This is a genomic window from Mycobacterium sp. 050272 (genome assembly GCF_039023525.1).
In the GTDB taxonomy this organism is placed as follows: Bacteria; Actinomycetota; Actinomycetes; order Mycobacteriales; family Mycobacteriaceae; genus Mycobacterium.
Genome location: NZ_JBCHKV010000002.1, coordinates 342,629 through 398,762 on the forward strand (window position 1 = coordinate 342,629; position 56,134 = coordinate 398,762).

The 56,134-nt window shown below is 67.2% G+C and carries 57 protein-coding genes, 1 tRNA gene and 1 pseudogene (1 of these 59 only partly in view); 32 read left to right on the forward strand and 27 right to left on the reverse strand.

The genetic code is table 11. The annotated features are described in order from the left end of the window. Together AAHS21_RS06365 and AAHS21_RS06370 are read left to right on the forward strand one after the other, a co-directional pair. A protein-coding gene (locus AAHS21_RS06365) for an RNA polymerase sigma-70 factor (RefSeq protein WP_342926844.1) crosses the window boundary here: on the forward strand, positions 1–321 show its final stretch. Its footprint begins 573 nt before the window's first position; 321 of the gene's 894 nt are visible here — the last part of the coding sequence; the start codon falls outside the window, past its left edge; its stop codon occupies positions 319–321. A 49-nt stretch (positions 322–370) separates the two neighbouring features. Next, entirely contained in the window at positions 371–1,624 is a 1,254-nt protein-coding gene (locus AAHS21_RS06370) for an aminodeoxychorismate synthase component I (protein ID WP_342926845.1), read from the forward strand. Between the two features lie 6 nt (positions 1,625–1,630). Here the strand turns inward: AAHS21_RS06370 and rsmI are convergent, their stop codons facing one another. Continuing rightward, the gene (gene rsmI, locus AAHS21_RS06375) at positions 1,631–2,467 is read right to left on the reverse strand and encodes a 16S rRNA (cytidine(1402)-2'-O)-methyltransferase (RefSeq protein WP_342926846.1); all 837 of its coding nucleotides are present in this window, start codon (positions 2,465–2,467) and stop codon (positions 1,631–1,633) included. A gap of 24 nt (positions 2,468–2,491) precedes the next feature. On the opposite strand from rsmI, the gene AAHS21_RS06380 reads away from it, so the two are divergent. Together AAHS21_RS06380 and AAHS21_RS06385 are read left to right on the forward strand one after the other, a co-directional pair. Further along, complete coding sequence (locus AAHS21_RS06380) at positions 2,492–4,063, forward strand: dolichyl-phosphate-mannose--protein mannosyltransferase (RefSeq protein WP_342926847.1); 1,572 nt, start codon at positions 2,492–2,494, stop codon at positions 4,061–4,063. A gap of 138 nt (positions 4,064–4,201) precedes the next feature. Beyond that, positions 4,202–5,019: pseudogene (locus AAHS21_RS06385) on the forward strand (DUF559 domain-containing protein). A 52-nt stretch (positions 5,020–5,071) separates the two neighbouring features. Here the strand turns inward: AAHS21_RS06385 and arcA are convergent. Then, positions 5,072–6,283, reverse strand: a complete 1,212-nt coding sequence (gene arcA, locus AAHS21_RS06390) for an arginine deiminase (protein ID WP_342926848.1) — start codon at positions 6,281–6,283, stop codon at positions 5,072–5,074. Positions 6,284–6,390: 107 nt separating this feature from the next. On the opposite strand from arcA, the gene AAHS21_RS06395 reads away from it, so the two are divergent. Continuing rightward, positions 6,391–7,008 carry an alpha-ketoglutarate-dependent dioxygenase AlkB gene (locus AAHS21_RS06395; protein WP_342926849.1) on the forward strand — a complete coding sequence of 206 codons (618 nt, stop codon included), beginning with the start codon at positions 6,391–6,393 and terminating at the stop codon, positions 7,006–7,008. Here the strand turns inward: AAHS21_RS06395 and AAHS21_RS06400 are convergent. Both AAHS21_RS06400 and AAHS21_RS06405 read right to left on the reverse strand, forming a co-directional pair. Beyond that, positions 7,005–7,658 (reverse strand): DUF5642 family protein, encoded by a 654-nt coding sequence (locus AAHS21_RS06400; RefSeq protein ID WP_342926850.1) that lies wholly within the window; start codon positions 7,656–7,658, stop codon positions 7,005–7,007. The genes AAHS21_RS06395 and AAHS21_RS06400 overlap by 4 nt on opposite strands. A gap of 28 nt (positions 7,659–7,686) precedes the next feature. After that, entirely contained in the window at positions 7,687–8,355 is a 669-nt protein-coding gene (locus AAHS21_RS06405; RefSeq protein WP_342926851.1) for a DUF5642 family protein, read from the reverse strand. Positions 8,356–8,392: 37 nt separating this feature from the next. Between AAHS21_RS06405 and AAHS21_RS06410 the strand changes: the two genes are divergently transcribed. Continuing rightward, complete coding sequence (locus AAHS21_RS06410) at positions 8,393–9,364, forward strand: linear amide C-N hydrolase (protein WP_342926852.1); 972 nt, start codon at positions 8,393–8,395, stop codon at positions 9,362–9,364. 1 nt (position 9,365) lies between these two features. On the opposite strand, the gene AAHS21_RS06415 is transcribed toward AAHS21_RS06410, so the two are convergent. The 3 genes from AAHS21_RS06415 to AAHS21_RS06425 form a co-directional block, all read right to left on the reverse strand. Then, positions 9,366–10,316, reverse strand: a complete 951-nt coding sequence (locus tag AAHS21_RS06415) for a GNAT family N-acetyltransferase (protein WP_342927104.1) — start codon at positions 10,314–10,316, stop codon at positions 9,366–9,368. Positions 10,317–10,526: 210 nt separating this feature from the next. Beyond that, positions 10,527–11,228 carry a TIGR03943 family protein gene (locus AAHS21_RS06420; RefSeq protein WP_342926853.1) on the reverse strand — a complete coding sequence of 234 codons (702 nt, stop codon included), beginning with the start codon at positions 11,226–11,228 and terminating at the stop codon, positions 10,527–10,529. Beyond that, the gene (locus tag AAHS21_RS06425) at positions 11,225–12,220 is read right to left on the reverse strand and encodes a permease (protein WP_342926854.1); all 996 of its coding nucleotides are present in this window, start codon (positions 12,218–12,220) and stop codon (positions 11,225–11,227) included. The genes AAHS21_RS06420 and AAHS21_RS06425 overlap by 4 nt, the downstream gene beginning before the upstream one ends. A 119-nt stretch (positions 12,221–12,339) precedes the next feature. Here AAHS21_RS06425 and AAHS21_RS06430 point away from each other — a divergent pair, with 119 nt between their 5' ends. Next, positions 12,340–13,095 carry a methyltransferase domain-containing protein gene (locus tag AAHS21_RS06430; RefSeq protein WP_342926855.1) on the forward strand — a complete coding sequence of 252 codons (756 nt, stop codon included), beginning with the start codon at positions 12,340–12,342 and terminating at the stop codon, positions 13,093–13,095. Here the strand turns inward: AAHS21_RS06430 and AAHS21_RS06435 are convergent. After that, positions 13,092–13,343 (reverse strand): hypothetical protein, encoded by a 252-nt coding sequence (locus tag AAHS21_RS06435; protein WP_342926856.1) that lies wholly within the window; start codon positions 13,341–13,343, stop codon positions 13,092–13,094. The genes AAHS21_RS06430 and AAHS21_RS06435 overlap by 4 nt on opposite strands. 106 nt (positions 13,344–13,449) lie before the next feature. Then, complete coding sequence (locus AAHS21_RS06440; protein ID WP_342926857.1) at positions 13,450–13,803, reverse strand: metalloregulator ArsR/SmtB family transcription factor; 354 nt, start codon at positions 13,801–13,803, stop codon at positions 13,450–13,452. 98 nt (positions 13,804–13,901) lie between these two features. Here AAHS21_RS06440 and AAHS21_RS06445 point away from each other — a divergent pair, with 98 nt between their 5' ends. The 7 genes from AAHS21_RS06445 (at position 13,902) to AAHS21_RS06475 (ending at position 21,624) form a co-directional block, all read left to right on the forward strand. Next, a complete protein-coding gene (locus AAHS21_RS06445) occupies positions 13,902–15,851 on the forward strand; it encodes a heavy metal translocating P-type ATPase (protein WP_342926858.1) in 1,950 nt (649 codons plus the stop codon). A gap of 75 nt (positions 15,852–15,926) precedes the next feature. After that, positions 15,927–16,424 carry a DUF732 domain-containing protein gene (locus AAHS21_RS06450; protein WP_342926859.1) on the forward strand — a complete coding sequence of 166 codons (498 nt, stop codon included), beginning with the start codon at positions 15,927–15,929 and terminating at the stop codon, positions 16,422–16,424. Between the two features lie 86 nt (positions 16,425–16,510). Next, the gene (locus AAHS21_RS06455) at positions 16,511–17,356 is read left to right on the forward strand and encodes a mycofactocin-coupled SDR family oxidoreductase (protein ID WP_342926860.1); all 846 of its coding nucleotides are present in this window, start codon (positions 16,511–16,513) and stop codon (positions 17,354–17,356) included. Between the two features lie 63 nt (positions 17,357–17,419). Then, positions 17,420–17,818, forward strand: a complete 399-nt coding sequence (locus AAHS21_RS06460) for a metalloregulator ArsR/SmtB family transcription factor (protein ID WP_342926861.1) — start codon at positions 17,420–17,422, stop codon at positions 17,816–17,818. Further along, entirely contained in the window at positions 17,815–18,864 is a 1,050-nt protein-coding gene (locus AAHS21_RS06465; RefSeq protein ID WP_342926862.1) for a cation diffusion facilitator family transporter, read from the forward strand. Before AAHS21_RS06460 ends, AAHS21_RS06465 begins: the two co-directional genes overlap by 4 nt. Before the next feature lie 143 nt (positions 18,865–19,007). Further along, a complete protein-coding gene (locus AAHS21_RS06470; RefSeq protein ID WP_342927105.1) occupies positions 19,008–20,036 on the forward strand; it encodes a dihydrodipicolinate reductase in 1,029 nt (342 codons plus the stop codon). Between the two features lie 58 nt (positions 20,037–20,094). After that, positions 20,095–21,624 (forward strand): molybdopterin-dependent oxidoreductase, encoded by a 1,530-nt coding sequence (locus AAHS21_RS06475; RefSeq protein WP_342926863.1) that lies wholly within the window; start codon positions 20,095–20,097, stop codon positions 21,622–21,624. 4 nt (positions 21,625–21,628) lie between these two features. On the opposite strand, the gene AAHS21_RS06480 is transcribed toward AAHS21_RS06475, so the two are convergent. Together AAHS21_RS06480 and AAHS21_RS06485 are read right to left on the reverse strand one after the other, a co-directional pair. Then, complete coding sequence (locus AAHS21_RS06480) at positions 21,629–21,829, reverse strand: hypothetical protein (RefSeq protein WP_342926864.1); 201 nt, start codon at positions 21,827–21,829, stop codon at positions 21,629–21,631. 57 nt (positions 21,830–21,886) lie between these two features. Next, positions 21,887–22,474, reverse strand: coding sequence for a TetR/AcrR family transcriptional regulator (locus AAHS21_RS06485; RefSeq protein WP_342926865.1), 588 nt, complete (start codon positions 22,472–22,474; stop codon positions 21,887–21,889). 97 nt (positions 22,475–22,571) lie between these two features. On the opposite strand from AAHS21_RS06485, the gene AAHS21_RS06490 reads away from it, so the two are divergent. Genes AAHS21_RS06490 through AAHS21_RS06500 form a run of 3 tightly spaced genes read left to right on the forward strand, consistent with a single transcriptional unit; the run spans position 22,572 to position 23,791 of the window. After that, the gene (locus tag AAHS21_RS06490) at positions 22,572–23,048 is read left to right on the forward strand and encodes a DUF1772 domain-containing protein (RefSeq protein WP_342926866.1); all 477 of its coding nucleotides are present in this window, start codon (positions 22,572–22,574) and stop codon (positions 23,046–23,048) included. Positions 23,049–23,077: 29 nt separating this feature from the next. Beyond that, positions 23,078–23,395 carry an NIPSNAP family protein gene (locus AAHS21_RS06495; protein ID WP_342926867.1) on the forward strand — a complete coding sequence of 106 codons (318 nt, stop codon included), beginning with the start codon at positions 23,078–23,080 and terminating at the stop codon, positions 23,393–23,395. Between the two features lie 18 nt (positions 23,396–23,413). After that, positions 23,414–23,791: a DUF4267 domain-containing protein gene (locus AAHS21_RS06500; protein WP_342926868.1), complete on the forward strand. Its 378-nt coding sequence runs from the start codon at positions 23,414–23,416 to the stop codon at positions 23,789–23,791. Positions 23,792–23,839: 48 nt separating this feature from the next. Here the strand turns inward: AAHS21_RS06500 and AAHS21_RS06505 are convergent, their stop codons facing one another. Beyond that, positions 23,840–24,226 carry a hypothetical protein gene (locus AAHS21_RS06505; protein ID WP_342926869.1) on the reverse strand — a complete coding sequence of 129 codons (387 nt, stop codon included), beginning with the start codon at positions 24,224–24,226 and terminating at the stop codon, positions 23,840–23,842. A 133-nt stretch (positions 24,227–24,359) separates the two neighbouring features. After that, a complete protein-coding gene (locus AAHS21_RS06510; RefSeq protein WP_342926870.1) occupies positions 24,360–25,094 on the reverse strand; it encodes an SDR family oxidoreductase in 735 nt (244 codons plus the stop codon). A gap of 41 nt (positions 25,095–25,135) precedes the next feature. Here AAHS21_RS06510 and AAHS21_RS06515 point away from each other — a divergent pair, with 41 nt between their 5' ends. Then, positions 25,136–25,855: a TetR/AcrR family transcriptional regulator gene (locus AAHS21_RS06515; protein WP_342926871.1), complete on the forward strand. Its 720-nt coding sequence runs from the start codon at positions 25,136–25,138 to the stop codon at positions 25,853–25,855. 10 nt (positions 25,856–25,865) lie between these two features. On the opposite strand, the gene AAHS21_RS06520 is transcribed toward AAHS21_RS06515, so the two are convergent. After that, the gene (locus AAHS21_RS06520) at positions 25,866–26,489 is read right to left on the reverse strand and encodes a TetR/AcrR family transcriptional regulator (RefSeq protein WP_342926872.1); all 624 of its coding nucleotides are present in this window, start codon (positions 26,487–26,489) and stop codon (positions 25,866–25,868) included. Then, positions 26,482–27,735: a cytochrome P450 gene (locus AAHS21_RS06525; protein ID WP_342926873.1), complete on the reverse strand. Its 1,254-nt coding sequence runs from the start codon at positions 27,733–27,735 to the stop codon at positions 26,482–26,484. The genes AAHS21_RS06520 and AAHS21_RS06525 overlap by 8 nt, the downstream gene beginning before the upstream one ends. Positions 27,736–27,992: 257 nt before the next feature. Between AAHS21_RS06525 and AAHS21_RS06530 the strand changes: the two genes are divergently transcribed. Continuing rightward, entirely contained in the window at positions 27,993–28,796 is an 804-nt protein-coding gene (locus tag AAHS21_RS06530; protein ID WP_342926874.1) for an alpha/beta fold hydrolase, read from the forward strand. A 20-nt stretch (positions 28,797–28,816) separates the two neighbouring features. Here AAHS21_RS06530 and AAHS21_RS06535 read toward each other — a convergent pair. The 5 genes from AAHS21_RS06535 to AAHS21_RS06555 all read right to left on the reverse strand — a co-directional run bounded on the left by AAHS21_RS06535 (position 28,817) and on the right by AAHS21_RS06555 (position 33,162). Beyond that, positions 28,817–28,892 (reverse strand) — tRNA-Ala (locus AAHS21_RS06535). A gap of 49 nt (positions 28,893–28,941) precedes the next feature. After that, on the reverse strand, positions 28,942–29,967 hold the full coding sequence (gene glpR, locus AAHS21_RS06540) for a gephyrin-like molybdotransferase receptor GlpR (RefSeq protein WP_342926875.1): 1,026 nt from the start codon (positions 29,965–29,967) through the stop codon (positions 28,942–28,944). Positions 29,968–30,184: 217 nt separating this feature from the next. Next, positions 30,185–30,838: a GNAT family protein gene (locus AAHS21_RS06545; RefSeq protein ID WP_342926876.1), complete on the reverse strand. Its 654-nt coding sequence runs from the start codon at positions 30,836–30,838 to the stop codon at positions 30,185–30,187. Between the two features lie 21 nt (positions 30,839–30,859). Next, positions 30,860–32,152: a gephyrin-like molybdotransferase Glp gene (gene glp, locus AAHS21_RS06550; protein WP_342926877.1), complete on the reverse strand. Its 1,293-nt coding sequence runs from the start codon at positions 32,150–32,152 to the stop codon at positions 30,860–30,862. A 95-nt stretch (positions 32,153–32,247) separates the two neighbouring features. Then, complete coding sequence (locus AAHS21_RS06555; RefSeq protein ID WP_342926878.1) at positions 32,248–33,162, reverse strand: UTP--glucose-1-phosphate uridylyltransferase; 915 nt, start codon at positions 33,160–33,162, stop codon at positions 32,248–32,250. Between the two features lie 76 nt (positions 33,163–33,238). Here AAHS21_RS06555 and AAHS21_RS06560 point away from each other — a divergent pair, with 76 nt between their 5' ends. From AAHS21_RS06560 to mscL, 4 genes are all read left to right on the forward strand, one after another. After that, positions 33,239–33,829 carry a 5-formyltetrahydrofolate cyclo-ligase gene (locus tag AAHS21_RS06560; protein ID WP_342926879.1) on the forward strand — a complete coding sequence of 197 codons (591 nt, stop codon included), beginning with the start codon at positions 33,239–33,241 and terminating at the stop codon, positions 33,827–33,829. An 89-nt stretch (positions 33,830–33,918) separates the two neighbouring features. Further along, positions 33,919–34,257 carry an FmdB family zinc ribbon protein gene (locus tag AAHS21_RS06565; protein ID WP_342926880.1) on the forward strand — a complete coding sequence of 113 codons (339 nt, stop codon included), beginning with the start codon at positions 33,919–33,921 and terminating at the stop codon, positions 34,255–34,257. 66 nt (positions 34,258–34,323) lie between these two features. Beyond that, the gene (locus tag AAHS21_RS06570) at positions 34,324–35,001 is read left to right on the forward strand and encodes an SAF domain-containing protein (protein ID WP_342926881.1); all 678 of its coding nucleotides are present in this window, start codon (positions 34,324–34,326) and stop codon (positions 34,999–35,001) included. A gap of 65 nt (positions 35,002–35,066) precedes the next feature. Further along, positions 35,067–35,528, forward strand: a complete 462-nt coding sequence (mscL, locus tag AAHS21_RS06575; RefSeq protein ID WP_096289905.1) for a large-conductance mechanosensitive channel protein MscL — start codon at positions 35,067–35,069, stop codon at positions 35,526–35,528. Between the two features lie 34 nt (positions 35,529–35,562). Here mscL and AAHS21_RS06580 read toward each other — a convergent pair whose 3' ends face one another. From AAHS21_RS06580 to rpmF, 5 genes are all read right to left on the reverse strand, one after another. Then, entirely contained in the window at positions 35,563–36,111 is a 549-nt protein-coding gene (locus AAHS21_RS06580; RefSeq protein WP_342926882.1) for a MogA/MoaB family molybdenum cofactor biosynthesis protein, read from the reverse strand. Then, the gene (locus tag AAHS21_RS06585; protein WP_342926883.1) at positions 36,111–37,697 is read right to left on the reverse strand and encodes a trypsin-like peptidase domain-containing protein; all 1,587 of its coding nucleotides are present in this window, start codon (positions 37,695–37,697) and stop codon (positions 36,111–36,113) included. Before AAHS21_RS06585 ends, AAHS21_RS06580 begins: the two co-directional genes overlap by 1 nt. Positions 37,698–37,771: 74 nt before the next feature. Further along, positions 37,772–39,340: a HAMP domain-containing sensor histidine kinase gene (locus tag AAHS21_RS06590; protein WP_342926884.1), complete on the reverse strand. Its 1,569-nt coding sequence runs from the start codon at positions 39,338–39,340 to the stop codon at positions 37,772–37,774. Further along, the gene (gene mprA, locus AAHS21_RS06595) at positions 39,340–40,023 is read right to left on the reverse strand and encodes a two-component system response regulator MprA (protein ID WP_096291346.1); all 684 of its coding nucleotides are present in this window, start codon (positions 40,021–40,023) and stop codon (positions 39,340–39,342) included. Before mprA ends, AAHS21_RS06590 begins: the two co-directional genes overlap by 1 nt. Before the next feature lie 63 nt (positions 40,024–40,086). Further along, on the reverse strand, positions 40,087–40,260 hold the full coding sequence (rpmF, locus tag AAHS21_RS06600; protein ID WP_066821168.1) for a 50S ribosomal protein L32: 174 nt from the start codon (positions 40,258–40,260) through the stop codon (positions 40,087–40,089). 248 nt (positions 40,261–40,508) lie between these two features. Between rpmF and AAHS21_RS06605 the strand changes: the two genes are divergently transcribed. The 9 genes from AAHS21_RS06605 (at position 40,509) to AAHS21_RS06645 (ending at position 52,753) form a co-directional block, all read left to right on the forward strand. Continuing rightward, positions 40,509–42,221: an acyclic terpene utilization AtuA family protein gene (locus tag AAHS21_RS06605; RefSeq protein WP_342926885.1), complete on the forward strand. Its 1,713-nt coding sequence runs from the start codon at positions 40,509–40,511 to the stop codon at positions 42,219–42,221. After that, positions 42,218–43,366, forward strand: a complete 1,149-nt coding sequence (locus AAHS21_RS06610) for an acyl-CoA dehydrogenase family protein (protein ID WP_342926886.1) — start codon at positions 42,218–42,220, stop codon at positions 43,364–43,366. Before AAHS21_RS06605 ends, AAHS21_RS06610 begins: the two co-directional genes overlap by 4 nt. Positions 43,367–43,368: 2 nt before the next feature. Next, positions 43,369–44,958: an acyl-CoA carboxylase subunit beta gene (locus AAHS21_RS06615; protein ID WP_342927106.1), complete on the forward strand. Its 1,590-nt coding sequence runs from the start codon at positions 43,369–43,371 to the stop codon at positions 44,956–44,958. A 5-nt stretch (positions 44,959–44,963) separates the two neighbouring features. Next, complete coding sequence (locus AAHS21_RS06620; RefSeq protein WP_342926887.1) at positions 44,964–46,964, forward strand: biotin carboxylase N-terminal domain-containing protein; 2,001 nt, start codon at positions 44,964–44,966, stop codon at positions 46,962–46,964. Further along, complete coding sequence (locus AAHS21_RS06625; protein WP_342926888.1) at positions 46,965–48,131, forward strand: acyl-CoA dehydrogenase family protein; 1,167 nt, start codon at positions 46,965–46,967, stop codon at positions 48,129–48,131. A 16-nt stretch (positions 48,132–48,147) separates the two neighbouring features. Further along, a complete protein-coding gene (locus tag AAHS21_RS06630; RefSeq protein ID WP_342926889.1) occupies positions 48,148–48,945 on the forward strand; it encodes an enoyl-CoA hydratase family protein in 798 nt (265 codons plus the stop codon). A 74-nt stretch (positions 48,946–49,019) separates the two neighbouring features. Then, positions 49,020–49,622, forward strand: coding sequence for a DUF1707 domain-containing protein (locus tag AAHS21_RS06635; RefSeq protein WP_342926890.1), 603 nt, complete (start codon positions 49,020–49,022; stop codon positions 49,620–49,622). 293 nt (positions 49,623–49,915) lie between these two features. Beyond that, positions 49,916–51,394, forward strand: coding sequence for a condensation domain-containing protein (locus AAHS21_RS06640; protein WP_342926891.1), 1,479 nt, complete (start codon positions 49,916–49,918; stop codon positions 51,392–51,394). A 3-nt stretch (positions 51,395–51,397) separates the two neighbouring features. Further along, the gene (locus AAHS21_RS06645) at positions 51,398–52,753 is read left to right on the forward strand and encodes a hypothetical protein (RefSeq protein ID WP_342926892.1); all 1,356 of its coding nucleotides are present in this window, start codon (positions 51,398–51,400) and stop codon (positions 52,751–52,753) included. Here the strand turns inward: AAHS21_RS06645 and AAHS21_RS06650 are convergent. Then, positions 52,750–54,732 (reverse strand): VWA domain-containing protein, encoded by a 1,983-nt coding sequence (locus tag AAHS21_RS06650; protein ID WP_342926893.1) that lies wholly within the window; start codon positions 54,730–54,732, stop codon positions 52,750–52,752. The genes AAHS21_RS06645 and AAHS21_RS06650 overlap by 4 nt on opposite strands. Next, complete coding sequence (locus AAHS21_RS06655; protein ID WP_342926894.1) at positions 54,725–56,110, reverse strand: ATP-binding protein; 1,386 nt, start codon at positions 56,108–56,110, stop codon at positions 54,725–54,727. Before AAHS21_RS06655 ends, AAHS21_RS06650 begins: the two co-directional genes overlap by 8 nt. Between the last annotated feature and the right edge of the window lie 24 nt (positions 56,111–56,134).

Genomic DNA, 56,134 nt, shown 5'->3' on the forward strand with positions numbered 1-56,134 from the left:
GGGCTGATGGCGATGCTGGCGCCGGACGCCACCTGGATGGCCGACAGCGGCGGCAAGGTGTCCGCGGCCCGACGGCCCGTCGTCGGGGCCGACCGGGTGGCCCGCGCTGTCGCCGGGCTGATGCGCAAGGCCGCGGCCGTGCTGCGTGCGGAAATGGTGACGTGCAACAGCGCCCCGGCGGTGCTGCTGTACCTCGGCGACCAACTCGAGGGCGTGATCACCCTGGAGATCGCCGACGGCTTGATCACCAACTTCTACGTAATGCGCAACCCCGACAAACTGGCCGCGGTGGCGACCGCCCGCGACATCAGCCGCGGCTGAGCCGCGGCGGTCCGGGGCGGGAAAATTCACCTTCTGTCAAGCTAGGACCGTGCGGATTGACCGGCTCGGCAACCTCGGCGGGGCACCCGGTGTGCTGCGCGCGATCGGGGATGCCGCCCGGCGGCTGGGGCTGCCGCCGCCTGCGGCGCTGACCGGCGAGTGGTTCGGCGCGCTGGCGGTGATCGCGCCGAGCCTGGCGGTGCGGCCGGTGGCTCCGGCGGACGCCTTCGCGGTTGCGCTGAGCTCGCAGGCCGACGAGTCGCCCGCGGTGGGCGGTGGCTGGGTCGGCTACCTGTCCTATCCGGACGCCGGTGCCGATGGGCGCCCGCATCGGATCCCCGAGGCCGCCGGTGGCTGGACCGACTGCGTGTTGCGCCGCGACCGCGACGGGCGGTGGTGGTACGAGAGCCTGTCCGGGGCGGCGATGCCGCACTGGCTGACCGCCGCGCTCGCCGCGACCCCGGGGCCGGCGCGTGACTGCCGGATCGACTGGGACGTGGCCGACCGCGAGACGCACCGCTGCGCGGTGCTGGCGTGCCTGGAAGCGATTCGCGCGGGCGAGGTCTATCAGGCGTGTGTGTGCACACGGTTTGCCGGGACCGTCACCGGGTCCTCACTGGACTTCTTCGTCGACGGCGTCGCGCGCACGTCGCCGGCCCGCGCGGCCTACCTGGCCGGCCCCTGGGGTGCGGTGGCGTCGCTGTCGCCCGAGCTGTTTCTGCGCCGCCACGGCAACGCCGTGTTGTCGAGCCCGATCAAGGGGACGCTGCCGCTGGACGCCTGGCCGTCGGCGCTGCGCGCCTCACCTAAAGAGGTGGCCGAGAACATCATGATCGTGGACCTGGTTCGCAACGACCTGGGCCGGGTGGCGGTCACCGGCACCGTCAAGGTGCCCGAGCTGCTGGTGGTGCGGCGCGCGCCGGGTGTGTGGCACCTGGTGTCGACGGTGTCGGCGCAGGTGCCCGCCGAGCTGCCCACGTCGGCGTTGCTGGACGCCGCCTTCCCGCCCGCCTCGGTTACCGGCACACCCAAACATCGGGCCCGCCAGCTGATTTCGCAGTGGGAGCCGCATAGTCGCGGGATATATTGCGGCACAGTCGGTTTAGCATCGCCTATCGCGGGATGTGAGCTCAACGTCGCGATCCGCACCGTGGAGTTCGACGACGCCGGTACCGCGGTGCTGGGCGTCGGCGGCGGGATCACCGCCGATTCCAAACCCGACGCCGAATGGGAGGAATGCCTGCACAAGGCGGCTCCCGTCGTCGGGGTGCCGTGCACCGCGGCCGCGGCAGGAGTCGGTTAGCCAGGGCTAGTCCGGGCGCGCTCTGAGCACCTCGTCGTACAGCTGTCGCGAGCGCACGCCCGGATGCGCCGCGGCCACCTCGTTGCAGGCGTCCTTGACGCGAACCCCGTCGGCGACGAGCTCGCGCACCCGGGCCACCAGCGACGGCACGTCGGCGGCCGGCGTCGCACCACCCAGCACGACGGTGATCTCACCGAGCACGCCGTCACCCGCCCAGGTCGCCAGCTCCTGCAGCGTCCCTCGCACCACTTCCTCGTGCACCTTGGTCAGCTCCCGGCAGATCGCGGCGGGACGCGCACCGCCGAGCTGCTCGACGGCATCGCTCAGACACGCCGCCAGCCGGCGCGGTGACTCGAAAAACACGCAGGTGCGCCGCTCGTCGGCCAGCGACGCCAGCCAGGTCTTGCGCGCCCCGCTCTTGCGTGGCGCGAAACCCTCGAAGCAGAACTTCTCCGAGGGCAGACCCGACACGGCCAGCGCGGTCGTCACCGCCGACGGCCCGGGCAAGCACGTGACCGGCACACCGGCGTCCACACACGCCGCGACTATCCGGTAGCCGGGGTCGCTGATCAGCGGCATTCCGGCGTCGCTGACCACCAGCACCGTCGCACCGGCCTTGATCTCGTCGATCAGCGCGGGCACCCGGGTGGCCTCGACTTGATCGAACATACTGACCACCTTGCCGGTGATCGCGACGCCGAGCGCTTTGGCCAGTGTTCGCACTCGCCGGGTGTCCTCGGCAGCCACCACATCGGCCTCGCCGAGCGCCTTGATCAGCCGCGGCGAGGCATCCGACGGCTGGCCCAGCGGGGTCGCACCGAGCAACAGGCGACCGTGGGGCATGACGGACAGCCTACGATCGAGCTGATGACCGCCCCGCCCAGCGACGCCGCCGTGCACGTGCAGGACGCCGTCCAGGAGCGCGCCGTGCCCGTCGTCAGCCCGGGGCCGTTGGTCCCGGTCGCGGATTTCGGTCCGGTCGACACCATCCGCGGCTGGGTGGTCACCGGCATCATCACCCTGCTGGCGACGATCAGCCGATTCGTGAACCTGGGCTCGCCGACCGATGCCGGAACCCCGATCTTCGACGAGAAGCACTACGCCCCGCAGGCCTGGCAGGTGCTGCACAACCACGGCGTGGAGGACAACCCCGGGTTCGGCCTCGTGGTCCACCCGCCGGTCGGCAAGCAACTGATCGCGGTCGGCGAGGCGATCTTCGGCTACAACGGCGTGGGATGGCGATTCACCGGCGCGCTGCTCGGCGTCGTGCTGGTGCTGCTGGTGACGCGAATCGTGCGCCGGATCAGCCGCTCGACGCTGGTGGGCGCGATCGCCGGGGTGCTGTGCATCTGCGACGGGGTCACCTTCGTCGCCTCCCGCACCGCGCTGCTCGACGGCATCCTCGTCTTCTTCGTGGTCGCCGCGTTCGGCGCACTGATCGTCGACCGCGATGAGGTGCGACGGCGAATGCACGTCGCGCTGCTGGAAGGCCGCAACACCGCAACCGAGTGGGGCCCGCGCCTGGGGGTGCGCTGGTGGCGGTTCCTGGCGGGCGTCATGCTCGGATTGGCTTGCGGGACAAAGTGGTCCGGCCTCTACTTCGTGGTCTTCTTCGGTTTGATGTCGCTGGCGTTCGACGTGGCCGCACGCCGGCAATATCAGGTGAACCGGCCCTGGCTGGGGACACTGTGGCGCGACCTCGTCCCCACCGGATACGCGCTGGGGCTGATCCCGATCGCGGTGTACTTGGCCAGCTATGGGCCGTGGTTCGCGTCCGAGACCGCGATCGAGCGGCACGAGGTGGGCCAGACGATCGGCCCGCACAGCGCCTTCCCGTTCCCCGACGCCTTGCGTTCGTTGTGGCACTACAGCGCGAAGGCGCTGGAATTCCATGCCGGCCTGACGAATTCGGCGGGCAACTACCACCCGTGGGAATCCAAGCCGTGGAGCTGGCCGATGTCGTTGCGGCCGGTGCTCTACGCGATCGATCAGCAGAACGTCGGCGGCTGCGGCGCGCAGTCGTGCGTGAAGGCGGAGATGCTGGTCGGCACGCCCGCGATGTGGTGGCTGGCGGTGCCGGTACTGCTCTATGCGTGCTGGCGCGCGTTCGTCCGGCGGGACTGGCGTTACGCCGTCGTCCTGGTCGGCTACTGCGCCGGGTGGCTGCCGTGGTTCGCCGACATCGACCGGCAGATGTACTTCTTCTACGCCGCGACCATGGCGCCGTTTCTGGCGATGGGCATCGCGCTGATCTGCGGGGACATTCTCTATCGCCCTCCTAACCAGACCGCGGAGCGCCGGACGCTGGGCCTGATCGTGGTGTCCAGCTATGTCGCCCTGGTGGTGACCAACTTCGCCTGGCTGTTCCCGGTGCTGACCGGCATGCCCATCTCGCAGCAGACCTGGGACATGGAGATCTGGCTGCCCAGCTGGCGCTGATTTGCTGTTTTGTGCGTCAAGATTGCCGCTATGGCTGCAATTTCGCGTCATCCACAACCCTGGCAGCAATCTCGCTGAGATGTCGGTCGATCACCGCATCATCAGGACGTGGTGGGGGTCTTTCTTGGAAGCGAAGCAATGGCGCGCGGCAAGCTGACTCGCGGTCAATTGCGTTGGAACTACCGGCAAATCCATCGTGATGTGTACCTCGCGAAGGATGCCCGGAGGTCTCTGTGGCACAACATCTATGCGGCCTGGTTGTGGTCAGGCCGTTCGGGAATCATCGCCGGTCGCGCAGCCGCCGCAGTCCACGGAGCCAAATGGGTCGACGATTTCGCGCCTGTCGAAATCCTGGGGCCGTTCAACCATCCGCCGCCGGGGATCGTCGTTCGCCGCGAGCGGATCGAGTCCGACGAAATCGTAGAAATGAACGGCCTCCGTGTGACCGGTGTCGCGCGGACGGCTTTCGATCTGGCGCGACATCTGCCACGCGCCGTCGCAGTTGCCAATCTCGACGCGTTGTCCGCTGCGACCGGTGTCATCGCGTCGGACGCAGCGGCGTTGATCACCCGCTACGTGGGTGCAAGGGGTGTGCGCAGGTGCAGAGAGGCTCTATATCTGATGGACGGCGGGGCGCAATCGCCCAAAGAAAGCTGGTTGCGGCTCGTCCTCATCGACGCCGGACTACCAACGCCGGCCATACAGCTCAAAGTCTCCGACGGGCGTCTCATCCATACCTCGACATGGGTTGGGAAAAGCCGATGGTGGCCGTCGAATACGACGGTGACCAACATCGCAGCGATCGACGGCAGTACGTCAAAGACATCCGTCGCGCCGAGATGGTGCAACGCGCCGGTTGGCACGTGATCCGGGTGGTCAACGAAGACCGGCCGACGACCGTCGTTGACCGGGCGCGTGACGCGCTCGCGCGCCGGGCTGCGTCGAGATTGCCGTGACGGCTGTGATTTCGCTCCGACCGCGACCATGGGCGCAATCTCGACGCACAAGCTAGAGGGCGTCGCGGGCGACCGGGCAGGACATGCACCGCGGACCACCGCGTCCGGTGCCCAATTCCGACCCCGCGATCGCCAACACCTCGATGCCCGCGTCTTGCAGCCGGGTGTTGGTCTGCACGTTGCGTTCGTAGGCGACGACGACGCCGGGCGCCAGCGCCAGCGTGTTGTTGCCGTCGTCCCACTGCTCGCGTTCGGCGACGACGGGGTCCAGGCCGGTGTCGATCACGCGCAGCTTGTCGATGCCCATCGCCCTGGCCGCGGCTTCCAGAAATGGCGTCTCGTCGCCGATGTTCACGCCATCCGGCGACGGCTGGATCGTGAATGCCGACAGCTTGTCGATGACGTTGGCGTACATCACCACCGTGTCGGTGTCGACCATCGTGCACACCGTGTCCAGGTGCATCTGTGCGCGCTGCTGCGCGATCGGCACGGCCAGCACGGTGTGGGCCAGTTCGTCATCGAAGAGACTGCGCGCCAATGCTTCCGCCCCGGCCGGGGTGGTCCGCTCCCCCACCCCTACCGCGACCACGCCAGGAGATAGCAACAGCACGTCGCCGCCCTCGACGGGCGCGGACCTCGACTCGTACGCCTTGCGCACCCCGGTAAACCGCGGGTGATGAGCGTAGATCAGGTCGGTCAACGACGTCTCGCGGATCCGGGCCCGCAGCGCCAGCGACGGGATCACCACTCGCGCGCCGATCCAGATCGACGAGTCCCGGGTGAACACCAGGTTCGGCAAGGGATCGATCACGAAATCCGCGCCCTGATGCATGCGCAGCACCAACGACACGTCGGTTCGGGTATCCGGCGGCAGCTCGTTGAACGTCATACCCGCCATCAGGATGTGCGCCAACCTGGCGGGGTCCAGCCCACGCAGGTAGGCCGAAAGCTCTTGCGCCAGCGGCGCTCCCAGTCGGCGCGCATCCACGGCGGCGGCAACGCCTTGCATGCGGGCGGCGCCGCTGTGGTTGAGTGCCTCGGTCAGCAGGTCGGACAGCAGCAACACTTCCACCCCACGCGAGCGCAGCAGCTCGGCGAACTGGTCGTGTTCGTCCTGCGCGCGGTCGACCCAGGGCAACCCGTCGAACAGCAGCTGGTCGTTGTTGCGTGGATTGAGTCGCCGCAGCTCCGCGCCGGGACGATGCAGGATCGCCACCCGCAGCGCGCCTACCTCGGAATTCGTGCCGAGCTCAATAACACCCACAGCTAAACCGTAGCCGCGCCGAACGGCACCGTCGCGCCACACCCGGGGCGCGCTGGTGGCCCGGCGAGTCTCGATCGATCGAACGGATGTGCGATACGCTGTGCGGTGTGGGGACCCAGATATCAGGGGTACAGGGCTCGCTGTTCGAGCACACCCAACGACGACATCTCGGCGACGGTGCCTTCATCGAGATCCGCGCCGGCTGGCTCAGCGACGATCCGTCCGGTTCTCAAGACCTGCTCGACGCGCTGCTGAACACCGTCGCGTGGCGGGCCGAACGCCGCCAGATGTACGACCGGGTGGTCGACGTGCCGCGGCTGGTGAGCTTTCACGACCTGACCGTCGAGGATCCGCCTCACCCGCTGCTCGGGCGGTTGCGCCGCCGGCTCAACGACATCTACGCGGGTGAGCTCGGCGAGCCCTTCACCACGATCGGACTGTGCTACTACCGCGACGGCGCCGACAGCGTCGCCTGGCACGGCGACACGATCGGCCGCAGCAGCAGCGAGGACACCATGGTCGCGATCATCAGTCTCGGCGCCACGCGGACGTTCGCGATGCGTCCGCGCGGGGGCGGGCCGTCGCTACGGCTGCCCCAGGCGCACGGCGATCTGCTGGTGATGGGCGGATCCTGCCAGCGCACCTGGGAGCACGCCGTTCCGAAGACCGCGCTGCGCAAGGGCCCGCGCGTCAGCATCCAATTCCGGCCGCGCGACGTGCGCTAGGACGTGCGGATCGCGGCGACCGCCTTGACGAGCAGGTCACGGGCGCGCTGCGTGTCGACCTTGGCGACGGGCTGGTCGGGCACGACGAGCGGGTTGGCGATCACGATCACCTGGTAGTCGCCGAATTGCGCGGAGTAGTCGTAGAGCTCGCCGGTGCGGGGACCGCCGGCGACCAGCGCCTGCAGGACGCGGTGCACGCCGAACGTGTGCGTCCCGTCGATGTTGGGCGCGTCGATGACCTCGAGGCCGCCGCGCACCCCGGTGCCGGAGAACGCGACCTTGGTGCAGTCCTTGCCCGGGTCGTTGAGGGGCAGCGGTTTGGAGGTTTCCACCGCGATGACGACGTACCGGTTACCGCCACCCTCGGCGGACACCGCGGCCATGTTGCCCTGCACGTCCGGCGGCATGTCGGGTCCGGCCGCCAGCTTCGCGCAGTTGGCGGGGTCGAATTTCAGCCCCTCGGGCAGCTTGCGGGCCGACAGCAGCTTGGGATCGATCGCCCGTTCCGAGATGTCGCTGACCTTGAACTCGGGCCCGAAGCTCGACTTCACGCCCACGACCTTGGCGATGTCGGCGTTGGTCGAGGTCGCATTCGATGAGCAACCGGCAAGCACGAACCCGGCTGCGATCACGCCTACCAGCTTGGACACCGTGGCTAATCTACCCAAAGCCGGAGGTTCAGCTGCGCAACGTGGACACCGTTTTGACGAGCAGATCGGCGGCGGCTTGCGCCGGCAACGCCGGCAGCGCCGAGCCCGGATCGGTGGTCACCGTGGTGAAGGCGTAGTAGCCGCCCAGGTAGGCGATGAACGTGTATGCCCGCGAATCGATTTCGGTTCCCGACTCGACAGTGGATCTGATGTCGACGGTCATGCCGACGGTTTGCGCATCGTCGATGCGCGGCGAGTCGGTGAGCCGGACGCTGGCCGTAGTGTGCTCGGCGGTCATGGTCCACTCGCCGCAGGTGTCGACGACGCCGCGGTCCAGGTCAATGTCTGGCAAAGCCACCACCGCCACGTTGATGATGCCACCCGGACCCGAGGCGGACAGGCCCTGCGCGGATTGGTCGCGTCCCTTGCCGGGCTCGGCGAGTGCGGCGCATGACGCGGGCTGCGACGTCGCGTCGGGGCCAAGACCCCAGATCGCCCGCGGCGAGGCCGCGCCCGGAATGCCGGACGTTGCCTCGTAATTGGGCGGCAGGTCGCGAACGACCCGCTTGATGTTGGCTGGGTTGACGGTGGTGGAGTGCGCCGACGGCGAGGGCGTTGCCGAAGGCCGGTGTGCCGGTGCGTGGCCGCATGCGGACACCAATGCCGTGAGCACCGCACCAAACCAGAACGGCCGCATGCGAAGTTGATATCACGAGACGAGTAGCTTGACGCGGGTGTGCACACGCGTCCTCTGGAACACCAACAAGCTGTCCGTTCTGACCGGCCGCAGCATGGACTGGCCGGAATCCACTGAGCCGATGATCGTGGCATTTCCGCGCGGACGCGATCGTGACGGCGGTGTGGTGGCCGGAAACACCGTTGTCGAACAGAATCCGCTGAAGTGGACCAGCCGTTACGGGAGCCTGGTCACCACCGTCTACGGCGTCGGCAGTTTCGACGGCGTCAACGAACGCGGCCTGGCCGTGCACGGGCTGTATCTGGAATCCACGGATCTGGGGCCGCGCGACCCGTCCAAGCCGGGATTGCACGTCGGACTGTGGAACCAGTATCTGCTCGACCAGGCCGCCACCGTTTCCGAGGCGCTGGCGTTGATGAACAACATTCAGCTGGTGATGATCAACGCGCGCGGGTACGACGCCACCATCCACCTCGCGATCGAGGATGTGTCCGGCGATTCGGCCATCGTCGAGTTCGACCACGGCCGCATGGTCGTGCATCACGGTTGCGAGTACACCCTGATGACCAACGACCCAACTTATGACGAACAGCTGGAACTGCTTGCCAAGCAAGACTTTTCCAAGCCCAGCTGCGAGATGCCGCTGCCCGGTAACGTCAACGCGGTCGATCGGTTCCAGCGTGCGGCGTACTTTTTGGCACTGCTGCCCGAGCCGCGCGACACCCGGCAGGCAGTGGCCGGCGTGATGGCGATCATGCGCAACGTCTCGGTGCCGTTCGGCGCACCCTACGAGGATTTCGGGATCTACAACACCGAATTCCGCACGGTCACCGACCTGACAAACCGGACTTACTTCTTCGAGCTGACGACCAGCCCGAACACGGTCTGGATCGAGCTGGACGGCCTCGACTTCACCGAGGGATCCGATCCGGTCGCGATCAACCCGTATGACGACGACCTGGTCGGTGACATCACGGCGAAGTTGACTGTCCACCAGCCGGTGTTCTGATTCAGCCGAGCGCCTCGATCACCTGCCGGGCGACCCGTTTGATTTCGTCGGCCAGGCCACGCTTGATGCCCAAGTCGCGCCGCCGCGGCACGTCGATGACAGTGGTGATGACCCCGACGTCTTCACGCTGCCAGATCGCGCCGTGCCGGTCCATGATCGCTCGCATCGGCAGATTATCGGAAAGCATTCGCGCGGAGAACCTTTCGACACCGTCAACCTTGGCGGCGATCGACAGTGCACCGATCAGGAAGCTCCCGATCCCCCGGCCCTGGTAGGCGTCGGCGACGGTGAACGCGATCTCGGCGACCGTCGGATCCTTTTCGTCGCGGACGAAGCGCGCATCGGCCACCGGGTCGTCGCCATCGGTCACCACCCACACGAAATGGTCGACGTAGTCGACCTCGGACAGGTAGTGCATCAACGCCGGCGAGGGCACCCGGGCCGTCATGAACCGCCGATACAGCGTTTCGCTGGAGAACTGGATATGGCCGTGCACGGTGCGCACGTCGTCACCGGGCAGCACCGGGCGCAGCAGCAGGTGACTGCCGTCGCGCATCCGGATCGGGATGGGCGTGACGAAGGCGGCCAGCCGCTGGCGCACCATCCGCAGCAGCCGGGGCATGATGCCCGGGATGTGCACCAGCCGGGTGAACGCATCGTTGTCACCGATCCAGCCGGTCAGCGGCTCGAGCGCGGTGACGGTCGCGATGCGGGGGCTGTCGCGCAGCAGCGCGATCTCGCCGATGATCGCGCCGGCGGCCGTCTCGCCGATCGCCACGGCACCGTCCACGCCGACGTGTCGGATCTCGGCGGCACCCGAGGAGATCAGCAGAAACGACACGGCCTGCTCGCCCTGCTGCATTAAAGTCTGTCCACCCGCGGCGCACAGCGGCTGCAGGCTGGCCGCCAATGGCTCCAAGTCTTCGATGGCGCATCCCTCGAAGATGTCCATCGCGGCGAGTTCTTCCGCCCGCGCGCCGATCAGCTCGGCCACGGCGGCCCATCTTGCGGTCCGATTCGCTCAGGCTATGGCGTCGGCGGGCGATGCAGCAACAACCAGGCGAACCGACGTCAGCAGTTCCGTGGAACTTCGGCGCCATTGCGGTGAGAATCACAAGTCATGCAGCCAGCCAGGATCCAGGTGGGCGATCTTTGGGTTTGGCTACGCGTAGGGGTTTGCCGGAGCGGGCACGGGCGTGACCGAGACGGCCCGCAGCGTCGGGATCGGCGGGGTATGGGGCTGGCGCTGCGCGGGGGTGATCACGCCCTCCACCTTCAGCCAGGTGTTGTCGGCGAAGTGCAACGTGCTGCCGCCGTCGTGGTCGCGCAGATGGATGCGGGCCAGTTGGGCGTCGGCAGCGCAACAGATGATGACGATGCGGGCCAGGTCGATGCCACCGGGTTCGTTGAGGGCGAAACCGGTCACCGTGATCAGCCGGTTGTTCAGCGAGCCGGTGCTGTCGTTGGCCGAGCGCACCACCGCCTCGGCCAGCGAGATCTCGGGCGCGCGCCCCTGCGGTAACGGCGGAAATGCCACGCGCAGAACGTCATTGGAGACGTTCGTCACCGTGGCGGCCTGGGGCCGCAGGGCCGGGGGCGTCACAAAGCACAGCACTACGATGGGCACGGCGAGCAGCCACACCACGCCGCCGCGATGGGCATGCCCGTCGTCGTGATCGCGGCCGCCGCTGCGCACGTCGCCGACGATGGACACCAGCGCGAGCGCGATCAACAACGCGGCGGTGAGCACCAGCCACGGCAGCAGCGACGGCTTGACGTAGCGGGTGAACACGCCGGTGGCCACGATCAGCGCGATGCTCAGCCCGACCAGCAGCAGGATCGTGTTCTCGGTTTCGCGCTTCATCGAGAACCGCCGAGCAGCAGCACGCCGACTGCGGTGGCCACTGCGGTGGCGACGACGAAGGTCGCGGGTCCGAACCGGGTGGCGAACGCCCGGCCGAACATGCCGGCCTGCATCGCCAGCAGCTTGACGTCGACGGCCGGCCCGACCACCAGGAACACCAGCCGCGGAATCAGCGGCAGCATCGTCAGGCTGGATGCCACGAACGCGTCGGCCTCCGAGCACACCGCCAGCGTGACGGCCAGCGCCGCCATCACGACGACGCCGAGAACCAAATGCGCGCCGACGTTTTCGAAGATCCACGGCGGCACCAACACGTGCAGGGCCGCCGCGGCGGCGGCTCCCACCACCAGATAGGCCGCCGCCTGCAGAAAGTCGTGCCGGGCCACTTCGCAGAACACCAGCCACTTCGACCGCGCCCCGGGGCGGTGCGAGTGGTGCGGCGCAAGCCGGCGGGTGATCCATTCGGCGCGGCCCCACCGCGACCAGGCCCAGCCCATCACCACCGCGGTCAGCAGCGACGCGGCGACCCGCGCGACGACCATCTTCGGCTGACCCGGGAACGCGACGGCCGTCGCGACCACCACGACGGGGTTGATCGCGGGTGCGGCGAGCATGAACGTCAACGCGGCCGCTCCAGCGGCGCCGCCGTCGCCGAAGAGCCGGCGAGCTACCGGCACCGAGCCGCACTCGCATCCGGGCAGGGCCGCCCCGGCCACACCGGCGGCGATGACCGCGGCCGCGGGCCGGCGCGGCAGCCAGCGCACCAGCCGTTCGGGCGGCACGAACACCGCGATCAATCCGCTGACCACCACGCCCAGGCCCAGAAACGGCAAGGCCTGGACGAAGACGCCGCAGAACACGGTGCCCGCGGTGGACAAGGCGGTGCTGTTGACAACGGCGGTGCGCAACCACGTCCCAGCGATCGCGAACCCCACCAAACCGAAGACCAGGACTTCCATGGACCCGAAACGTGCGCGACGCTCGGCCCTCATCTACCGCACCCGGCCTGAAACCTCATAACCATTGATGAAAATGATTATCACTGCGACCGGCCCTACGCCCGCACCCGGGCCACCGGCGCGGCGGGGCGGTCCACTAGCGTCGGAACACAATGAGCCAGGATCCGGTCGAGACGACCCGCGGCCTCATGAGCCAGACCGCCCAGCTGCGACACGGTTTTCTCGACGTGTTGGGCGAATCGACCAGTGCGCCGGTGCCCACCGTCGCGCAACGCGCCATGAATAGCCCGTTCGTCGCGACCGTCTACGAACGGCTGTGGCGGCCGACCGCCTTCTACGCGGCCAGCGGCCTCACCCACCGGGCCGAACAGCGCCGGGCGGCATCGGCTCTCCATCTGGCGACCGCTCACCGGTTGCTCGATGTCGCTTGTGGCCCAGGCAATTTCACCGCTCCCCTGGCTGCCGAACTGCCCGACGGCGGTCTGGCGGTCGGATTCGATATCTCCGAGTCGATGCTGAGGCGGGCCGTCACCGACAACAGCGGGCCGCACACCTGCTATGTCCGCGGCGATGCCCGCATGCTGCCGTTCGGCGACGAAACCTTCGACGCTGTTTGCTGTTTCGGTGCGCTGTACCTGATGCCCGAACCGTTCCGGGTGGCCGCCGAGATGGTGCGGGTGCTCAAACCCGGTGGCCGGGTAGCGATCTTGACCAGCTATGCGCCGGACTCGGCCGCGGTGCATCAACTGATGAGCGCCGTCGCGCGCAGCATCGGGCTCACGGTGTTCGGCCGGCGCGACTTCGTCGACCTGTTCTCGTCGGCCGGGCTCGTCGACATCGAACAGCAGACGCAGCGCGCGGTGCAGTTCGTCGTCGCGGCTAAGCCGGCAACCGCCCAGGAGGCCTAGGAAGCCGCCTTGCCGACACCGAGAATCCGGACCACCGGCGTGCCCTCTTCGCACTCGAGGACCCAGGGATCGCCACCGTTGACGGGCTCAGAGGTCAGCCTGAACATGACCGGCAAGCCGGCCCGCTGCGACATCTGCGTGCAGTCGACCTGGAACAGCCGGTAATCGCCGTCGTGGCCGACGGCCAGTGAGAAGCCCGGCTGAACGGATTCGACCGGGACCTTCTGCAAGTAGTACTTCGTGCTCATCCCCATCACATTAGAGCCGAGGCCGTCTCTAATCCGAGGCCGAAACGCGCTCTTATCGAATGTTCAGCTAAATTTTTCCGATCGTGCCGATCGCGGCCCCGACGGGCTACGCCGTCGTATCGGTGGCGCCCAAGCGCAGATGCTCGATGTGGTACACGGCCTCGTCGAGCAATTGAGCGACATGGTTGTCGTAGAGGCGGTAGACGATGTTGCGGCCGTTGCGGTCGCCGGCAACCAGCCCCAAGGCGCGCAGCAGCCGCAATTGGTGAGACACCGCCGGCTGTTCCATGCCGACCGCCGTGGACAGTTCGCCGACCGAGCACGGCGATTGCCGTAGCCGGGTCAGGATCATCAGCCGGTTGGGTGAGGCCAGCGCTTGCAGTGTCTCGGCGATCTTGATGGCCGAGACCGAGTCGAGCGTGGCTGGTGGCGTCACCCTGCCGTCGACTCCGTGCCCCATCTGTCAATTGAAGCACGCGTCCACAAACTGATATGACATATGTAGAGCTTTACATGTATACATGCATAGTGGATTGCCCCGGGAAAGAGGCCGCTTCGATGACGTGCACCACCGCGCAGCCGACGCGCACGCCCTTGTCGGACGCCGGGCGCTCACCCGTCTCGGGTCTGTGGTCGGTCGGGTCGATTCGGTGGGCGACGGTAGCCCTGGCCCTGTTCATGGCCGGGCTCGCGACGCAGTTGCTGGGCGCTCCTGCGTGGGCTTGGTGGGTCCTGTACCTGGCCTGCTACCTGACCGGCGGCTGGGAACCGGCCTGGGAGGGCTTGCAGGCGTTGCGTTCTCGCACACTCGACGTCGATCTGCTGATGGTCCTCGCCGCGATCGGCGCCGCGAGCATCGGCCAGGTCTTCGACGGTGCGTTGTTGATCGTCATTTTCGCCACGTCGGGCGCGTTGGAGGACGCGGCGACCAAACGCACCGAGGATTCAGTCAAGGGCTTGCTCGACCTGGCACCCGATCGCGCCATCCGCCTGGCCGCCAACGGGATCGAAGAATCGGTCCACGCCACCGAGCTGCGCGTCGGCGACCTCGTCATCGTGCGCCCAGGTGAGCGCGTCGGCGCCGACGGTGTCGTTGTCGACGGCGCCTCCGATGTCGATCAGTCGTCAGTGACCGGGGAGCCGATGCCGGTCGTAAAGGCCGCCCACGACGAAGTCTTTGCCGGAACCCTCAATGGTGCTGGGGCACTTCGTGTTCGCGTTACCAAAGACCCCTCCGACACGGTCGTCGCCCGCATCGTTGCCCTGGTCGCGGCGGCATCGGCCACCAAGGCCAACACGCAACTGTTCATTGAGAAGGTCGAGCAACGTTATTCCGTGGGCGTCGTCGTGACGACGCTCGCCCTGTTCGCGGCGCCCCTGATCCTCGGCGCCGACTTACGGTCCACGCTGCTTCGCGCGATGACGTTCATGATCGTGGCATCGCCGTGTGCGGTCGTGTTGGCGACCATGCCGCCGCTGCTCTCGGCGATCGCCAACGCCGGGCGCCGCGGTGTGCTGGTCAAGTCGGCGGTTGCGATGGAGCACCTGGCCGACACCACCCAGGTGACGATCGACAAGACCGGCACGCTCACGACGGGCACACCGCGACTCAGCGGCATCGCCGTGATTGACGACGGCTACCGCGATGACGATGTGTTGCGAATAGCTGCCAGCGCAGAGCAATTCAGCGAACATCCGCTCGGGCGCGCGATCGTCGCCGCCGCCCGCGCGCGCAAGCTGGCCGTTGCCGAGGCCACCGATTTTGAAGCCCTGCCCGGTCGGGGCGTGCGTGCGCGTGTCACCGGCCGCAGCATCGAAGTGCTGAGCCCGCGCGCATTTCACGGCAACCCGGCCGCGGCGAGCGACCTCGAACGCCAAGGCACCACGGCCGTTCTCGTCGTCGTCGATGGTGCGCCGGTGGGCGTTCTCGGACTCGACGACACCGTGCGCGAGGGAAGCGAGCGCGTGGTCCGTGCTATCGCCGCGATCACTGCGGGACCGCCGGTCCTGCTGACCGGTGATACTCGCCCTGCCGCCGAGCAGCTGGCCGCACGGGTCGGGATCACCGATGTCCGAGCCGACCTGCTGCCCGACGACAAGGTCGCCGCCGTGCGCCAACTGCAGGCCGACGGCCACCGGGTGTTGCTGGTCGGCGACGGCATCAATGACGCGCCCGCCATGGCCGCCGCGCACGCCTCGATTGCCATGGGCCGCAACGGCGCCGACCTCACCTTGGAAACCGCCGACGCCGTCACCGTCCGGGACGAACTCGCGACGATCCCGGCCGTGGTTGCGCTGGCCCGTCGGGCTCGCCGGGTTGTGATCGCCAATTTGGCCATCGCGGCGGCCTTCATCACCGGACTCGTCGTCTGGGACCTGTTCGGCCACCTGCCGCTCCCCCTCGGCGTGGCGGGCCACGAGGGTTCGACCATCATCGTCGCGCTCAACGGATTGCGACTCCTGAGCGGGCGGGCCTGGCCGACGGCTGCCGATGCACCCGGATCGTGATGTAACGGATTGACGATCGTTACCGAAGAAAGGGGCAGTGCATGGCTGTGCACTTCCCCGACTCCTAGGAGCGATATGACCGCACTGATGATGTTCCGCCCATGGACTACCCAGACGGTTCGTCGCTGCGGTGCGGACCGCGAACCGACTGCTTGGGCAGGTTTCATCAATGCGGCTTCCGGGGCGGTTCGCCCGTTGGCGGTTGTGGCCGGCGTCCTCGCAGCCGCAGCGACGCTGCCCGCGCTCGCCCAGGCTGACACGTCCGACGACACCATCACCACCGCACTCAACGGCGCGGGTATCGGCAACAATGGCTCGCTGAGCAACACCATTGCCGGACTCGGCCAGTCAATTTGCCCATCCTTGGTAAAGCCGGGTGCGACGGTCGCGTCCATCGCATCGCAACTGTCCGGGAAGACTGGGCTTTCGGCGACCATGGCCGGGCTGGTCACCGGCATGGCGATCCAGATGGAATGCCCGGGCGTGCTGACCTCGGTTGCCAACGGCAAGATGCCGTTCCCGCTGATGGGCGCCAACCCCGCGCCCACCCCGTTTCAGTTTCCCGGCCGCTGACCCCGCAGTGACCTAGCTGGCCACGAAGGCTCCCCGAGCAGGGCTATCGTCTCGGTCAAGGTTATCGATCGGTAGGAAGGGTCCCCATGACGAGCTCCGTGGGCAGAGTGGCCGGCAAAGTCGCGTTCATCACGGGCGCTGCGCGCGGCCAAGGCCGAGAACATGCCGTCCGCCTCGCCGAGGAGGGCGCCGACATCATCGCCGTGGATCTGTGTGGTGACGTCGAGGGCGTGATGTACCCGGGGGCCACTCAGGACGATCTCGAGGAAACCGTGGCGCTGGTCGAAAAGTTGGACCGGCGCATCGTGGCCGCGACGGCCGATGTCAGAAACGTTGCGAGCCTGGGTGAAGCGTTGCAGCGCGGGGTCGACGAGTTGGGTCGCCCCGACGTGGTGATCGCCAACGCCGGCATCAGCGGCAGTCCCGCACCCGCCGCGATGATCGAGGAAGCCGCCTGGCAGACAATGCTCGACATCAATCTCACCGGGGTCTGGCACACCGTCAAGGTGGCGGTGCCGCATATGTCCGACGGTCGCGGCGGGTCCATCATCCTGGTGAGCTCCATGTTGGGGCTGCGCGGCGGCGGTTACATGGCGCACTACGCCTCGGCGAAGCACGGCGTGGTTGGCTTGATGAACTCCCTCGCGAATGAGCTTGCGCCGCAGTTGATTCGAGTGAATTCGATTCATCCCGGCAACATCCGGACGCCGATGATCGACAACGAGCCGTTCCACCGCATGCTGCGGCCCGACCTCCCCAACCCCACGATGGACGACACGGCTGCCGTGCTCGGTCACTTCCATATGCTGCCGGTGCCGGTCATCGATGCGAGCGCGGTCAGTAACGCCGTGCTGTTTCTGGCCTCCGACGAGTCGCAGTACATCACCGGCGCCGCGCTGCCGATCGATGCGGGGGCTGTGGCGAAGTTCTAGCCTGGGCGGACCCCGCCCGACTTCAGGCAAGCGGTGCGCGCCCGCATTAGCTACTATCTACGTATGCATGCAGATAATGCTGCACCGCCGCTCGCCGAGGATCAGGTCAGCCTGATCGTCGAGGTCTTCCGGATGTTGGCCGACCACACCCGCATTCGGGTGCTGTGGGCGCTGACCGAGGGTGAGTCGTCGGTCAACGACCTTGCCGAAAAGGTGGACAAGCCCGCGCCGTCGGTGTCCCAGCATTTGGCCAAGCTGCGAATGGCCCGGCTGGTCCGCACTCGCCGGGCCGGCACCACGATCTACTACAGCCTGGAAAACGAGCACGTCCGCCAGTTGGTCATCGACGCGGTGTGCAACGCCGAACATGCCGGTCCCGGCGTGCCATCCCACCATCGCGGCGACCCCGATGTACGGGGCATCACGAGCGATCGCCGACTAGGCAAGGCCCGCGCACGATGAGCGATCACGGGCACGACCACTCGCACGGACACGATCACGCGCACCGCCACCCGAAGGGATTGTGGGGCGCGGTCAAGGAGATCTTCGCACCGCATTCCCACGATGCCGCCGACAGCGTTGACAGCGAGCTGGAGTCCAGTGCCGACGGCATCCGCGCGGTCAAGATCAGCCTGCTGGTCCTGGGCGCGACGGCCATTGCGCAGATCGTCGTCGTGGTCCTCTCCGGCTCCATCGCGCTGGCCGCAGACACCATCCACAATTTCTCCGACGCTCTGACCGCGGTGCCGCTGTGGATCGCATTTGCGTTGAGCACCAAGGCCGCAACGCGCCGCTACACCTACGGCTTCGGCCGGGCCGAAGACCTTGCCGGGCTGTTCGTGGTCGCGATGATCACACTGTCGGCGATCATCGCCGGGTACGAGGCCGTTGAGCGGCTGATCAATCCGCGGCCCATCGAGCACGTCGGCTGGGTCGCGGTGGCAGGACTACTCGGGTTCATCGGAAACGAATGGGTGGCGCTCTACCGCATTCGGGTCGGTCGCCGCATCGGCTCGGCCGCGCTTGTCGCCGACGGCCTGCACGCGCGCACCGATGGCTTCACCTCGCTGGCGGTGCTGGCCGGTGCCGGCGGCGTGGCGTTGGGCTTCCCGCTTGCCGATCCGATCGTCGGCTTGGTGATCACGTTGGCCATCTTGGCGGTGCTGCGCACCGCGGTGCGAGATGTGTTCCGCCGCTTGATGGACGGCGTCGATCCGGAGCTCATCGACACTGCTGAAGCCGCGCTGGCCGCCCGACCCGGCGTGCGTGCGGTGCGTAGTGTGCGGATGCGCTGGATCGGGCACCGGCTCCACGCCGATGCCGAACTCGATATCGACCCTGCGTTGAGTTTGGCTGCCGCGCACCGAATCGCGCACGAATCCGAGCACGATCTGATGCACGCCGTGCCCAAGCTGACCACCGCGATGATTCATGCCTATCCGGCCGGCGGCACCAACGCGGCCCAGGAACATCGCGAGAGCATCGCGTCGAACGCTCATCACCACTGACCACTGAAGCTGCGCGGCACTCTATCGTCTATGGCGACCACACCTTCGGCTACAGAAAGACGGCAATGATGCCAGCTAGTGATCGCCAGCCGCGTCCGCCACTGCGCGTCGTCCCCTGGGGCATCGGAACGGTGGGCGCCGAGATGGTCACGACCATCATCGACCATCGACCCGATCTCGAGATCGTCGGCGCCCGGGTGTATTCCGACGCAAAGGACGGAGTCGACGTCGGCACCCTGGTGGGTCGCGACCCGATCGGTGTCGCCGCGACCACCGACGTCGACAAGATCATGGAGCTCGACGCGGACTGCGTGCTCTACACGCCGCGCAACACCAACCTCGACGAGGTCTGCGCGTTACTTGTCGGCGGAAAAAACGTTGCGACAACGGCATTCCTGTTCCATCCGCGCCGTATCGCACCGGCCGACCGCCATCGGGTGCTCGAGGCTTGCCGAGCCGGCAACACCACGGTGCACGGCAGCGGGCTGAACCCCGGGAACCTCTCCGGGGCACTGCCGCTGACCCTGTCCGGCATGTGCCGCACCATCGACAAGATCACGCTGCAGGAGCGCGCCGACTGGTCGGTCTACGAAAGCACCTCAATCACGTTCGACAACATGCGTTTTGGCCAACCCGTCGAGGAGATCAGCCCGCAAGCCAGCGAGTTTCTGGCCTTCAACAGCGGGATCTTCACCGAACAGGTCTGGTTCCTCGCCGACACGCTCAACGCCGACATCGACGAGGTCACCGCGACCGTACAGGCCGTTCCCGCCCGCGAGGATCATCAGATCTTCGATCAGGTGCTGCGCGCGGGAACCACTGCGGGGCAACGGTGGAAATGGTCGGGCCGGCGCAACGGCGAGGTGCTCGTCGAGATCGAGACACTGTGGACCGTCGGCGGCGAATACCCGGACAATTGGCCCAAACCCCAGGACGGGTGGACGCTGACGATCGAGGGCGACCCCTCGATGCGGACCCACTTCTTCTGCCTGGCCAGCTTCACCCGCGCCGCGAGCATGCAAGAGCACGTCCGCTCGGCAAGCGTGGCCACCGGCATGCAAGTGCTCAACGCCGTGCCCGCGATCTGCGCAGCCCCATCGAGCTTCGCCACGGCGGCGACACTGCCCCTGATTCACAGCCACGTCGGATTCGGCAACACGACCAAAGCGTGATCGGCTGCCCGGCAAGGTTTTTGCCGCGTGCTGACTGAACACGAGTAGTGTTGGTCCGATGGCTGCCGCGACGTCGAATCAGCGGATGATCGCGGGGGTTGCCGCCGCGGCGGTCTCGCTCGGGGTCGCCGCGCTGGTGGGCATCCCATTCGGCGCGCGGGCGGATGCGCGCGCCGCGGTCGGCTCCATGGTCGTCGATCTGACCCCGGGGCCCGTCAAAGAGTGCGCGATTCAGACCTTGGGCTCGCTGGACAAGATCTTCTTGGCGGTCGTCGTGCTCGTGGTGATCGCGACGATCGCGGCGGTCGCCGGCAGCTTCGAAACCAAGCGGCGTCCCGTCGGCAGCGCGGTCATCGCCGGGGCGGGCATCCTCGGCTGCGCCGCAGTGCTGTCCCGGCAGGGCGCGACGTTGCCCGACACGATCCCCACCGTCGCGGGTGCGCTCAGCGGCGTGGCGAGCCTGCGCTTTCTCACCCGCCGGTGTGAGCCGAAGGACCCCGACGGCGACGAGCCGGACGCACGCCGGCGCGCGCTGCTGGTGTACGGATTGTTTGGTTTCGGCGTGTTGGGCGGTGTGGTGGGTGCGGTCGTCACCCGATTGGTGCATTCGGTGGCCGCCGACCGCAACGCCGTCACGCTTCCCACCCCCCGCGTACCGGCTCCACCCGTCCCCGCCGACGTCCAACCGAAAGGCGTCGCGCTCCCGAGCTTTGTCACCGCTGCCAGCGACTTTTACCGGGTGGACACCGCGCTCAGCGTTCCCCAACTCAGCCACCGCGACTGGCGGCTGCGCATTCACGGCATGGTGGACCGCGAAGCCACCTACAACTTTGACGACCTGACCCGTTTCGAGGTCGTGGAGACGGTGGCGACATTGACCTGTGTGTCGAATCCCGTTGGTGGAAAGCTGATTTCGACGGGTGTGTGGACAGGTTACCGGCTGGCCGACCTGCTGACGGCCGCCGGTGTGCACGCAACCGCCGACATGGTGCTCTCCACCTCGATCGACGGATTCACCGCGGGCACGCCGGTGCAGGCCCTCACCGATGGCCGCGACGCGCTGCTGGCGGTGGGCCTGAACGGTCAGCCGCTGCCGGTAGAGCACGGCTATCCGGCCCGGCTCGTGGTGCCCGGGCTCTACGGGTATGTGTCCGCCACCAAGTGGGTCGTCGACTTGGAGCTGACTCGATTCGACAAAGCAAAGGCGTACTGGACGCGGTTCGGCTGGGCGGCGCAGGCGCCGATCAAGACCGAGTCGCGCATCGACGTGCCGGCAGACGGCCAGAAACTGCCGAGAGGATCCGTCGTGTTCGGGGGTGTGGCGTGGGCACAGAATCGGGGGGTGCGGGCCGTGGAGGTTCGCATCGACGATGGTGGATGGCAGCCCGCCGAATTGGGCGCCAGTTATTCCAATGCGACGTGGCGATTGTGGAGCTTGCCCTGGGAGGCGAAAACCGTTGGAAATCATCGCATTACAGTGCGCGCCACCGACAACTCCGGAGCTACCCAAACTGCGGATCAAGTTCCCAGTGTCCCCGACGGCGCCACCGGCTGGCACACGGTGAACTTCACCGTGGCGGAGAACTGACGAACTATTTCGACGTCAGTTTGCGCCAACTGAATACCGCAATCGCGATGCCGATCAGCACCGTGATCGGACCGATGATCGACCAGGTTGTGGTGTTGCTCATCGGGCTACCGCCCAGGACCCCGAATCCCTGCAGCGCCCAGATCAGACCGAACAGCGCGATGAGCAATCCGACCGCGAACATGACGACGAAGCCCCTACTCATACAAGAAGCCTAGGCGCCGGGAGCCCGCAGGCCCTAGCCGCGTCGCAACCGCCGCCGTTACCGCGACGGTCGCTCGCTGCCGGCAAACCGCTCGACCAACAGGTGCACGCGTTCGCTGATGTGGTTGGCACGCAGGCGCCCCGTGGCGGCAAGTGTCACCAGTCCGTGCAGCGCCGCCCAGAACACCTCGGTCAGGGTATCGGCGTCATCGCCGTCGGCGACTCGACCGACCGCCTGACGCAACGCCGCGAACGCCTCCGCCAGCTGCGGGGGTGTGTCGGCTGCGGCGAATCGGAGCGCGGTTGCGCGGGTGAACATCGCGGCGTAGACGGCCGGGTTGTCGCGGGCGAAGTCCAGGTAGGCCTGTGCGATCCGGGCCAGGGCCACCTCGGCCGCGGCATCCGCATCGGCACCCTGAATCGCCGCGGCGAGCTCCGCGTAACCATCGAGGGCGACGGCGTCGGCTATCTGTTCCATGCTCGCGAAGTGCTTGTACAGCACGGGCTGGCTGTACTCGATCTCATTGGCGAGCCGGCGGGTGGTGACCGCATCCCAGCCTTCGGCCTCGGCCAGAATGCGCGCGGTGCTGACGATGAGCCGTCGTCGGGCCGCTTGCTCACGATCGCGACGCTCTTTGATGGCCATGCTTGATGGTAGCACCGCTACTTGGAATAGCAATGCTATCGACGAGGTTCGGATGGAGGGTTAGCGTTGCTAGCACTTCAGGAGAAAGGGACCGAAAATGGTATTGGACCTGCTCATCCGCGCCGCCCCAGTGGTGGCGGTATTGGGTACCGGCGTGGTGTACGGCACCGACGTGTTCTGTGCGATGGTGATGCGTCCCGCGCTGGGCCGGATCGACGACGACACGCTGGTCACGGTGATGGGCCACGTGCACCGCTACGGCGACCGGCGCATGCCGGTGCCCGGCGTGCTCGGCATCGTCGCCGCGGCGATCGGCGCGGCGACCGCGGCAGCCTGCGCGCACTGGCCCCAAGCGATCGCCTCGATCGTTGCGCTGGCCGCGCTGCTGCTCTGGCTGCTGCTTTACCTGCGAATCAGCGCGCCCATCAACCGGCAGCTCACCGCCGCCGCCGAGCGCGGCGAAACGTTGCCGGATGGGCGTGCCCTGCAAGCCCGATGGGATGCCGTCATCAATGCCCGCGCGGCACTGCAGGGCCTGGCCGTGGCCGCGTTGTGTGTCGCGCTGACGATCTGACCCCGCCAGACACAAGGAGCACACCGCACATGTTTGAGCTCAGGCTCTACACCCTGCGATCAGCGCAGGCCCTTCGGCAATACGCCGACGTGCACTGGGCCCGTCACGTGGTGACCTTCGCCGCGTTCGGCGTCACCACCCACGGGGTGTGGACCGAACACGGCGGCGACACGAATCGGCTGGTCGCCGTGATCAGCTACCCGCCCGGTGCGGACTCCGAGGAGCTCACCCGGCGCGTCATGGCCAGCCCGGAGTTCGCCGCCGACATGGCCGGCTTCGATGTCGCCGACATCCTCGACGTCCAGACCGCACTGCTCGACCCGACACCTTCTTCCCCGATCCACTAATCGAACGGAGCACTCGACATGACCACCACCATCGGCTACGTCCTCGCCGGCATCCTCGCCGCAGCCATCATCTTCGTCGGCGCCCGGTTCCTGATCGCGCCGCGCGTCGCCGCCGCCGGCTACGGCGTGCCCGCCGATCCTGACCAACCCGCGGTACGCGCTTACCTCGGCGTCAAGGGCATCCGCGACATCACCACCGGACTCTTCGTGATCATCGCGATGCTCGCGCACGCCACACACCTCGTCGGCTGGATCATGCTGGCCGCCACCGTGATCCCGATCGTCGACGCCACCATCGTGCTGCGCAACGGCGGAGCCAAGTCAGTCGCCTACGGTGTGCACGGCGGCACCGCGGCGGTCATGCTCGTCGCGACCGCCCTGCTGTTGGTGTCCTGAGCACGACCCGCTGCGCCGCGCGATCACCCCGCTGCTGAAACTTGACACTCATCTGCTGGACGGAATCGAGTTGTCGGACAAGGCAATCGTGCCCAAGATGATGAACTGACCTATGCAGCACACGATTGGGACGACAAAAGATATGCGAAATATGGTGCGCCTCTTGCGGAATACCAGAAGCATGAGAACCTCGAGGATGATCAGGCCGGCGGTTCCGACCGCACCAACCAAGAGAGCCTCTCGAATATGCGAGCCTCGATCACAGCGAATACCGTGCATCGTGCATTCGCCGTGCGGATCGTCCAGGCTAGAGACCAGAAGAAAGACACTCAGCATCAGCGTGAGGCCTACCAGCGCGGCATGTAGGACGACGAGCACGAGCGTCGCGGGATGGTATTTCGGCTTCGGGTGGCCTGGAGTCTGCGCGACCGACACGATTCGATTGTGCACAATTTCCCGGCTGCAGTTCGCATTTCGGCACCTGGACGTGTGCACTGACAGGCGTGGGCCGACTCGGCGCACCCGACCGTCCCGGTGACGTGACTTCCACCAGGACGGGGTCCCGCGGTCAGATCGCCGAGGTACCGCCGTCGACCACCAACTCCATCCCGTTGACGTAGCTCGAGTCGTCGGAGGCGAGGAACAACGCGGCCGACGCGATCTCCCCCGGGCTGCCCATCTGTCCCCGCGGGATCAGGGACTCGAACTGCGCCTTGGTCTCCTCGTCGAACAACTCTTCTTGCTTTGGGGTGGCCACCTGACCGGGCGTCAGCACGTTCACCCGGATCCTTCTGTCCTTCAACTCCGACAGCCACACCCGGGCGTAGGCGGGCAGCACGGCCTTGCTGGCGGCATACACGCTCCACTCGGGGTAGCCCTTGAGCGAGGCGTTCGACCCGGTCATGAAGATCGAGCCGCCGTCGTTGAACAGCGGCAGCGCCTTTTGCACCGTGAACAGGGTGCCGCGCGCATTCAGCCAGAAGGCGGCGTGGAAGTGCTCCTCGGTGATCTCGCCGAGCCTGCCCTGCTCCCCCGTCCCGGCACTTGCCCACAACACGTCGATGGAGCCCTTCTCGTCTCTGACCGTGCCGAACAAACGGTCCAGGTCGTCGAGGTCGGCCGCATCGGCCTGCACGCCCGTCACGTTCCGGCCGATCTGCTGGACGGCTTCGTCCAGCGCGTCCTTGCGGCGGCCCGTGATGAAGACATGAGCTCCTTCGTCAACGAACAACTTCGCGCCGGCCAAGGCCAATCCGCTTGTCGCCCCAGTGATCACCGCGACTTTGCCGTCAAGTTTTCCCACGATCACTCCGTTCGTTCCGCATATTATGTACACCGATCAGAGTGCTTAACGTATCGGAGGATGGCGCGGACCGCAAGCTATGCACACCGATCCGTACCCAACCGGGTTACGCTGGGGAGGTGGTGGAGCTGGAGAAGGGGCCGCGAGGTCTGCGCCGTGGCAGGGGCGCACGAGAGCGCATCCTCGGCGCGTCACGACAGCTGTTCGGAGAGCAGGGCATCAACGGCACCGGCCTGGATCAGCTCTGCGCGACGGCGCAGGTGTCCAAGCGCACGTTTTACCAGCACTTCACCGGCAAGGACGAGCTGATCGCCGAATACCTACGCCGATTCGATCCGGACGTCCTGCCGGAGCTATTCGACCGCACCGATCTGACGCCCCGCCAACGGCTGCGCGCGGCCTTCGACATGCACGGACCCCTGTGCCCGTTCATCGCCGCGGCCGTCGAAATCCAGGACCCCGGCCACCCCGCCCGCGCACACGCCTGCGACTACAAAAAGGCTTTTGCCGCGCGGCTCATCGAAACCGCGCGTGCGGCCGGCGCGAGCGACCCCGAACAGCTTGGCGAACAACTGGCGCTGCTCCTGGACGGCGCCTCCGCGCGCAGCCGAGTCCTCAATGCCGAAGCCTTTGCCACCGCCGCAGCCATCGCCGACGTCCTCATCGACAACGCCATCCCCACGACAGCGGCAAGCGCGGCGCCGCCAACCGGGACGGAGTTGGGCGTCGATTCCGAAGGGTCTACCCCGCACCCCTGTTGAGCGTTGCGTCTTATTCGTGGATCGACAGCGATGAGAGTCTCGGATACAGGATTGCCGGGCCCAACCATCGAGTAACGAAGCGGCGCAGCGGGAGTCCCTGGCGCGTCGCCTGTCCAGGATCGGTGAGCAGGGATTGCACCGTACGCAAGGTCATTTCGGCAAGCTCACGCAGGGCGGGAGGGTCGAAGCCGTGCAGCTTCCAATCGACGTCGAGCCGGTGAAACACGGATAGGCAGAATGCGATTGCCGTGTCGGAGGTCAGCGAAGTGACCGCGTCGCCGTCGTCTCGCCGGGTCAGTAGCTTCTCCAGCTGCGGATCGCCGGAGAGGTTTTCGACACCGAAGGAAACGCATTCGACTACCGCGGTGACCGGGTCTTGGAAGCCGCTGCCGTGGTCTGCGACTTGGTCGATGAATCCGTTGACGGCGCGCATTGCGCTGGCGATCAGCATCGCGTCGGCGTTGGGAAAGTAGCGGTACACCGTCTGGCGGGTGACTCCGAGCCTACGGGCAATGTCGGCAAGTCGTATCGCCGCTCCATGCTCGGCGATTTCCTCGTCGACCGCGCTCAGGATCCGCGAAATTGCTTCCTCGTCCGATGCGGGCGTCGCACCTGCCCAGCCGCGACTACGCATCCGACGTCACAAGCCGTTCACTGGTGAATTCAATCGGAAGTGTTGTCGGGCCGGTCATTCCCAGCACGGATCTCCACGGTGCCGGGCCGATGCGATGGGTGGTGAGAAGCCGGCGGGTGAGGACGGTGAGTGCTTCCGCCAATTCCCGGCGGGCGAGGTTCGCCCCGAGGCAATAGTGTGCGCCACCTCCGAACGTCAGAATGGCGGGAACGTCCTTGCGCGCGATGTCGAAGCGGCCAGCATCTGTGTAAATCGCTGGATCACGGTTGGCCGCAAGGGTATTCACGAGTACGAACGTTCCCGCGGGGAACATGTAACCACCGAACTCGACATCGTCAATGGCGGCTCGCGGCACGATGCAGGCCGCCGGGGAGTGCCGCATGCTCTCCTCGACCGCCTGCATCGCAAGTTCCGGGTGGTCGCGCAGCTTCGCCCACTGGTCCGGATGCTCACAGAGCACCTGCACCGACGCCGCCAGCTGGTTTCGCGTCGTGTCCGTTCCCGCCATCAAGAAACCGGCGACCAGCATGCGGAGCTCGTCGAGATTCAGCCGGTCGCCGTCGCTTTCGGCGCGGATGAGCTCCGACAGCAGGTCATCGGTCAGATTGTTTCGGCGGGCGGCGACCATGTCATCGACGTAGTCGTCCAGTTCGCCCCACGCTCCCATGATCTCGGCTTCATCGAAGTTGGCGTCCGGCTGAAAGTTGAGGGCTTTGAAGATCTCTTCGGTCCAGTCCGAAAACAACTGCCAGTCCCCGCGGGGCGCACCGAGCAGCGCGCACATGATCGGGGTGGGATAGGGACGCGCGATGTCGGTCACCACGTCACACCGCCCGGCATCCACTACCCGGTCGATCAGCCCGTTTACCACCTCATGGATGGTGTCCTGCAGACGCGATGTCGCGCGGGGCGTAAACGCCTTGGAAACCAGTTTGCGCAACCGCACGTGTGAGGCGCCGTCCAAGCCGAGCAGGCTGTTCGCCAGCTTGTCGAACAACGGACCCGAGGTGATGCCCTGTGCGGCCAGAGTGATACCGGGCGGTAGCCGGAATCTGTTGTCGCGCAGCATTTCACGGGCCATTTCGTACGTCAGGATCTCCGGGCCCAGGGGCCCGATGGCGATGGGCGCGCGCGATTGCGCCAGCCGGACGTCGTCGAGGATGTCGTGCGGGGTCGCGTCGAGGCTGTACGTGAGCGTCGGCAGCCCGGCTTGGAAGACGTTGGGAGCGGCGCTGTTCAGGTTCATCGACATCTCGTCTCTCCGTCAGCCGCCTTGGCCGACATCTTCAGCAAAAGCGTATGACCATCTTAACCGTCCGTCAATGATCCACGGGCTTATATGCAGTTGAATACACGCAATGCTTGGTATGGTCATACGGATCTTTGAGAAACGTCCGCACTGTCGCCTGCCGATCACTTCCACACCTAACCGACGAAAGCCCGCTGAGCGGCAATCACAGAAATTGCTGACAACGCATTGTCAGCAGGTGTCATCCTTTGGGCATGTCCGAAGCCCGGCACGTTGTTCTGATTCACGGCAACTGGTCCCGCGGAGAACAGCTGGCTGGTCTGCGTACCGCCTTCGACGAACGCGGCTTCATCGCTCACGCCCCGACACTGCGCCATCACGAACTGCCGATCCGTGAGGGCGCCCGCAAGATCGCGTCGCTGCGGCTGCGGGACTATGTCGACGACCTGTTGGCCTTCGTCGGTTCGCTCGAAACGCCACCGTTGTTGGTCGGCCACTCGATGGGCGGCCTGATTGCGCAACTGGTCGCCGCACGCACACCACACATCGGGCTAGTAGCGGCGTGCCCCGCTCCCGCGGCAGGCATTGCAGGTTCGACACCTGCGAACAGGCGAATGTCGATGCCCTGGTTCCTTAGGCCTCGCGCCTGGGCCAAGCCCGTGCCTCCCCCGACGTACGAGCGCTTCCGGGCGTGGATAGCGAACACCCAATCCGAGGACACCGCCCGTGAGATATTCGACGGCCTAGTCTGCGACTCGGGCCGCGCTCAATGGGAGATGCTCCTCGCGACACTCAAGCTATCCAAGACGACCCTTGTCGATGCTGCCGCGGTGGACACGCCCGTACTAGTCCTTGGCGGTGAGTACGACCTGATCGTGCCCGAGCGAGTTCTGCAACAGACCGCGGCGCAATACCAGCACGCCGACGTCGTTCTCATACCAAACTCTGACCACATGGTCTTCTCCGGAAGCTGCCTGCCCATAACCATGCGCTACATCGACGAGTGGCTTGCAAATAATCAGCTTCAACCGATGCGCGGTACAACGTCGCCCGACTAGTGCCACGCACTGTTCAAACGTGGTGGAGCTAAGGGGAATCGAACCCCTGACCTTCTCGATGCGAACGAGACGCGCTACCAACTGCGCTATAGCCCCTTGACCGCTAGAGGCTACCAGTTCCGCACGGGCGCCAGCACGGACGGCACTACTGGCCGACGGCGCGGGGCAGGTCGCGGGGCCAGCCGAAGTGCTGCTGCGGCATCGCGTAATCCAGGTGCTCGAAGATCGGGTCCTCGTCGTCGATCTCCAGGACCACCGCGCCGGGTCGGCGCAGCCGCGACGGGACCACGTCGTAGTCGCGGTCGCGCGTGTTCTCCACGCCCATGCGCGCGCGGGCCATCCGCTGCGTGCGGCGGCGACGGATCTTCTCCTCGATCCTGGTCTGCCTGCGCAGATAGCCCAGGTAGAGGATCGTGATCGCGGTGGCCACACCGCAGACCCACCAGGCGGTCGGGCTGATCTCGAACGCGGCCGTCGCCGAGCCGACCAGGATCACGGCCATCACCATCAGCACCTTCTTACGGAAGGCGTACTTGCGGGCGGTGACGGCGGCCGCGGTCTTGGTGTCGAAGCGACGGCGACGCTGGGCACTCGACGGCATCACGCGCTCGCGCACAGCCGGTTCGTCGTCGTCTGCCTCGGGCTCCAAACCGGACGAGTCCTCGACGTATTCGTACTCGTCGTCGTGGTGTTCCTCGTCGGCCCCGGCCTGCTCGTCCTCGTCGACGGCCGCGAGCTGGGGTTCGGTGGCCGCGGCGCTGGCACCGACCGGCAGCGCGTCGGAGTCTTCGATGACGTCGACGTCCAGGTAGTCGGGCTCGGCCGGCTCGGCGGCCGCCACCCGCATCACCACCGGACGGGCGGGGCGCAGTTCCTCGGTCTCGGCGTCGTGTTCATCATCGGTCCCGGTGAGGTCGTCGCGGTGCTCCGCATCGTCGAACTCGTCCTCGGCCGAGTCTTCCGGCTGCCAGTGCGGGTCGCTGCGGTGGCCCGAGGCCGGACCGCTGCGCCGCAGCAGCCGGGACCCGGTGCCGTTGAGCACCCGGGTCGCCAGCGCCACGTCACTGGTGCGTCGCACGGCGTCTCGCTTGCTGATCAGCATCGGTACCAGCACGAACAGCCAGAGCACCACGAGTGAGATCCACAACAACGACTGCGGGATGCTTGGCATTATGACCTGCTCCTTCTGGTCCGGATCCCCGCGAGGCCGATCGTTGACCTGCGCGGCCGGGACCTGTGACCAGCGCAATTACACACCTGTAATTTGCCTCAATCAAGCATCACACGCCACATATGTCACGTGAGCCACAGAAATATTGCGATTTGTCTACGGCGGCGGGTCGTCGAGCAGCGAAACTGCCCCGAAGGCGAGGCCGAGGGCCGCGAACTTACGCCCAGCGCGCGTATCCGGCACGGACCAGCGTCGATGCCACCGATCCGTAGACCTCCTCGGCCGTAATCGCCATCAGCAGATGGTCGCGCCACGCCCGGTCGACCTCGAGATAGCGGCGCAGCAGGCCCTCCTCGCGAAAGCCGACCTTGGCCAACACGGCGCGGCTCGCGAGATTCTCCGGGCGCACGGTGGCCTCCACCCGGTGCAGCATCACCGGCCCGAAGCAATGATCCAGCCCCAGCGCCAGCGCGCCGGTGGCCACACCTGCACCGGTCGCCGAGCTCGGCACCCAGTAGCCGATCCACGCCGAGCGCAGCGCGCCGTGGGTCACGTTGCCGATGGTCAGCTGTCCGCAGAATTGCCCGTCGAGCTCGATCACGTACGGCAGCATTCGGCCGTTGCGGGCCTCGGCACGCAGGCCGGAACACAACGCGGGCCAGGCCGCGACGGTGTGCCGCAGCCCCCAATCGCCGTCGGAGGTGGGCTCCCACGGCTCGAGATGTGCCCGGTCGGCCAACCGGTGGCGACTCCACTGCGCGCCGTCGCGCATCCGCACCGCGCGCAACCGGACCACACCGGCCGCGACCCGCAGCGGCCCCACCGACGACGGCCAACCGGGGTGACGGGCGCTAGAGCGCAAAAGGTTCACCGGCGTGCGCAGTCGTATGAGTCAGCCGCGCTGGGCCAGGAACGCGACGTCGACGATCTCGCCGGTGCGAATCTGTTCGGCACCACTGGGAACCACAACTAGACAGTTTGCCTCAGCCAGCGTCGCGAGCAAATGCGAAGACGCCCCCGGGGCGCCGCCCAGGGCCTGTACCAGATACTCGCCGCTGTCCTGGTCGCGCATCAGCTGGCCGCGCAGGTAACCCTTGCGCCCGGCCACCGACGTGATCGGCGACAGCGTGCGGGCCTGCACGACGCGCCGCATCGGCTGGCGCTTGCCCAGCGACAGCCGGATCAGTGGCCGCACCATCACCTCGAAGACCACCAGCGCACTGACCGGGTTGGCCGGCAGCAGAAAGACCGGCACGCCGTCGCGCCCGAGCTGCCCGAAGCCCTGCACCGATCCCGGGTGCATGGCGACCCGGACGACCTCCATGTCACCGAGTTCGGACAACACCACCCGCACCGCTTCGGCGGCCGCGCCCCCGACTCCGCCGGCGATCACCACAACCTCGGCGCGATTGATCTGACCCTGGACGATTTCGCCGAGCTCCTGCGGGTTGTTGGGCACAATGCCGACCCGGTTGACCTCCGCGCCGGCATCCCGGGCCGCGGCAGCCAGCGCGTAGGAGTTGACGTCGTAGACCTGCCCGTTGCTCGGCGTCCGCGAGATGTCGACCAGCTCCCCACCCACCGCCATCACCGACACCCGCGGGCGCGGGTGCACCAGGACCCGCTCGCGGCCGACCGCGGCAAGCAAGCCCACCTGAGCCGGGCCGATGATCGTCCCGGCCCGCACCGCCACATCGCCGGGCTGGACGTCGTCGCCGGCGCGCCGCACATAGGCACCCGACGGCGCCCCGCGCAGAATCCGCACCTTCGACGTGCCGCCGTCGGTCCACCGCAGCGGCAGCACAGCGTCGGCCAGCGTGGGCAGCGGCGCCCCGGTCTGCACCCGGGCGGCTTGGCGCGGCTGCAGCCGGCTCGGCGTTCGCGCCCCGGCCTCGATGGTCCCCATCACCGGCAGGACCAACCCGCCGGGGTTGTCCTCGTCGGCCATCGGCTCGCCGGTTTCGTCGAGCGAAAGGTCGCCACCCACCTCACCGATCCCCAGCACGTCGACGCTGCGCACCGCGTAACCGTCGATCGCGGCCTGGTCGAAGCCGGGCAGCGGCCGCTCGGTCACCACTTCCTCGGCGCACAACAATCCCTGCGCCTCCGCGATGGCGACCCGTATCGGGCGCGGGGCTACCGCGGCCGCCGTTATCCGGGCTTGCTGCTCCTCAACCGAACGCACTCGCCGCGCCTCTCTGCCGTCACCCTGACGGGCGCGCCGTATCGGGCCTTCGCCCGATCGCCCGGTCTGTTCACCGGGCCCGGCATGGCGGCCGGCTACTGCTCGTTCAGGCCCAATCGCGCCACCAACCACCGCCGCAATTCCGGGCCGTAGTCGTCACGATCCAATGCAAAGTCAACCGCAGCCTTGAGGTAGCCGCCGGGATTTCCCAAGTCGTGTCGAGATCCGCGATGCACGACGACATGCACCGGGTGGCCCTCTTTGATCAGCAACGCGATCGCATCGGTGAGCTGTAACTCGCCGCCGGCACCGTGGTCGATGCGGCGCAACGCGTCGAAAATGGCGCGGTCGAGCACATAACGGCCGGCTGCGGCGTACAACGACGGAGCCTCGGACGCCTTGGGCTTTTCCACCATGCCGTTGACTTTGAGCACGTCGGAATTGCCCGCACCGGGGATGGCCTCGACGTCGAAAACACCGTAGGCACTGATTTCCTCGGGCGTGACCTCGATGGCGCACAACACCGTGCCGCCGTACTCGGCGCGCACCTTGGCCATCGTCTCCAGCACGCCGGTCGGCAGCACCAGGTCGTCGGGCAGCAGCACCATCACGGCGTCCTCGTCGGGCGTCAGCCTCGGCTCCACGCAACCGATCGCGTGTCCCAGCCCGAGCGGTTCGGCCTGCACCACCGACTCGACCTTGATCAGCGCCGGCGCGCGGCGCACCTTGGCCAGCATCGCCTTCTTGCCGCGCGCTTCGAGCGTGCCCTCCAGCACCAGGTCCTCGACGAAGTGCGCGACCACGCCGTCCTTGCCCTCGGAGGTGATGATCACCAACCGCTCGGCGCCGGCGGCGGCCGCCTCCTCGGCGACCAGCTCGATACCGGGCGTATCGACGACGGGCAGCAACTCTTTGGGCACCGTCTTGGTGGCCGGCAGGAAACGGGTGCCCAGACCGGCTGCGGGGACGATCGCCGTGTACGGGATCGGGACTTCATCTGGCCGTGACATCGTTCACACCATAGCGCTCAGAGGGGTTGCCGCCGTTGCATGGCAGGCCGAATACCCGGGCTGTCATCGTTGATGCATGACGACTTCGACCAAGGCCGCGTTGCGCGAGCACGTGCTGGCGGCCCGAAGTCAGGTTGCCGACGACGTGCGCGCCGCGCAGGCGCGGATGCTCAACGAACAGCTCGCCCTCACGGTGAGCAGCGGCAGCACCGTCTGCGCCTACGTCCCGGTGGGTACCGAGCCGGGTTCGGTCGCGATGCTGGACATGTTGCTGCGCCACGCGCGGCGGGTGTTGTTGCCCGTTGCGCGCACCCGCGGTGACGGCACCCCGATGCGGCTGCGCTGGGCCGAGTACCGGCCGGGTGAGCTCGTCGCTGGCCGCTGGGGCCTGCTCGAGCCGCCCGAGCCGTGGCTGCCGGCGTCTGTGCTGGCCGAGGCGGAGATGGTGGTGGTTCCGGCACTGGCCGTGGACCGCCGGGGCGTGCGGCTGGGCCGGGGCCGCGGCTTCTACGACCGCTCGCTGGATGCCAGAAACCCGCAGGCACGGCTGATCGCGATGGTGCGCGACGAGGAGTTCGTCGAGGAATTGCCGGCCGAACCGCACGATGTGCCGATGACGCACGTAATCACCCCCGGGCACGGCGTGGTGGCGCTGCACACGGGGTGACAACGCCCGGGAATGAGACGGATTTCATGGCTGTTTTAGCACTCAAGCACTGTAGAGTGCTAACAAGCTTATCTAACGGAGGTTTTGGAGTGCCGACCTACAGCTACGCGTGCACCGAATGCGATGACCGCTTCGACGTCGTACAGGCCTTCACCGACGACGCCCTGACCACGTGTGAGAAGTGCTCGGGCCGACTGCGCAAGTTGTTCAACTCCGTCGGCGTCGTGTTCAAGGGCAGCGGCTTCTACCGCACCGACAGCCGCGAGTCGGGCAAAAAGTCGTCGTCGACCTCGAGCAACGGCTCGTCGACCAACGGATCTTCCGAGACCTCCAGCTCAAGCGACAAGTCCTCGTCCAGCGAGAAATCCAGCTCCGGCGACAAGTCCTCGTCCAGCGAGAAGTCGACGACGTCGGCCGCGGCCAGCTAGCGGGTTATCCACAGCACCGATGCCTTTCGGGCGCATTGCGTTGCCCGCTGGGCCTACTGTCGCGGCGTGGCCGAACCATCGCTGAATCCGGCGCTCCTGCAGCGGATATCGCAGTCGCTGCGCCCGGACTGGACCCGGACCGTGCTGGCCCGCCGGGTGGCGGCGGGCGGGCTCGTCGCGTTGGCCGGTATCGCGGCGGTGCGCTCGAATCCGGACGGCGATCGCGTCGACGCGGTGGTGGCCGCGCGTGACCTGACTCCCGGCACGGCGTTGAGCTCCGACGATGTTCGAGTTGAAAAGCGTTTGGCGACAACACTTCCTGATGGTTCACAAGCAGACGTGAGCGCCGTCGTGGGTTCGATGCTGGCCGGTCCGGCGCGTCGGGGTGAGGTGCTCACCGACGTCCGGCTGCTGGGCAGCCGGCTGGCCGAGGCCGCGATCGGATCGAAGGCCGGGCCGGGCGCGCGCATCGTGCCGCTGCATTTGGCCGACAGCGCGCTGATCGACCTGGTGCGTGCCGGCGACGTGGTCGACGTGCTGGCCGCGCCCACCGATTCGCGGCCGGGCACCCAGGCGACCAGCGTGGTGGTGGCCACCGATGCCGTCGTGGTGCTCGTGTCGCCGAAGCAGAAAGTCCAGGCCGCCGATAATGACCGCGTAGTCTTAGTTGCGCTGCCGGCCCGCGTGGCGAACACGGTGGCAGGCTCGGTGCTAGGGCAGGCAGTGACCCTCACCCTGCACTGAGTGCCTGACACCCCGCTCGCCAGAGCGCCCGCAGCAAACTGTGTCCAGCCCAGAAAGGACGTCGAATGCTCAAGGGGTTCAAGGAGTTTCTCGCGCGGGGCAATATCGTCGACCTGTCCGTCGCGGTGGTCATCGGTACGGCATTCACCGGCCTGGTCACCAAGTTCACCGACAGCATCATTCAGCCGTTGATCAACCGGATCGGCGTCAACCAGCAATCCGATGTCGGCATCCTGAAGATCAGCATCGGTGGCGGCCAGACGATTGACCTCAACGTGCTGGTGTCCGCCGCGATCAACTTCGTCCTGGTCGCCGCGGTGGTGTACTTCCTGGTCGTGCTGCCCTACAACACGTTCCGCAAACGCGGCGAGGTCGAGCAGGCCGACGACGCCCAGGTGGTCTTGCTGACCGAGATCCGCGACCTGCTCGCGCAGACAAACGGAGGGGCTTCGTCGGGCCGGCACGGCGGGGCGGGCACCACGCCGCCGCCCGAATACGGGCCGCGCGCGGACGCCGAATCGCTGTAGGTCCCCGCGGCCTGAACGAGACGCCCGCGCGACTTTAGATCTCGAGGCTCGATAACTGCCCGATGATCTGTGCGGCGAGCGGATTCAGCGTCGCCATGCCATCGCGCACCGCGTACCGGGAACCGGCAAGGTTGACCACCAGGGTGCTTCCGGACACGCCGGCCAGACCACGTGACAACCCGGCGTCGATGATTCCCGCCGACAGCCCGGAGGCCCGGACGGCCTCGGCGATGCCCAGGATTTCCCGGTCCAAGATCTCGACGGTGGCCTCCGGTGTGACATCGCGCGGGGTCACTCCGGTGCCGCCGACCGACACCACCAGATCCACCCCACCGATCACCGCGGTGTTCAGCGCGTTGCGGATCTCGACCTCGTCGGCCGCGACCGCCACCACACCGTCGACCACGAATCCCGCCTCGGTCAGCAGCTCGGTGACCAGCGGCCCGCTGTGGTCTTCTTCGTCCCCGTGGGCGGTGCGATCGTCGACCACCACGACCAGAGCCCGGCCGACTACCAATTCCGCACCCGTATCCATGGGTGCAACCGTATATCCGAGCTCGGACATGGGCTCGTCGACTCTCATCACTGATCCGCCTTGCCGAGGGTGACCTGCACGGTCCGGCTGCCGCCGCCGGGATCTTGGAAGGTCAGCGATACCTTGTCGCCTGGCGCCTTGGACCGCACCGCGGCGACCAGCGCGTCGGCGCTGCTGATCGGACGGTCGTCGACCTTGGTAACGACCACGTTCTTGGGCACGCCCGCGTTCGAGGCCGCGCCGCCGGTCACGACGTCGACGACCTTGGCGCCGGGCGTGCTCTTGTCACTGGTCACCTGCACGCCCAGCGACGCATGCGACGCCTTGCCGGTGCTGATCAACTCGTCGGCGATGCGCTTGGCCTGGTCGACCGGAATCGCGAAACCGAGGCCGATCGAACCGCTCTGGGCGTCCGGCGAATCCGAACCCAGGGTGGCGATCGCGGAGTTGATGCCGACCAGCTGCCCCTGCAGGTTGACCAGCGCACCACCGGAGTTACCCGGGTTAATCGCGGCATCGGTCTGAATGGCGTCCAGCACGGTGTTCTGATTGCCCGACTCGCCGGTCGTGGACACCGGCCGGTTCAGGGCGCTGATGATCCCGGTGGTCACCGTGCCCGACAAGCCCAGCGGGGAACCGATCGCCATCACGGGCTGGCCGACCCGCACATCGGACGAGGAACCCATCGCGATCGGGGTCAGGCCGGAGACACCCTGCACACGGATGACGGCGATATCGCTGGTGGGATCGGCACCCACCACCGTGAACGGCGCGGTGCGGCCGTCCGAGAAGGTCACCGTCGTTTTCGGCGCGGGACCACCCGGCCCGCCGGGCGGCGGGCTTCCGGGCGGCGGGCTTCCGGGCGTCGGGGTACCAGGTCCACCGGGACCCTTCGGCGGGGCGGCGGCCGCGGCGATGACGTGGTTGTTGGTCAGAATCAGCCCGTCGGACGACAGGATGACGCCGGACCCCTCTTCGGATGCCCGACCGAGATCGGTCTCCAGCATCACGACGCTGGGCACCACCTTCGCGGCAACCTGTTCGACGGTGCCGGGCGGCATGTTTGCCGCCGGAACGCCGGGTGTGGCGCCCGACGGACCGCTGCTACCGCTGGCGGTGGTGGAGTGCGTCCCCAGTTCGACCACCGTGGCCGCGGCGCCGCCGATGCCCGCCGACACCACCGAGATCGCCAGGGCTCCGGCTACCAGCAGGCCGGCGCGGCCTCGCTTCTGCGGTCGCTGCGGCCCCATCGGCGGCAGCATGCCGGGGATCGGACCCGTGCCGGTGGCTCCGGGAATCGGCCCTACTCCGGTGTGGCCGGGAATGGGTCCGGCGCCGGTGCTTCCAGGAATCGGGCCCGCGCCGGTACCGCCGGGGATCCGGCCCGGCCCGGTGCCGCCGGGTATCACACCGGCCCCGGTGTCTCCGAACGGCTCGTACGGCCGACGGTACTGCGAGGTCTGCGACGGTTGTGATTGCTGGCCTTGCTGGTACCGCCAGTCGTAAGGCTGGTTGTACGGTTGCTGATGCCCTTGGGCATACGCGGGAGCTCCACCCGGTTCAAAGGGCTGGTTAGGCGCGCTGGGGTAGCCCGGCTGCTGAGGCGGTGGCGAATACCTCGGGTCATTCGTCATGGCGCTAAGTCGCTCTTCCTCTAATTGGGGTGCTGTCGAGCTCGACTTGGCTCGATTGTCAACACTAACTGCCTCTACCTTGCGCGTGCGGACTGAGAGTCCACTGAGATAACGTTCGCCGATTCCCGAGAGTTCGCTGCGTCGTCATCTGTGCGAACGGCGGGATCGGTGTTGGCTTCGCCGGTGGCTCCACCGACCGAGGCCCCGCTCTCGGTCCCGGCCGTCGGATACGTCGACACCGGCAGTGGCCGACCGGGAAGCAGCACGTAGATCGATGTTCCTGGAGGATGACCGCCCGGAACTGTGTCTTCGACGCGCAACAGGCCGCCGTGGTTGAGCACCACCTGTTTGACGATGGCCAACCCCAGCCCCGATCCCGGCAGGGCCCGCGCCGTCGTCGATCGGTAGAACCGCTCGAACACCAGGCGCCGTTCGTGTGGCGGGATACCCGGGCCCACATCGGAGACGACCAACTCGGCATGCGACGGGTCGAGTTGGCGCATCCGGACACCGACGCGGCCGCCCGGCGGACTCCATTTGGCGGCGTTGTCCATCAGGTTCAGGGCCGCCCGCGACAACCCGGCGTTGTCGCCGTAGACCTGCCACGGGATTACGTCCACATCGAAGTGAATGTCGTTGCGGCGCCGCCTAACTCGCTCCAGGCTGCGGTCGATGACCTCGGACATGTCGACCGGTTCGTGTACTACCTGGCCTGCGTCGTCGCGGGTGAGGTCTACCAAATCGCCCACCAGAGTGGACAATTCCTCGATCTGCGCCAGCACATCCGAACGCAGGTCCACCATCTCCTGCTCGGGCAGCCGCGGCGCCCCCGGTTCCATGGACGCCATCAGCAGTTCGACGTTGGTCCGCAGTGATGTCAGCGGGGTGCGTAATTCGTGTCCGGCGTCGGTGACCAGCCGCGCCTGCCGCTCCCGCGACTCCGCCAGCGCCCGCAGCATCAAGTTGAATGCCTCAGTGAGCCTTGCCAATTCGTCGCTGCCGAACACCGGGATGGGACGCAGGTCGTCGGTGCGCGCCACCCGCTCGGCCGCCTCGGTCAGCCGGGCGACTGGCCGCAGCCCCGCCCGAGTGACCATGCCGCCGGCCACCGCGGCGACCGCGACCCCGATGCCGCCGACGATCAGCAGCACCCAGCGCAGTTTGGTCATCACCGCCTCGGTGGGCCGCAGGCTCTTGGAGATCAGCAGCGAACTGCCGTTGGGCAGGTGGATCGCCAGGATGCGCTGGTCGGAAGCGGTACGGCGGGACATGAACAAGTCACCGCGGATGACCGCCTTCTCCGGCTCGGCGACCGGCAAGGTCTGGCCCGGCTGCTGGGCGGTGTAAATCGAGTGGCCGGGGTTCACCAGCATCGCGTTGACGTCCGAGTACGCCGTGCCCTCGATGGCTTTGGCCGGGTCGGCGGCCAGCGACCCGCTGGCGATCAGCAGCTGCGCGCGGCTGTCCAGCTGGTTGTCGATGTCGCTGTAGAGCGCCGCCGCGATCACCGCGTAGACGGCGAACGCCATCAGCACGACAACCATCGCCACCATCGACATCGCCAGCAACATGACCCGCCACCGCAACGACAACGAACTGGGGGCTCGCAGGGGCGCGCGCCGACGTCGTTGGAACCGGATCATCAGGGCGGGGTCTCCCGCAGGACATAGCCGACGCCACGAACCGTGTGGATCAGGCGCGGCTCACCCTCGGCTTCGGTTTTGCGGCGCAGGTATCCGACGTAGACCTCCAGCGCATTGCCAGAAGTGGGAAAGTCGAATCCCCATACCTCCTCGAGAATGCGGCTTCGGGTGAGCACCCGGCGCGGGTTGGCGATCAGCATCTCCAGCAGGGCGAACTCGGTGCGGGTCAGGCTGATCCGGCGGTGCCCTCGGGTGACTTCCCGGGTCACCGGGTCCAGAGCCAGATCGGAGAACGTCATCGCGACCGACTCGGCGTCCTCGGGCTTGGTGCGGCGCAGCAGCGCCCGCATCCGGGCCAGCAGCTCCTCGAGGGCGAACGGCTTGGGCAGGTAGTCGTCGGCGCCGGCGTCCAGGCCGGCAACCCGCTCGGACACCGAGTCGCGGGCGGTGAGCACCAGGATCGGCAGGTCGTCGCCGGTGCTGCGCAGTTGCCGACAGACCTCGAGACCGTCCAGCCGCGGCATCATCACATCGAGCACGACGGCGTCGGGGCGGTCGCTGGAGATGAGCTCCAGCGCCTCCACCCCGTCATGGGCCAACTCGACGGAGTAGCCGTTGAAGGACAGCGATCTGCGCAGCGATTCGCGGACCGCGCGATCGTCATCGACGACAAGAATGCGCACGGCCACTAGTTTCGCCCTAGGGCCTGAGAGCGGCCTGAGAGGCGCGCCGGGTATTTGCCGAGATTAGCGTCGGTCGAGATCGATCAGGCCCAGGCGTGCCGCCTTGAGCAGTCGACGCGGCACCTTGTGCTTCTGGCCGGCCACGGTCACACCGACGAGCTCGGTCTTTTCCGCCTTCCACTGCGAGCGGCGGCTGCGGGTGTTCGAGCGCGACATCCTGCGCTTGGGTACGGCCATGGTCGGGCCTTCTCCTCGGTCTGGGGTTTCGGGTCGGTGCGTCGCGCGGCATGACCTCTGCGGCCGACGGCGACGATTGCCTTAAAGAATAGTCGGTGACCTGCTGGTGGCCAAAACGGGCGGTGCGGCCCGCGGGACTATGACGGGAGCGCCGGGACGGGCATCCTTGACGTGACACCGGCGGTACCCGCTAACCTACCGGGTGGTTGGTTGGTTGAGCACCGGTAATTCCCGAATGGAGGACGCCAATGGCCTCTGGTTCTGGCTCATCCCGGGCGGTCCGGATCGCGAACTGCTCCGGGTTCTACGGCGACCGGCTGGCGGCCATGCGCGAGATGCTGACCGGCGGGGACGTCGACTACCTGACCGGCGATTACCTGGCCGAGCTCACGATGCTGATCCTGGGCCGCGACAAGATGAAGCACCCCGAGCGCGGCTACGCCAAGACCTTCCTGACTCAGCTCGAGGATTGCCTGGGCGAGGCTCAAGACCGCGGGGTGCGCATCGTCGCCAACGCCGGCGGCCTTAACCCCGCCGGGCTGGCCGATGCGATCCGCGCCCTGGCGCAGCGGCTGGGCATCACCGCCCGAGTGGCCCACGTCGAGGGTGACGACGTGGCGCCGCGCGCACCCGAACTCGGGCTGGGCACGCCGCTGACGGCAAACGCTTACCTGGGTGCGTGGGGCATCGTCGACTGCCTGAACGACGGAGCCGACGTCGTCGTCACCGGCCGGGTCACCGACGCCTCGGTGATCGTCGGGGCTGCGGCCGCCCACTTCGGCTGGGGCCGCACCGACTACAACGAACTCGCCGGCGCGGTGGTCGCCGGACACGTCATCGAATGCGGCGTGCAGGCCACCGGCGGCAACTACGCGTTCTTCACCGAGGTGCCCGACCTGTCCTACGCAGGCTTCCCGCTGGCCGAGGTCAGCGCCGACGGATCCTCGGTGATCACCAAGCACCCCGGCACCGGCGGACTGGTCAGCGTCGACACCGTCACCGCGCAGCTGCTCTACGAGATCACCGGCGCCCGCTACGCCAACCCGGACGTCACCGCGCGGATGGACACCGTCGAGCTGTCCTCCGACGGCCCGGACCGGGTGCGCATCAGCGGCGTGGTCGGTGAGCCGCCGCCACCGACGCTGAAGGTGTCGCTGAACAGCATCGGCGGATTCCGCAACGCGATGACCTTCGTGTTGACCGGGCTCGACATCGAAGCCAAGGCCGAGTTGGTGCGCCGCCAACTCGAGGCCGGCCTCACCGTCAAACCCGCGGAGCTTCAGTGGACGCTGGCGCGCACCGATCACCGCGATGCCGACACCGAGGAAGCCGCCAGTGCGCTGCTGCACTGCGTGGTCCGCGACCCCGACCCCGCCAATGTGGGACGCCAATTCTCCTCGGCAGCAGTCGAACTGGCGCTTGCCAGCTACCCGGGCTTCCACGTCACCGCCCCGCCGGGCGAGGGTCAGGTCTACGGCGTCTTCAACGCGGGCTACGTCGACGCCGCCGTCGTGCCGCACATCGCGGTGCACTCCGACGGCACGCGCATCGATATCCCTTGTGCTACAGATACTTTGGAGCTATCACCCGCCACTTCCCCGGTGTTGCCACAACCTCTGCCGGCCGGGCCGACCCGCCGCGCACCCTTGGGCCGGGTCGCCGGCGCCCGCAGCGGCGACAAGGGCGGCTCGGCCAACGTCGGAGTCTGGGTGCGCACCGAGGACCAATGGCGTTGGCTAGCAAACACATTGACCGTAGAACTGCTCAAGGAGCTGCTACCGGAGGCGGCCGACTGCGACGTCACCCGTCACGTGCTGCCCAACCTGCGTGCGGTGAACTTCGTGATCGAGGGCATCCTCGGTCAGGGCGTCGCCTATCAGGCGCGGTTCGATCCCCAGGCCAAGGGGCTGGGTGAATGGCTGCGCAGCCGCCACGTCGACATCCCGGAAAGGCTTTTGTGAATATCTGGAATACCCCGGAGCGCGAACAGCTACGAAAGACGGTGCGCGCCTTCACCGAACGCGAGATCTTGCCGCACGTCGACGAGTGGGAACGCACCGGCGACCTGCCGCGCGAATTGCACCGGCGGGCCGGGGCGGCCGGGCTGCTCGGCGCCGGGTTACCCGAAGCGGCCGGCGGCGGTGGCGGCGACGGTGCCGACGCGGTGGTCATCTGCGAAGAGTTCCACCAGGCCGGCGGCCCGGGCGGTGTCTTCGCGTCGCTGTTCACCTGTGGCATCGCGGTTCCCCACATGATCGCCTCGGGCGATCAGCGGCTGATCGAGGAGTTCGTCCGGCCGACGCTCGCCGGCGAGAAGATCGGATCGCTGGCCATCACCGAGCCCGGCGGTGGCTCGGACGTCGGGCATTTGCGCACCAGTGCGGTGCGTGACGGCGACCACTACGTGGTCAACGGCGCCAAGACTTACATCACCTCCGGGGTACGCGCCGACTACGTCGTGACCGCGGTGCGCACCGGAGGGCCTGGCGCAGCCGGGGTTTCGCTGCTGGCTGTCGAGAAGGGCACACCGGGCTTCGAGGTGAGCCGCAAGCTGGACAAGATGGGGTGGCGGTCGTCGGACACCGCCGAGCTGTCCTACGTCGATGCCCGGGTTCCGGTCGCCAACCTGGTCGGCGCCGAGAACAGCGGATTCGCCCAGATCGCGCAGGCGTTCGTCTCCGAGCGGATCGGCCTTGCCGCGCAAGCGTATTCGAGTGCACAGCGGTGCCTGGACATCACCGTGGCTTGGTGTCGCGACCGTGAGACGTTCGGTCGCCCACTGATTTCGCGCCAGTCGGTGCAGAACACCCTGGCCGAGATGGCCCGGCGCATCGACGTCGCCCGCGTCTATTCGCGCGATGTGGTGCAGCGCCAGCTGGCCGGCGAGACCAACCTGATCCCGCAGGTGTGCTTCGCCAAGAACACCGCCGTCGAGGCCGGCGAATGGGTGGCCAACCAAGCCGTTCAGCTGTTCGGCGGCATGGGCTACATGGCCGAATCCGAAGTCGAACGCCAATATCGGGACATGCGAATCCTGGGCATTGGCGGCGGTACCACCGAAATCCTGACCGCACTGTCCGCCAAACTGCTGGGATTCCAATCATGACCGTGCTGCAGTCCACCCTCGACCCAAAGGCGTCCACGTACGCCGACGCGGCCGAAACCATGCTCGCCAAGCTGGCCGAGATCGACGCCGAACACGGCAAGGCGCTGGCCGGGGGCGGAGAAAAGTACACCGCGCGCCACCATGCCCGCGGCAAGTTCACCGCCCGCGAGCGCATCGAACTACTGCTGGACCCGGATTCGCCGTTCCTCGAGCTGAGCCCGCTGGCCGCCTACGGCAGTTCCTTCACCCTGGGGGCGAGCGTGGTGGTGGGCATCGGCGCCGTCGAGGGCGTGGAGTGCCTGATCGTTGCCAACGACCCGACCGTCAAGGGCGGCACCAGCAACCCCTGGACCCTGAAGAAGATCTTGCGGGCCAACCAGATTGCGCTGCAGAACCGGCTGCCGGTGATCTCGCTGGTGGAATCCGGCGGCGCGGACCTGCCCACCCAGAAAGAGATCTTCGTCCCCGGCGGGCAGATGTTCCGCGATCTGACCCGGCTCTCGGCGGCGGGCATTCCGACTATCGCGCTTGTCTTCGGCAACTCCACTGCCGGCGGTGCCTACATCCCCGGCATGTCCGATCACGTGGTGATGATCAAGGAACGCTCGAAGGTGTTCCTGGCCGGTCCCCCGCTGGTGAAGATGGCCACTGGCGAAGAATCCGACGACGAGTCCCTCGGTGGCGCCGAAATGCACGCCCGCACTTCGGGTCTGGCCGACTACTTCGCCGTCGACGAGCTCGACGCGATCCGCATCGGTCGCCGGGTGGTGACCCGGCTGAACTGGCGCAAGCTCGGGCCGGTGCCGCGGCCCGTAACCGAGCCGCTGTTCGACGCCGAGGAGCTGATCGGCATCGTGTCATCGGACCTGCGCATCCCGTTCGACCCGCGCGACGTGATCGCGCGCGTCGTCGACGGCTCCGAATTCGACGAGTTCAAGCCGATGTACGGCTCGTCGCTGGTGACCGGCTGGGCGACGCTGTGCGGCTACCCGATCGGGATTCTGGCCAACCATCGCGGTGTGCTGTTCAGCGAGGAATCACAGAAGGCCACCCAATTCATTCAGCTGGCCAACCGTTACGACACGCCACTGTTGTTCTTGCACAACACCACCGGATACATGGTCGGCAAAGACTATGAAGAGGGCGGCATGATCAAGCACGGGTCGATGATGATCAACGCCGTGTCCAACTCGACCGTCCCGCACATCTCGCTGTTGATCGGTGCCTCCTACGGCGCGGGCCACTACGGCATGTGCGGGCGGGCGTACGAGCCTCGATTCCTGTTCGCCTGGCCCAGCGCCAAATCCGCGGTGATGGGCGGTGTCCAGCTGGCCGGCGTGCTGTCGATCGTGGCCCGAGCGGCCGCCGAAGCCCGCGGCCAACAGGTCGACGAGGACGCCGACGCCGCAATGCGAGCCGCGGTCGAGGGACAGATCGAGGCCGAGTCACTGCCGATGGTCTTGTCGGGGATGCTCTACGACGACGGGGTGATCGACCCCCGCGATACCCGCACGGTATTGGGAATGTGTCTGTCCGCCATCGCGAATGGCCCGATCAAGGGGACGTCGAACTTCGGCGTCTTCCGGATGTGAGCCCCATGGGAATCACTCGAGTACTCGTTGCCAACCGCGGCGAGATCGCCCGCCGAGTCTTCGCCACCTGCCGCAGGCTCGGTCTGGGCACCGTCGCGGTCTACACCGAACCGGACGCCGCGGCCCCGCACGTCGCCGAGGCCGACGCCCGGGTGCGCCTGGCGAAGACCAATGACTACCTGAATGCCGAGGCCATCATCGCCGCCGCGCGGGCCGCGGGCGCCGACGCCATACATCCCGGTTATGGATTCCTTTCGGAGAACGCCGACTTCGCGGCAGCCGTCGCGGAAGCGGGCCTGACCTGGGTGGGGCCGCCGGTGAACGCGGTGCGGGCGATGGGCTCCAAGATCGAGTCCAAGAAGCTGATGGCGTCGGCCGGGGTGCCGGTGCTCGACGAACTCGACCCCGACTCGGTCACGCAGGCGCAGTTGCCGGTGCTGGTCAAGGCCTCCGCGGGCGGCGGCGGCCGCGGTATGCGGGTGGTGCGCGAGTTATCGGCTCTGGCAGGCGAAGTCGCCGCGGCCCAGCGCGAAGCGCAGTCCGCCTTCGGCGATCCGACCGTATTCTGCGAGCGCTACCTGCCGACCGGGCACCATGTGGAGGTTCAGGTCCTCGCCGACACTCACGGCACGGTGTGGGCGGTCGGAGAACGGGAATGCTCGATTCAGCGACGCCACCAGAAGATCATCGAGGAGGCTCCGTCGCCGTTGGTGGAACGCATTCCGGGCATGCGGGCCAAGCTTTTCGATGCCGCCCGGCTGGCCGCCAGCGCCATCGGCTACGCCGGGGCGGGGACGGTGGAGTTCCTCGCCGACGACGACGGCGAGTTCTTCTTTCTGGAGATGAACACCAGGCTGCAGGTAGAGCACCCAGTCACCGAAGAGACCACCGGGCTCGACCTCGTCGAACTGCAGCTCGCGGTGGCCGACGGCGACCGCCTCGATGCCGAACCTCCTGCCGCCCAGGGTCATTCGATCGAAGCCCGGTTGTATGCCGAAGACCCCGCGCGCGGCTGGCAGCCGCAGGCCGGCCTGGTGCACACCTTCGACGTACCCGGCAGCCGGGCACAATTCGCCTCGCTGGGGCAGCGCACCGGAATCCGGCTGGACTCCGGCATCGTCGACGGTTCGGTGGTGTCGATCCACTACGACCCGATGCTGGCGAAGGTCATCTCGTACGCACCGACCCGCCGGCAAGCCGCGTTGGTGCTGGCCGACGCGTTGGCCCGGACCCGACTGCACGGGCTGCGCACCAACCGAGAGTTGTTGGTGAACGTGCTGCGGCATCAGGCATTCCTCGACGGCGCGACCGACACCGCGTTTTTCGACACGCACGGCCTGGCACAGCTGTCGGCACCGCTGAGCGACGAAAGCGTAGTGCGTCTGTCGGCAATCGCCGCGGCACTGGCCGACGCCGCGCACAATCGTGCGTCGGCCGCGGCGTTCGCCTCGCTGCCCAGCGGCTGGCGCAACCTCACCTCGGGCTATCAGGTCAAGACCTACACAGACGACGAGGACAACGAACACCGAATCGAATACCGGTTCACCAGAACCGGATTGGTGCTCGCCGGGAACGAGGCCGTGCATCTGGTCTCGTCGGCACCCGAGGAAGTGGTGCTGGCCGACGCCAATGGCGTGGCATGCCGCTTCGCGGTTGCCCGCTACGGCCCCACCCTCGAAGACGTCTACGTCGACTCGGCGCGCGGGCCGGTCCATCTGAACGCGGTGCCCCGGTTCCCGGAGCCGGGATCGGCGGTCGCCAAGGGATCACTGGTGGCGCCCATGCCGGGAAACGTCATCCGGCTCGGCGCACAGGTGGGCGACAGCGTCACGGCCGGCCAGCCGCTGATCTGGCTGGAAGCGATGAAGATGGAGCACACCATCACCGCGCCGTCGGACGGCGTACTCAGCTCCCTGGCCGTCACGAGCGGCCAGCAAGTGGAAGTCGGCGCCGTCCTGGCGATAGTCGAAGCGCCGGAGAACGGCCAAGTAAAAGGAGATTCGTAAATGACCGATACCAGCTTCATCGAGAGCGAGGAGCGCCAGGCGCTGCGCAAGTCGGTGGCCGCCTGGGCGTCCAAATACGGCAGCGAGTACTACCTGAAAAAGGCGCGCGCCCACGAGCACACCGATGAATTGTGGTCAGAGGCGGGTCAACTCGGCTTCCTCGGCGTGAACCTGCCGGAGGAATACGGTGGTGGCGGCGCCGGAATGTACGAGCTGTCTTTGGTCATGGAAGAAATGGCCGCCGCGGGCAGCGCGCTGTTGCTGATGGTGGTCTCGCCGGCGATCAACGGCACGATCATCAGCAAGTTCGGCACCGAAGAGCAGAAGAAGCGCTGGATCCCCTCCATCGCCGACGGCACGATGACGATGGCGTTCGCGATCACCGAGCCCGACGCCGGGTCGAACTCGCACAAGATCACCACCACCGCGCGCCGCGACGGCAGCGACTGGATTCTCAAGGGCCAGAAGGTCTACATCTCCGGCGTCGATCAGGCGCAGGCCGTGCTGGTGGTGGCACGCTCAGAGGAGGCCAAGACGGGCAAACTGCGCCCGGCGTTGTTCGTGGTGCCCACCGACGCGCCCGGCTTCAGCTACACGCCGATCGAGATGGAGCTGATCAGCCCCGAGCGCCAGTTCCAGGTCTTCCTGGACGACGTCCGGCTGCCCGCCGATGCGCTCGTCGGGGCCGAAGATGCCGCGATCGCACAGCTTTTCGCGGGCCTGAACCCCGAGCGGATCATGGGTGCGGCGAGCTCGGTGGGCATGGGCCGCTTCGCGCTGGAGAAGGCTTCCGACTACGTCAAGACCCGCCAGGTGTGGGGAACCCCGATCGGCGCGCACCAGGGTCTGTCACACCCGTTGGCGCAGTGCCACATTGAGGTCCAGCTCGCCAAATTGATGATGCAGAAGGCCGCCACGCTCTACGACGCCGGTGATGACTTCGGTGCGGCCGAGGCCGCCAACATGGCGAAATACGCTGCGGCCGAGGCTGCTACCCGTTCGGTGGATCAGGCCGTGCAGTCGATGGGCGGCAATGGCCTGACCAAGGAGTACGGCGTCGCCGCGATGCTCGCCTCGGCCCGGCTGGGACGGATCGCGCCGGTCAGCCGCGAGATGGTGCTGAACTTCGTCGCGCAGACCTCCCTGGGCCTGCCCCGAAGCTACTGATGACGGGGTCTTTTCAATGACAGCCCTCGTCGAATACGCCGTCGCGGGACCGTTGGCTCGGCTGACGCTGAACTCACCGCACAACCGCAACGCGCTATCGACCACCCTGGTCAGCCAGCTGCACCAGGGTCTGCGCGACGCGGCGGCGGATGCGACCGTCCGAGTGGTGGTGCTGGGGCACACCGGCGGCACGTTCTGCGCCGGTGCGGACCTCAGCGAAGCCGGCGCCGGCAACCCGTTCGACATGGCCGCGGCGCGGGCCAACGAGATGACCGCATTACTGCGGGCCATCGTCTCCTCGCCCCTGCCGGTCATCGCCGCGGTCGACGGTCATGTGCGCGCGGGCGGATTCGGTTTGGTCGGCGCCTGCGATATCGCGGTGGCCGGACCGCGCAGCACCTTCGCGTTGACCGAGGCGCGCATCGGTGTGGCCCCGTCGATCATCTCGCTGACGCTGCTGCCGAAGCTGTCCCCGCGCGCGGCCGCCCGCTATTACCTCACCGGCGAGACGTTCGACGCGGCCGCGGCCGCGCAGATCGGATTGGTCACGATCGCGGCCGACGACGTCGACGCTGCGGTGGCCGAACTGGTCGCCGATATCGGCCGCGGATCGCCCCAGGGTCTGGCCGCGTCGAAGGCACTCACGACGGCCGCGGTACTCGCCGGGTTCGACCGCGACGCGCAGCGGCTCACCGAGGAATCCGCCAGGCTGTTCGTCTCCGACGAAGCCCGCGAAGGCATGCTGGCATTCCTGCAGAAACGTCCACCCAGTTGGGCCCCGCCCGCCGCCACCGACGATGCCGACCGCAATTAGGCATGCGTAGGAGGATGGTTGCGATTTAGCCAACCCTCTTGCAGCAAAAGTTGTAAGTCGTACGCTCGTGGATGATGAGCGATTCAGCGCAGCACGATGCGAAGGACGCGCGCGAGGATTTCTCGCGTGCGGCCGATACCGATCGCATACAAATCGCGCAATTACTCGCCTACGCGGCTGAACAGGGCCGCCTGCAGCTCAAGGATTACGAAGACCGTCTGACCAGGGCATACGCGGCGACGACCTACGAAGAACTGGATCAGCTCCGGGCCGATCTGCCGGGCGCGCCGATAAGCCCCCGCCGCGGCGGGAAGCAGAATCCGGCGCCCTCCACCCTGCTGCTCGCCCTGCTGAGTGGATTCGAGCGGCGGGGGCGCTGGAACGTCCCGAAGAAGCTGACCACGTTCACGCTGTGGGGCAGCGGGGTGGTGGATCTGCGCTACGCCGACTTCACGTCGACCGAAGTCGATATCCACGTCGTCTCGATCATGGGTGCGCAGAACATCCTGCTGCCGCCCGAGGTCAATGTCGAGATCCACGGCCGCGGCGTCATGGGGGGCTTCGACCGCGATATCGTCGGCCAAGGTACACCGGGCGCGCCGAAGGTGAACATCCACGGCTTCTCGCTGTGGGGCGGTGTGGGCATCAAGCGCAAAGCCCGCCGACCCCACGGGTAAACCCGCCGGACCTGTTAAGGGCGTCAAGGCTACTGGCATCGTTTCGAAAATGCGTGGGATTGCGTATCTTCGCAAAACCACGAAAACGTGCCGCCCGTCGACTAGCGTCCAGAACAGCGACTCAGGGGGTGCAAGCGACGCCACAGGGTTGGGCCCCGGCATATCGGGAAGTGCGTCGCACGAATTCCAGCGCAAAGGTGTATCAAGGCTGCGCGAAAAACGATGTGCCAACGGTATTTCCGCCCTCCCGAGCCGCCACGGAATGCCGACATCACGCACAGCGAGGCTGAAAAATGGTCGCACTGGGGAACATCAACGAATGGCAGCCGCCACACGGTCCGCTGACCATGTGGACTGCCGTACCGACGGCACATGAGGCGGCCCGCACCGCCCAGCGAAGCGCTCTCGCCCCGAGTTACCAGCAGGCACAACACCTCTGGGCCGCGTTCCACGGCAGGGCCATGGAAAGGCAGCTACCGCGGCTGATGGTCGTGGCCTGGGATATCGCGGGCAGGTGCGACATTCCGATTATGACGACGGCGGTCAACTCCCATGTCCGTCGCCATGACACGTATCACAACTGGTTCGAATTCGAGGACGGCGTGATCGTGCGCCGCCCCATCGAGGACCCGGAAGACATCGAATTGGTGCCCGTACCGTGGGGACATATGACCCCCGATCAGGTGCGCACCCATGTCCTGACGACGACCCGGGAAACGCTCGAATGGGGATGCTTCAGCTTCGGCATCATCCAGCACGCCGACTACTTCACCTTCTACGCCAGCGTCGACCATCTGCACATCGACGGCTTGTCCGCTGGCGTCATCTTCTTCGACATCCACCTGACGTATCAAGAACTGTCGGCGGGCGCGGCGCACCAGCCCGCCACGCCTCCACAGCTCAGAAGCTACCGCGACTACACCACGCGGCAGCGCGAGAAGGTTGCGGATCTGACCCTGGAATCGCCGGAGATCAAGGACTGGATCGCGTTCGCGCGCGACGCCGACGGTGATTGGCCGAGTTTCCCGCTGCCCCTGGGCGACACCTGGACCAGCAGCGCCGGCGACTTGGTGACCGTCGAGTTGCTGGACGCCGCCGCAACGGAGGCGTTCGATGCCGCCTGCATCGCGGCCGGCGCCCGGTTCCTCGGCGGCGTTCTGGCGTGCACCGCGTTGGCCGACTATATATTGACCGGCAACGAGATTCATCGCGGATTCACCGCCAGGGACACCCGGACCCAGGGCATCGACACGATGACGGTGGGATGGTTCGCAAGCATGGTTCCGGTCGTCGTGCCGACCGCCGGCGGCTCGTTCCCCGACGCGGCCCGGGCCGCCCAGAAGTCGTTCGATGCGGCCAAGGATCTCGCTCATGTGCCGGTGGAGCGGGTCTTGGAGCTCGCGACACCGGATGAGCTGGGCATCAAGCTGCCCTCGCAGCTACCGATGATGCTCTCCTTCCTCGACTTTCGTAAGATTCCCCTGGCCGGGCTGTGGGCAGAGACGAACTTCGGCACCTACGGCGACAGCCTGTCCCATGGCGGAGTGAACGTCTGGATCAACCGGCACGCCGAGCGAACCACGGTGACGATCTCGTTCCCGGACAATGAGGTCGCCAGGGAGTCGGCGCACCAGTACGTCGAGACCCTGAATCGGATTTTCGCCCGCATCGCCGGCAAGGCCCTGGAGCAGTCGAGTATCGTTGCGGCTGAGGTGAATTCGGGTGGCCTGTACGCCCTTTCCCCGACGAAAGACGACGACGAGGCGGCTTAGAATATGAGCAATGTGCTGGACTTGGCCGACCAGACGCTCTTTCTCGGCGAGCGGGCGACCGCGGCCACCAGTGTGTTGCAATGTATCTGGGTGTACGACCACGCCATCGACGTCGACGGCCTGCGGCGCTTCCACCACCATCTTGGCCGCGGGCGGCTGTCACGCCGAATCGAACGGTCCCCCTTGCCGTTCGGCCGGCACCGCTGGGTGACGCCCGGCGACCGTCCCAGCCTCGAGATCGCCACGACGGCCCGACCGCGTGACGAGATCGACGCGTGGCTCGAGACGCAGGCGAGCCACCGGCCAGACGCCGAACACGGACCCGGCTGGCACCTGGCCATGCTGCCGCTGACCGACGGCGGCGCGGCAGTGAGTTTCGTTGTCACACACTGCCTCACCGACGGGGTGGGGCTCTGCGAGGCGTTGGCCGACGCGGCGTACGGACGCGACGACGCGATCATCTGGCCGGCCGCAGCGTCGCGGCGGCGGTGGCAGGCGCTGCGCGAGGACGCACGCCAAACCGCACGCGACACAACGGATATGGGGCGCGCAATTGTCGCCGCCGCGCGGATGGCCCGGCAGGCCAACGACAGTGGCCCCGCCAAATCGGCGAAGAAGCGCCCCGCGCCGCCCAGCGGACCGGACCAAAGCATCTCGTTGCCGATGGCGATGCTCTTCTTCGACGCCGACGAGTGGGACGCCCGCGCAGAGGCGCTCGGCGGAACCAGCAACGCGCTCCTGGCCGGCTTGGCCACCTATCTCGCCCAGCGGGTGGGCCGGGTCGCGGCGGACGGCTCGGTCAACGTCGGGATGCCGCTCAACGAGCGCGCTGCCGGCGATACCCGCGCCAACGCCGTGATCAACGTCGACGTCACGGTCAGACCGGCGACCGCGGCGAGCGGTCTGGGCGAGATCCGCGCCGCGATCAAGCGATCGCTGATCCGCAGTCAGGAGCTGCCCGACGAGCGGTGGGCATTGCTACCGCTGATCCCCCTGATACCGAAGCCCGTCTTCCGGCGGCTGATCAGCGTGGTCACCGGCAGCGCCAGCACGGTCGTGTCGTCCAATCTCGGCGCGATCAACCCGGCGGCCAACCGGCCGGACGGCACCGACGCCGACTACTTCGCGATGAAGTCGGTGTATCCGGGCGTCACCGCCGCGACGATGTACAACACCAACGGCGCGCTCGCGTTGTTGTCGGGGCGAGTGCACGGACAGGTGTTCGTCTCGTTCCTGGCCTATGAGCTGGGCCGCCAGAACTCGAATGAGGATCTCAGAGAACACATCTCGAGTGCGTTGAGCGAATTCTCGCTGACCGCCATCGCGGGCTGGCGCACCGCCAGCGCGGCATCGCGCTAGCGACGGCGCCGAGACCGTAGATAGTCGCCTACCACCGCGGCACCCAGGCCGTCGAGATCGGGCACCACGACGCGTCCCTCGACCCGTCGCGCGACCTGGTCGATGAACCGCGCCAGGCCGGGGTCACTGCCCAGCCGGAAGATCGTGATCTGTGCACCCAACCGCGCCATATCGTCGAAGCCACGCACGGTGTGCGCGATGGTCCGCGGGTGCGGCGGATAATCAAAAAACACCGACGACCCGTCGCCGTCGACATCCTCGAGGTGTGCGGTCGGCTCGCCGTCGGTCACCACCAGCACGACGGGCTGCGCGTTGGGATGACGTCGCAGATGACGGCCCGCCAGCGCCAGCGCGTGATGCAGGTTGGTGCCCTGCTCGTAAACCCCCTCCAGACCGGTGAGCTCGGCCGCGGACACGGTCCGGGCATACCGGCCAAAAGCGATGATCTGCAAGGCATCCGAGCGGAACCGCGTGCACACCAAGTGGTTGAGCGCGAGCGCCGTCTGCTTCATCGGCAGCCAGCGGTTCTCCATCACCATCGAAAACGAGGTGTCGACCAACAGCGCCACCGCGGCCTGGCTGCGTGTCTCGGTCTCGGACACCTCGACGTCGTCGACGGAGATGCTCAGCCGCGCGTCCGGGCCGTCGAGAGTCGAGGTGCCCGCTTGCCGCAACACCGCATTGGTCAGCGTGCGGGGAATGTTCCACGGCTCGGTGTCGCCGAACTGCCACGGCCGGGTCGCGCCCGTCAGTTCGCCCGCCGCCCCGGCACGCCGCAGCTCACGGTCACCCCGGCGGCTCGAAAGTTGCTGTGCCACATCACGCAAAGCGGTCTCGCCGAGCCTGCGCATCGCTTTGGGCGACAACCGCCACTGGCCGTCGGAACCACGATCCAAAAAGCCCTGATTAACCAGCGCCCGTTCCAGCTCGGACAGCGTCCGCGCGTCGATCGCGGCCTGATCGCCAAGCTGGCGCGCCAGCGCATCCAGGTCGACGTCGTCCATCGTGGCGCCGGGATAGCTCTGCGAAAGCTGGTCGGCCAGCTGCTCCAGCTCGGCGACGTCGGCCAGGGCCTGGGTGCCTTCGCCCATGCCGAACGGGTTGTCGCCGGAGAACTGCTCGGAACCCATCCAGTCCTCGCCTGGCCGGGCGGCCTGCAGGTTCGCATCAAGGCGGTTCAACGCGTTCATCAGCGACGGAGAGCCAAAAGCCTGCTGCGCCAAGGCATCCAGTTCGGCGCGCTGATCGGGGCTGAGGCTGTTGCGGAAACGTTGCGCGGCGGCGGCCCGCTTAGCCAGCGAGTCCATCAGCTCGTCGATGTTGCGCGGGTTCTCCGGGAAGAACTCGCCGTGGGAGTCCATGAAGTCCTCGAAGTCCTGCTGGGTGTCCTCGCCGCGATTGTGTTTGTCCAGCAGGTCGTTGAGGTCGTCCAGCATGTCGTTGACACGTTGGCGATCCTCGTCGGTGGCGCCCGCAAGCGCCTCCTTCATCCCGGCGAAGCGCTGGTCGAGCATCTCGCGGCCGAGCAGATCCTTGATCTGGTCGTACTTTTCGCGGGCCTCCTGGCTGCGCCAGTTGTACTCGGACAGTTCCTGGACCGCCTTGGCCGGCGAGGACGGCAGGGCATCGAGCTGCAGTTCGCCGAAGCGGGCGTCGTCGTCGAGCGCGCGGGCCAATTCCTTACGCTCGGCCAGCACCGCCTCGTCGAGCAGCTTTTTGATATCCTGCAGCGTCCCGTCTAAGTTGTTGCGGCGCAACAGGTCCCGTCGGCGCCGGTTCGCCTCTGCGGCCAGCCGGTCGGCGCCGCGCATGTTTTCGGTGCCACGGCGGAGCAGCTCGGACAGCGCCCGGCGCGGAGAGGTTCCGCCCATCACGTCCTGCCCGATCTGCTCGAGCGCCTCGCGCAGATCCACCGGCGGCGCCAGCGGGTCGGGCCCGCCGGTGTATGCCGAGTATCGCGAGGAATGCCCTTTAGCCATAGACGGTCTGGCCCTCCCCGGAAACCTTGTCGATTCTCTTGGCCAGATACAACGCTTCCAGCGCCAGTTCCAATGCCGCGGCCCGTTCGCCCTCGGATTCCGCATTCAGCCGGTCGGCGATCTGTTCGACGACGGGCAGGCCCGGAACGGCGGCCAGCACGTCCTTGGCGGAGACGCGCTCGCCGGTGGTCACCGCGGAACCGGCTTCCACCGCGGCGACCAATGGCGCGACGTCGATGCCACCGAGCGCGCGGGATGCGGTGTCGGCGGTCGCGCGGCGCAACAGGTGCTCGAGCACCGCCTGCTCGCGGCCTTCTTCACCGGACTCGAATTCCAATTTGCCGCGCAGCACGTCGATCACGGTGCCCAGGTCCACAACTCGGGCCACCGGGTCGCTCTCGCCGAGTACCGCGCCGCGGTGGCGGGCCGAGGCGGCGACGGTCTCGGCGGCGGCGATGGCGAACCGCGCCGAGACGCCGGATCGCTGGTCGACCGAGTTGGACTCGCGCAGGTAGCGGGCGAACCGCGCGATCACCTGGGTCAGGTAATCGGGCACCTGTGCGCTCAGGTGCGCTTCCTGAACGATGACGCCGACCTCCGCGTCCAGCTCCAGCGGGTAGTGGGTACGGATCTCGGCGCCGAAGCGGTCTTTGAGCGGGGTGATGATGCGCCCGCGGTTGGTGTAGTCCTCGGGGTTGGCGCTGGCGACCACCAGCACGTCCAGCGGCAGACGCAGCGTGTAGCCACGGACCTGGATGTCGCGTTCCTCCATCACGTTGAGCATCGACACCTGAATGCGCTCGGCGAGGTCGGGCAGTTCGTTGACCGCGACGATGCCGCGGTGGGCGCGCGGGATCAGGCCGTAGGCAATGGTCTCCGGGTCCCCGAGGCTGCGGCCCTCGGCCACCTTGATCGGGTCGATGTCACCGACCAGGTCGGCGACGCTGGTGTCGGGGGTGGCCAGTTTCTCGGTGTAGCGCTCGCTGCGGTGCCGCCACTCCACCGGCAGGTCGTCGCCGAGGGTGGCGGCCCGGCGAATCGACTCCGGCGTGATCGGCGTATACGGGTGCTCGCCGAGTTCCGCGCCACCGATCACCGGCGTCCATTCGTCGAGCAGTCCGGTCAGCGCGCGCAGGAGTCGAGTCTTGCCCTGGCCGCGTTCGCCGAGCAGAACGAAGTCGTGACCCGCGATCAGCGCCCGCTCCAGCTGGGGCAATACGGTGTCCTCGAATCCGAGGATGCCCGGCCAGATGTCGTCACCCTCGGCCAGCGCGGTCAGCAGATTCTCGCGGATTTCCTGCTTGACGCCCCGCTCGCGATGGCCTGCCGCACGCAGTTCGCCGACGGTTCGGGGCAGATTGCTCGGTGATGTCACCACTCCACGCTACGTCGCGATACACAC

Bases quoted from the DNA above. Each gene is read 5' to 3' on its own strand.
- rsmI (WP_342926846.1), bottom strand. From the start codon at position 2,467: ATGCCCCACGGTCGCCTGTTGCTCGGTGCGACCCCGCTGGGCCAGCCG.
- AAHS21_RS06380 (WP_342926847.1), top strand. From the start codon at position 2,492: ATGACCGCCCCGCCCAGCGACGCCGCCGTGCACGTGCAGGACGCCGTC.
- AAHS21_RS06405 (WP_342926851.1), bottom strand. From the start codon at position 8,355: ATGCGGCCGTTCTGGTTTGGTGCGGTGCTCACGGCATTGGTGTCCGCA.
- AAHS21_RS06415 (WP_342927104.1), bottom strand. From the start codon at position 10,316: ATGGACATCTTCGAGGGATGCGCCATCGAAGACTTGGAGCCATTGGCG.
- AAHS21_RS06420 (WP_342926853.1), bottom strand. From the start codon at position 11,228: ATGAAGCGCGAAACCGAGAACACGATCCTGCTGCTGGTCGGGCTGAGC.
- AAHS21_RS06425 (WP_342926854.1), bottom strand. From the start codon at position 12,220: ATGAGGGCCGAGCGTCGCGCACGTTTCGGGTCCATGGAAGTCCTGGTC.
- AAHS21_RS06430 (WP_342926855.1), top strand. From the start codon at position 12,340: ATGAGCCAGGATCCGGTCGAGACGACCCGCGGCCTCATGAGCCAGACC.
- AAHS21_RS06435 (WP_342926856.1), bottom strand. From the start codon at position 13,343: ATGAGCACGAAGTACTACTTGCAGAAGGTCCCGGTCGAATCCGTTCAG.
- AAHS21_RS06440 (WP_342926857.1), bottom strand. From the start codon at position 13,803: ATGGGGCACGGAGTCGACGGCAGGGTGACGCCACCAGCCACGCTCGAC.
- AAHS21_RS06445 (WP_342926858.1), top strand. From the start codon at position 13,902: ATGACGTGCACCACCGCGCAGCCGACGCGCACGCCCTTGTCGGACGCC.
- AAHS21_RS06450 (WP_342926859.1), top strand. From the start codon at position 15,927: ATGACCGCACTGATGATGTTCCGCCCATGGACTACCCAGACGGTTCGT.
- AAHS21_RS06455 (WP_342926860.1), top strand. From the start codon at position 16,511: ATGACGAGCTCCGTGGGCAGAGTGGCCGGCAAAGTCGCGTTCATCACG.
- AAHS21_RS06460 (WP_342926861.1), top strand. From the start codon at position 17,420: ATGCATGCAGATAATGCTGCACCGCCGCTCGCCGAGGATCAGGTCAGC.
- AAHS21_RS06465 (WP_342926862.1), top strand. From the start codon at position 17,815: ATGAGCGATCACGGGCACGACCACTCGCACGGACACGATCACGCGCAC.
- AAHS21_RS06470 (WP_342927105.1), top strand. From the start codon at position 19,008: ATGGTCACGACCATCATCGACCATCGACCCGATCTCGAGATCGTCGGC.
- AAHS21_RS06475 (WP_342926863.1), top strand. From the start codon at position 20,095: ATGGCTGCCGCGACGTCGAATCAGCGGATGATCGCGGGGGTTGCCGCC.
- AAHS21_RS06480 (WP_342926864.1), bottom strand. From the start codon at position 21,829: ATGAGTAGGGGCTTCGTCGTCATGTTCGCGGTCGGATTGCTCATCGCG.
- AAHS21_RS06485 (WP_342926865.1), bottom strand. From the start codon at position 22,474: ATGGCCATCAAAGAGCGTCGCGATCGTGAGCAAGCGGCCCGACGACGG.
- AAHS21_RS06490 (WP_342926866.1), top strand. From the start codon at position 22,572: ATGGTATTGGACCTGCTCATCCGCGCCGCCCCAGTGGTGGCGGTATTG.
- AAHS21_RS06495 (WP_342926867.1), top strand. From the start codon at position 23,078: ATGTTTGAGCTCAGGCTCTACACCCTGCGATCAGCGCAGGCCCTTCGG.
- AAHS21_RS06500 (WP_342926868.1), top strand. From the start codon at position 23,414: ATGACCACCACCATCGGCTACGTCCTCGCCGGCATCCTCGCCGCAGCC.
- AAHS21_RS06520 (WP_342926872.1), bottom strand. From the start codon at position 26,489: ATGCGTAGTCGCGGCTGGGCAGGTGCGACGCCCGCATCGGACGAGGAA.
- AAHS21_RS06525 (WP_342926873.1), bottom strand. From the start codon at position 27,735: ATGAACCTGAACAGCGCCGCTCCCAACGTCTTCCAAGCCGGGCTGCCG.
- AAHS21_RS06530 (WP_342926874.1), top strand. From the start codon at position 27,993: ATGTCCGAAGCCCGGCACGTTGTTCTGATTCACGGCAACTGGTCCCGC.
- glpR (WP_342926875.1), bottom strand. From the start codon at position 29,967: ATGCCAAGCATCCCGCAGTCGTTGTTGTGGATCTCACTCGTGGTGCTC.
- AAHS21_RS06555 (WP_342926878.1), bottom strand. From the start codon at position 33,162: ATGTCACGGCCAGATGAAGTCCCGATCCCGTACACGGCGATCGTCCCC.
- AAHS21_RS06560 (WP_342926879.1), top strand. From the start codon at position 33,239: ATGACGACTTCGACCAAGGCCGCGTTGCGCGAGCACGTGCTGGCGGCC.
- mscL (WP_096289905.1), top strand. From the start codon at position 35,067: ATGCTCAAGGGGTTCAAGGAGTTTCTCGCGCGGGGCAATATCGTCGAC.
- AAHS21_RS06580 (WP_342926882.1), bottom strand. From the start codon at position 36,111: ATGAGAGTCGACGAGCCCATGTCCGAGCTCGGATATACGGTTGCACCC.
- AAHS21_RS06585 (WP_342926883.1), bottom strand. From the start codon at position 37,697: ATGACGAATGACCCGAGGTATTCGCCACCGCCTCAGCAGCCGGGCTAC.
- AAHS21_RS06590 (WP_342926884.1), bottom strand. From the start codon at position 39,340: ATGATCCGGTTCCAACGACGTCGGCGCGCGCCCCTGCGAGCCCCCAGT.
- rpmF (WP_066821168.1), bottom strand. From the start codon at position 40,260: ATGGCCGTACCCAAGCGCAGGATGTCGCGCTCGAACACCCGCAGCCGC.
- AAHS21_RS06605 (WP_342926885.1), top strand. From the start codon at position 40,509: ATGGCCTCTGGTTCTGGCTCATCCCGGGCGGTCCGGATCGCGAACTGC.
- AAHS21_RS06620 (WP_342926887.1), top strand. From the start codon at position 44,964: ATGGGAATCACTCGAGTACTCGTTGCCAACCGCGGCGAGATCGCCCGC.
- AAHS21_RS06625 (WP_342926888.1), top strand. From the start codon at position 46,965: ATGACCGATACCAGCTTCATCGAGAGCGAGGAGCGCCAGGCGCTGCGC.
- AAHS21_RS06630 (WP_342926889.1), top strand. From the start codon at position 48,148: ATGACAGCCCTCGTCGAATACGCCGTCGCGGGACCGTTGGCTCGGCTG.
- AAHS21_RS06635 (WP_342926890.1), top strand. From the start codon at position 49,020: ATGAGCGATTCAGCGCAGCACGATGCGAAGGACGCGCGCGAGGATTTC.
- AAHS21_RS06640 (WP_342926891.1), top strand. From the start codon at position 49,916: ATGGTCGCACTGGGGAACATCAACGAATGGCAGCCGCCACACGGTCCG.
- AAHS21_RS06645 (WP_342926892.1), top strand. From the start codon at position 51,398: ATGAGCAATGTGCTGGACTTGGCCGACCAGACGCTCTTTCTCGGCGAG.
- AAHS21_RS06650 (WP_342926893.1), bottom strand. From the start codon at position 54,732: ATGGCTAAAGGGCATTCCTCGCGATACTCGGCATACACCGGCGGGCCC.